Genomic DNA, 57,671 nt, shown 5'->3' on the forward strand with positions numbered 1-57,671 from the left:
TGGGCGGACACTTCTGCATACTCTTTCTGTTCCGCAGATACCATTTGCAGATAGTCCTCAATATGAAGTTGTCTGTCCTTAAATCCATCATTGGTTACGTTCATTTACTCACATCTCCTAAAGTTCAGTCCTTCCCACCGTGTTTGCAACCACAATGGTACTATGACCTCTGCTGACTTCTTGCCATTCGTTGTTACTACAAGTTTCATACTCTGTTTCCACTTGCTGACAAGACCTCCCTTGGTACCACACGTTTCTTTCTCTCCATCTATCTGCCACATTTACCATAGTTAATTCCGAGTAGTTATTGGACTTTAGTTTGTACAGCAACCTTATCCTTAATTATGGCCTAATGTGATTTCTGTTCGTCAGACCAGAGATTTGCCATCCGACTTCCTTCAGATTCCACCTCACGATGGACACCTTTGTCCTTGGCTGTATCCTTCCCACTACTAGGGCGGATTAGGGACTTTCACCCATTAGAAAACGTGCGCCGCAAGGCGCACTGTAGAAAGCCTCAGAAACATAGTGTTCCTGAGGCTTATAATCTCTTTATATCAGAATGTCTTAAATTGTGTTGTTCCTGTTAAAACTAGTTATCGATCCAATCTGCTATTTTATTTCCAACCTTTTTCCCGATTTTCTTAGCACCAGCTCCAACTTCCGAAGCTACCTTCTTAGTTTTAACATCAATTTCATGCTCTTTAATGTAGTTCTCTGCTTTATCAGCTGCGTTGTTTGTAACATCTACGGCCTTACCAACTCCATTTAAAAATTTCTCTTTGTTAATTAGTGTCATAAAACCCTCCTTAAGCACGTATTCACGCTCTTTTCTTAATAATTAGTATAACACTTAAATTATTTATATTCAATTACAGCATTTACTTTATCTTCTGTCTCAAAAATAACCACAAATCCTGTTTCTTTCTGATAAAGTTTCACGTGTACATCTGTATCCTTCAAGATTTCTTTTTTGTATTCAACTCTAACATAATCAAAATGTCGGCTATAATAGTCTTTTTCTGGCAAAATTTCATTAGCAATATCAATATAGCTAATATTGTGCATATGGCCGTTATAATCCATGTCTCGACGTTTTAATCGATATTCAAAAGTGGACAACGGACTTCCTAAATCCACCTCTTCCAATGAAATCTTATTAATCTCCTCGTCAAAAACAGATTCATTCTCAGACTGATACTTTTCTACAAATTCAGGCATAATTCTCATAGGACGACGTTTTTCTAAGTCCATATAAATCCAACGAGATGTGCCAATTGCCACAATCTCACCATTTTTGTCGTACAATCTGAAATCTCTATAAGCAAAAAGCTTATCTGCTTTTCTTGACCAAGTCACAGCATTTATTTCCTCATCATAATCAGGACGGCGAATTACCTGGATTTTCCAGTCTAAAACAGCCCAAGCTGCTTTATTTACAGGTATTTCCTTAACTCCATAGCCCACAGAAGCAGAGTGAAGCGAGCCAATATCCTCCATAATTGTCATAATAGTTTTAGTAGTTGCTAAATTCCCAACTCCGATATCTTCAACGCCTATTCTATAATTACTTTCAAATTTCATTTATTTACCTTCCTGCAAAATACTTCTAAAACTAACTTCATCAGCATTCCCTATTTCTTCTAATGCTGTATTCATCAGCATTTCCTATTGTATCACAAACTAACACCTAAAAATAAAAGAATTACAAAAAATCTTTACCTCTACAAATATGTATTACACTAATATGTAAACACTAAATTGTATAAAAATTGGAATTTAGTTCCACGTGAAACAATAACAAACAAATGTTTATATATGAATTCTAATTTATGTAATACAAACAATGAACTGAGTTCAATCTATTATAATTCATCACTTTTAAGTTTCCACATATAATTACAATTATATAATATGGTGTTGAACTCAGTTCACAAATCCAATAGGGCGAATATTCAGAATTCTCTTTGCTACTCCCCTTATGAACTCAGTTCAATCCTAAAGTATTATATATACTTAAGCAGGAGTCTTATAGGATCTGGAAACAAAATTTATTTGAACTCAGTTCATTTGTATAAAAAGGGTTAATAAATATCTAATATTACAAGATTATCAAAACTTGAACTGAGTTCAACATGATTATTTACTTCAATAATGGAACTAGGTTCAACATAACCATATGATTTAATGCTGGAACTGAGTTCAACTGATCATCTAATTCAATGATGGAACTGAGTTCAACATGATTATATGATTTAATATTGGAACTGAGTTCATTATTATCATATACTTTAATGTTGAACTGAGTTCAATAAATCCATACCGTAAAAGTTGCACAGAGTAAATAGGTTAATACTATATAATATGAACTGAGTTCAAAATTGTAAATTAAAAGCTGATATTTCGAGACAATTACACAGATTATCAATAAACTATTAAGAAAAACAAAAGTGATAACTGGAATCCAAATATAATTAAGCCCAGAAAAAATATAATTGAACTCAGTTCAAAATCACAAAATTGCAACTCAAAATCACTAAATTGCAGCTCAAAATCACAAAATTGCAGCCAGAAAGATATTTTTTTAAAAAATAAGGCTCATTTTTCAAAAAAAGTCTAAAATTTTATGTTTTTTTTAAGATAATAGCTAGGATAATTATTAGAAAAGATGTATAATGAAATTACAAATTAAATAGGGAGGTTAAAAATGTCTCAAGTTATAAGCTTAATTAATGAAAAAGGTGGCGTTGGAAAGTCAACTTCATCTATAACTATAGCTCAGATACTCGCTATATCAGGCTATAAAACATTACTAATAGACTTGGATCCTCAGATGAACACAACCAAGATGTTTGGTTTAGCTGAAGGAATTGATAATGAGAATTATGAACAGCTGTTCTGTAATAAGTTTGATTCAGCAGAAGAACTAGAAGATTTTATAGTTGAAACTGAATACGAGAATATATCTTTATTAGCAGCTTCAAGAGAACTTAACAATCTAATTTATGTTATATATGACCAGATGAAAGAGAAAAACGTTGAACTTCATCTACGTCACAATTTATCGCTTCTTAAAGAAATCTATGATTATATCATTATTGACAACTCACCATTTAAATCATATTTAACAACATGTGCAATGTGTGCCAGTGATAAAATAATCACACCTATTTGTGTTGATAATTTCTCATATGATGGTTTAATGTCATTAATTGATTCAGTAGACGCTCTTAATGATAAATACAACTTAAATATTGAATTTGCAGGTATTTTCATGACAAGAGTAGCAGGAAGAACAACTCTCTTTAAGCAGATGTTTGAATCATACGAGAACATGTTTGGAGATAAATTCTTACCACCATACATTAGAAATTGTATCGCAGTAAATGAGTCAAATACTACATTTGAACCACTTTTAACATACGATAAGAGATGTAGTGCATCACAGGATTACATTGAACTTGTTAATTACTTAGGTTTAATGGATAACAAGCACTATAGAGAATTAGCAAAATACTTGAAAGGAGAAAAATAATGGCTAAAAAATCATTTAGCGCAGGCGCAACAAAATCTGGTGTTTTGGGCAATGGCGGAGAAAAAATGAAAGATTTACAGGCTAGAAATCAATACAATTTTAAGTTCATCCCAAAAGAACAAATAAAAGCAAATCCAAAGAATGTTAAATATAGCCAAGATGGAATTGAGGCCCTTAAAGAAAGTATCTTAGTTAACGGCTTACGTCACAACCTTTCAGTTCTCTACGATCTAGATACTGATACATATAGACTTGTTTCTGGTGAACGTAGATTCCACGCAATTTCTTCAATGTCAGATAAGGAATACAACACACTTTTCCCAACAGGTATTCCATGTAAGGTTGAAAAACAGACAACAAGTGAGATAGACGAAGAAATTATGCTTATTTCTGCTAACCACGATGTCAGAGAAGCATCAATGGAAGTAAAGAGATGGGAAGTTAGCAGACTTAAAGAACTTTATGAAGCAAAAAAACTAAAAGGCGAAATTACTAATATCAACGCTGAAATTGCAAAACAGCTAAACATTAGTGAACGTCAGGCTAGAAAATACACAACAGCTGAGAAACTTATTCCAGAATTAAGTGAACTTCTTAATTCCAATGGAATCGATCTTAACCAGGCTGATAAATTCGGTAAGCTTGATGAAGACGCTCAGTTATCAATTTTAAACCTTATCAAAAATAACGGTAAAATCGATAATGAAGAATACAAATCCATCAAGAAATTATCTGAAGAAAAGGAAGCTGCAGCTAAGGAATATCAAGAAAAACTAGAAGCAGCAACCAAGGAATTAGAGGAAAAAAATCAAAAACTTGCCTTACTTGAAAGCAAACTTGATGAGATTCACCAAACACCTCAGCCTGAAAAAAGCAAGGAAGATCTTGAAGATGAATTAAAATTCGTTACACAAGCAAAGGATAAAGCTGAAAAAGAGCGCGCAAGACTTGAAACAAACCTTGAAAAGCTAAAGCAGCAACAAAAAGAAAAAGAGCAGCGTAAAACTGTAATAAGTGATACAGAACTTAAGAGAATTTCGTCAATTGCTAAAACAGAACAAGCTCTAAATTTACTTGAAAATAATTTTGATGTACTTAAAAATAATAAAGCAGTAATAAAAAATGATGCTGATTTACGTTTAAGAATTGAATTATTAAAGAGCAGAATGGACGATCTTCTAAATAACCTCTAATTTGCCCATATAAGCCTTTTCTTAATTAGCTATATAAGTTATCCTAAAATTAATAAAAACGCGAATACGGTCAAATTAAAGCTGTAAAATTTATAGAGTCTTTTATAAAAATAAAGTTATCCACATCAGATTACATAATAATAAAATATTTTGTTAACTGATGTGGATAATTATTATAAGTATGAACAGAAGATGTAGAAGTAGAGTTATTATTATTTATTATTATTATATGTCTTCTTATAAATGCATCGATATAACGATATATTCTTTAATTTTTTCATCTATTTTATATACTTTCCTATATAACATAATCATTAATTATAAACATTAATTGCTAAATGAAAATCTGTTAATCCCAGTATTTATCTATATTTGAAGATTTTTCCTGGGTAATTTTGTTTCTTGTGGAATGTTGAAAATATTATTGTGTGGTTTATTAATTTTTTAACACGTCGAAATCATTTTTTTTAAGAAGAATTTTTTTAAGATGATGAATAAAACTTAAAAATTTAAGTATAAAAGTTTCTAAAAAAAGACGAAAATTTTTTAAAAATTGTCGAAAACTTTCCAAAGGATAAAATCAAAAATCAAAATATAATTGCCAATGAAGATAGAATAGTAGTAATTTTCGCGTATTTTTTAAATAATTAAAAGAAGATTTAACAAAATAGGAGAAGTTAATTATTATAGACTGTTATTTCTGGTAAAAAAATGAATTTGATTGTACGAAAAGAAGACTGCTTATTTATTAGGCAGCCTGGATAGATGTATTAAATTTACCTCTTAATAAAGAATTTATCAGAGCTCCCACATCTTTTATATCGTTCTGACGATTGTTAAGATAGTAGGTTTTGTAAATAGTCTGGATAGATTCTATTACATAATCAAATGAATAATGAACGGCAATTCTTGCAATATTTAGAATTTCCTTAGGACTAAATTTGAGTAATTTAAATCCAGAGTTATTAGTTTCATTTTTAAAGAATTCATCGTATTTCGGATCGTATTCTCCTGATGTATTAACAATTGGAATATTTTTATTAAAATCCATGATGAAATCAGTAAACATATTTACATATTCATCAGTAAGTTTTTCCTTTTGTTTTTTAGCTAAGAATTTTTCATTCATTGTAAACTTAATTATTTTGTCTTCGATATTAACCTTGAAAATATCAGTTGGGTTTTTTAGAGAATCTTTGATAATACAAGGCTTGCAATAGTCTGGTAAGTTTTTCTTAATCTCTGAAATTTTAACAGAGTCAATACTTACAATTCCGTTGTATTTAACATTATCAAGATTTATAAGTTCGCGAAGATAGATTCTTAGCGCAACTAAGGAATTTATAGAAATTAAATTATCGAGCAATTCCTTTGACAACACAATAAAACCACGACCTCCCTTGTTAGCAGGAAGATAGTAGTTTTCATAATTGTTAATGATTACAGTTGCTGTGTTACTTGCAGTTTTTACATAATCTATGTAAGAATACGTGCTAAGAAGTTCTAAATTATTCCAAATGGTTTTTGGATTACAATTTAGGATCTTTGCAAGATTAGCAACATCAATATTATTAATAATTCCATGTCTATCTGGATGATAGAAGTGGAGTAGTAGTAGTAATTTGATGCCATTTGCTTTAAGCATAGGTTTATAACCATAGCGATTTTTTTCGTTATGGTAAATTGTTTCGTTCACGATCTTTGTTGTGAAAGATTTATATGGACAGTTGTTACAGTTATTGCAGCTTTCTTTGTACTTTGAACTGTTGGCTGGAAAAGCTGAAACTATTGCTTTGTTAATACAACCACTACATCTAGTATTAGTATAGTCAATTGCCTGAACCTCTTTAGTTACAACTTCGCTATAGTTTTTCTGAATACCAAGAGCTGGAATTAAAACGATTTTTCCAATATTAGCAAACTTATCCAAGATCTTTCACCCCCTTTTTCATTTGTGAGTTTATCAATATCTTGTGTTTTTATCAAATTAACGAAAATACTTTGTAATTGTCTACAAATCAGAATTTTGGGGATTTTTTGAGAAAAATTTACTCTAGAATTATCTACATTGTGCATAATTTACTCCAAAATTGTCTACGTTTTTTCTGAAAATTTTTTTTGTAGAGAAAATTGTGCAAAAATCGCCAAATTTACTCTAAAATTATCTACATTTAGCTTTTTTATGTCGAGATTTTTATGCAAATTTTTTTAAAACCCCCTATTTATCTAAAAAATGTAGACATGAAAAAAATGGACATCAAAAAAAGACGACAAAATTTTCTAGTAATTTTTATGAAAAAATTGTCAAAAGTAAAAAAAATATTGTGGATTTATGCGTAAAATTCACCAAAATACGCTGATTTTATCTACATAAAAAATATTTACTCCAAAAATGTCTACATTTGATTTTTACAATTTTAAAAATTACTCTAAATTTGTCTACATTTTTAGAGTAAAAAATAAATTAAGTAAATTTAAACAAAATAAAATGACTATTAATTTTCAAAAAAGTCAGATTTTATGCCTGTTTCAGAAAGAATATTCGAGTAAAATTTTAGATAAAGACGACAAAATGCTGTTGAAGCCTTTATTTTGGGGATTTCTGAAAAAGTAATTTACAATTTTTAAAAATTATTTTTAAATAGCTACTTTTGTTTAGAATTAAAAAATGTAGACATAAGTGGGGGAGTAGTAGAAATAAAATTTGAAGTAATTTTGAGAATTTATAAATTATGTAGATAGGTGGCATCTGTATTTAAAATTTTTGGTAGCTAGGGTCAACAAAATCAAAAATGAAAAAGTTAAATAAATTTAGAACTAATCTAAAACAAGAAAAAACAAATGAAAAAGGCAACAAAAATAGAAGATTATTGGCTTTCAAAAAAGAAGAATTACCCATATGCTAAAAAAAGAAAAGAAAAAGATTATAACAGGGAGACAAATTTTAGAAATCGTTGCCTTTATGAATAAAAAAATTCTTCTATGGGCAATTCCAGGAAAATACCTTGAATTTACAAGCAGAAAATCCCGAGGCTTTCCCCTAATACAAGCATACATCATTCCTCGCAGCCCAGTACTCAATGAACTCAACAGTAAATCACCACAATAACAGCAAACCAACACAATAACAGTAAACCACCACAATAACAGCAAATCACCACAATAACAGCAAATCACCACAACAAAAAACCCCGCCAGTAGGCGGGGATCTTTTTAAACTGAAGTTGTTAATTTGTCTTTTTTGTCGAATTGGAGATCTTCGAGTTCGGCGTCGGATAGTGGTAGGAATTTTAAGATAAATACGCCATTTTTTAGTTCGAAACTTTCGATGGCGATTTTGTTATCTACGAATTCTTGTAAGCTATCCTGGATGAGCTGAAGATTCTTCTTCTTATTCTTTAATTTGAAACGAACGATTTTCTGGAAGTAAGTGTAGCTGTATTCGCCGACTTTATTTTCCTGGTTTGCAATCTGTTCTTGTTTCATTGCGTAGCAAATAATCTTTGAAAGATTATTTTGTAGGACATCGTATGAAGCAGAAGTAATAGAGATAAGCTTTTTCTTAATTATGGCATTACTTAAAACTTCGCCGAACTGAGCAATAGCATATGGTCTTTCAGCATCTTCCTTTATGACAATATTATCGAAAAGGTTGAAGAAAATCTTGCTGCCATCTGATTCATAGAAAAAGTTGTATTCTACAAGCTTTCTGCATGAGTTTGAAATTTTTGTAAGTACATTCTTTCCAACGTGATAATTTACAACTTCCTTACCAAGAGTATTCAAATCCACGATTACAGATTTTTCTCTTGAGAACTCCTGCATGTTGATGTTAGATATGAATGCATTAACAAGTTTAAGGTCGTTAGTATCCATAGCCTTTGGTGGATTTAGTTTGCCGGAGTTAACATGAACTTCAAGAAGTTCTTTGCCATTTTCATCTGTTATAATTTCTTGCAAAATATTCTCAGATGCTTCGTTCATCATAAGTGTAAATGATGACGGACTAAAAAGTGGCTTGTCAACAAGTTCTGCAGGGAACTGTCTTAAATAAGAATCAATGTTTCCAGCAAGCTCTTGATCAATATATTTCCAAGCACTTATTATAAGATCATTCTTAAGTGAGTTATAAATTGACTTATCTGTAAATGATGATATACCTGGAAATTTTATAAGTAAGCTGTTGGAATCACTTTTCCAAGCTGTGGCTTCTTCTTTCTTCTCTTCGATGATTTCTGGGATATCCTTATCACCAAAAATATCTGAGTATTTTTCAATGGCAATTGTCTTAGCCATCTGAATGTCATTAGCAAGTGGATGCTTAGGATCATCAATGTTCATTGTCTCAATGTCATTCATGTAATTTTTATACCAACGAGCTCTTTTCTGTAATCTTGACTTTTTTATTTTATTTATAATTGGAATTAAATCATCTCGGCTAGTCTTGCCTTCTAAATGTTCCATCAAAGCTTCATCAATTAGCTCAGCAACATTATCAGCAGTAAATCCTTTATAGACTGATTTTTTCTTGTTGAAATAATCAATGATCAGCGGATCAATATGGCCACCTAATTCTTCGATGAATCGTCTTGAATATTGTTCCATAGGTACCCCCGTCTTTTTATTGCGATTGTTATATTTTACAAATAAAAACGCAGTTATAATTATATGAAAAATCACTGATAAAATCAACAAAATTATTCACATCAAAACAGTGCAAATGTGCATAAATACTGGGCTTAATGTGGATAAATTAAATTAATTTTTTTATTAATTCCGAAATTAGTTCCGAAAATTTTCTTAAAAAAATAATTATAAACAAGCATCCCAATCTACCCCTCCTTTTTAATTATGTTTGTTTGAAGTTTATTTTTTGATGAAGTGGTGGGTTGGTTTTTTTAAAAGTGTTTGACATATGTCGTCAATGTATGTCAAAATAAGTGTACAGGAGGGTTTAAGATGAAAAAGAATAATACAAAGAAGACAACAATTAGTTCTATTTTTACTGATAAAATCTGGGTTTATTTTGAAACTAACCTAGCTACAAGAACAAGGAAAGAATATTGGAATGTTGTAAAATACTTTACAAAATGCGTAGGACACGACCCTTACGAGCTTAGCTTAGATGATGCTAAGAAATTCTATGAGGATCTTATAAATAAGATACAGAAAGAAAAACTATCCTACTCCACTGCTGTTATGCGTTATTCCGTAATGCGTTCAATGTGTGACTTTATAGAGAATTACAGAATTTCTCACGGAGAACAATACACTAATTATTTCAAAGAATTCTCAATTCCAGAGCAGGATAAGATTTTTAAATCAAGAGATTTGCCAAGCCTTACAGTAATTGATAAGGTTCTTAAAAAAGCGTTAGAGTGTGATGATTACAAGGCGTTTACAATTTTTTCACTAAGCCTTAAATTAGGACTTACAAATAGTGAAATATGTAATCTTAAATTTGAAAATATTGCTATTGTGGATGAAGAAAACCTTGCCATAGAGTTAAAAGCCACTAAAGGCACAACAAGAATTCTTAGCTTAGATAAAGATATATCTGAAATTCTTGATAAATACATTAATATCTATCAAGTAAGTTCCGGCTATCTATTCCTAAATAATCGAAAAAATCCAATAAAGATGCGTGATACAGAACGTCTTCTCTTAAAATACATTGACATGTTAAATGAGCAAGGGGAAGAAATAAAGCCATTTACAATGCAAAGTCTACGTCATGTTGCCTTAACAGCAATGCTTAGCGGAGGGGCTACAAAGGAAGCTGTTGCCAAATTTACAGGCATTACAACAAAGTGGATGAACAGATATGAGAAAGTTGTCAAAAAATACGAGGTGGACAATACAAACCATTTAAGTGTATTATCAATTAAATCAAGTTTATAGATTAAAGAAAGGATACTAACATGAGCAATCAAGAAGCTAACATGAACAATCAAGAAGCTAACATGCGCAATCAAAAAGCAAATTACACATACACACACAGAGTTCAATACTATGAAACAGACCAGATGGGCATTGTACATCACAGTAATTACATTAGATGGTTTGAAGAAGCGAGATCATACGTATTAACACAGATTGGCATGGGATATGAGACAATGGAAGAAAAAGGCATCATAAGCCCTGTGCTATCTGTTAGCGCTATATATAAGACTATGACTCATTATTACGATGAGGTTAATATTAATTTAGAAGTTACAAAATACAACGGCATTAAGCTTAGCCTAAAATATATTGTAACAGATGCTAAGACAGGAGAGGTTAGATGTGAAGGAAAAAGCGAGCATTGTTTCCTTGATAAAAGTGGACATCCAATCTCTTTAAAAAGAAACTATCCTGAAATTCATGAAATACTAGATAAACTTAATCACCCATCAATTTTAGAATAGTGCAGTTTCTACCTTTAATTATTTTAGAATTAAATCCCTTGCAAATAGGACAAGCGTAATTAAATTCTCTAGTTGGAACATAATCCTTATTACAGTCAAGGCAAGTTGCTACAACTTCCTGGCTTACTAATGTCAAAGTGGCATTAGAAAGGATTGTGTTCTTTTTTGCTGCCTCAAAGGCATTTAATAAAAGCTCATCCACACAACCTGTCATTTTTCCAACGGATACTACAATCTCAGATACAGTGCTTAAATTGTTATCTTTAGCCGCTCTAATGGCTTCATCCACAATTTTTATACAGTAACTCATTTCATGCATTATTAATAACCTCCAAATAAATCCAAAAAAAATCAAAATTTAATTCAATAATAAATTCAAAAATAAATCCAAAAAAGATTTTAGCAAACCTTTTTAAAAATACAATAAAAATGCACTATTTAATCCAAAAAGAATTTGAAAATAGTATATCAAAAGATTATAATGTAGAATGCATTGGTCTATAAAATTACATGAAAGTTCATTATTAAAAAACAAGACAACATGCACATTTACCAAAGCTTTAGTGTAATTTTATGTGCCAAATACTATTTACGGGGGTGCTTATGGCAGTAATACCTTTTTTAATTATTTTCCCATTAGTTATATCCCTAATTATGTATTGCACTAGAGTTAACAAAGTCCGCAATTTAATTGCATACATAAGTTCAGTTGTAATTATGGCATCTGTACTTGTATTAGTGGTTCTTTGGTGCAAGAAAGGGATGGAACCAATAACCTTATATTATGAAACAGAAGTGGTGGATAAGGTTATATTATTGGCAGAATTTTTACTAATGATTATAGTAACTTACCTATCATTTAAGTATAAAAGAGCATGGGTGAGCTTATTATCAATTTGTCCAACTTTGTTGATAGCATACTATGAACTTTTTGGACCTGAAAGACAACAATTTGCAGGACACATTTATATTGATCACCTATCAATTCTTATGTGCATAATTGTTGGTTTAATCGGTGGTTTGATTGTAATTTATGCAGTAGGTTATATGCATGGATATCATCATTCACCACATCATAGTAACGTAGAAGATAGAAGATATTACTTCTTCTCATTATTATTTATATTCCTTGGAGCAATGTTTGGTTTCGTTTTATCAGAAAATCTCCTTTGGATTGATTTCTTCTGGGAAATGACAAGTATTTGCTCATTCCTATTAATTGGCTACACAAGAGAGCCAGAGGCAATTAAAAATTCTTTTAGAGCACTTTGGATGAACTTACTTGGTGGATGTGCCCTAGCAATAGCTATTGTTTACTTTGGAACAAAGCTAGGATGTGTTGATTTACATATGTTAGTTAGCACAGCAATCCTTGGAAGTAAGCCTGCTAGCCTTGCAGTTTCACTAATTGCAATTGCAGCACTTACAAAAGCTGCTCAGTTACCATTTTCTACTTGGCTTATTGGCGCCATGGTTGCACCAACACCAAGCTCAGCTCTTCTCCACTCAGCTACAATGGTAAAAGCAGGAATCTATATTTTACTTAGATTAGCTCCAGCTATGTCAGAAACACAGACAGGAACAATGATAGCCCTTGTTGGCGGTTTTACTTTCTTACTTACATCATTTATGGCAATCGCACAGTCAGATGGAAAGAAAGTACTTGCCTTCTCAACAATTTCTAACCTAGGACTAATGGTTGCATGTGCAGGTGTAGGTACACCTGAAACAGTTTGGGCAGCAATATTCCTTATGATGTTCCATGCAATTTCAAAATCCCTATTATTCCAGGACGTAGGTGCTACAGAAAATGCTCTAGGTTCAAGAGATGTAGAAGATATGCATGGCCTACTTTACATGCTACCTAAGTTAGCAATTTTTATGTTTATTGGTATTGCCGGAATGTTCCTTGCACCATTTGGTATGTTAATTTCAAAATGGGCAGCACTTAAGGCATCAGTAGACGAGAGAAATATAATACTAGTATTCTTTATTATATTTGGTTCAGCAACAACAAGCTTTTACTGGACAAAGTGGATGGGAAAAATCATTAGCCACAGCCACTTAAACGGAAGACAAATCAAAGATAAAACAAAGAAAAATGAGATGATTTCATTAACAATTCACGCAGTCTTAATGATTGCATTATGTGCATTGTTCCCACTATTATCTGAAGTTTTTGTAAATCCTTTAGTTAATCAGATGTTTGGATCATCACAAAATGTTTTATCAGATAAGATTTTATTTACATTAATTATAATTATTTTAGTAGTATTTGCAGTACCATTCCTTGCTTACCAAAGCGGAAAGCATCAGACTCAGGAATTAAAGCTTTCATACATGAATGGTGTTAATACAGGAGATAACAGAGCCTTTACAGATTCCTTTGGAGAAGATAAAACTCTATGGTTATCTAACTTCTATTTCCATAAGATTATTGGATCTAGAAAGCTTATGTTCCCATCACAGATTCTTACATTAGCAGTAATTATTGTGATGATGTGCATGATTATAGGAGGTGCACTGTTATGATAAAAGTAATACTTACTATATGCTACATCCTTCTAGCACCATTGATTGGTGGTTTACTAGATGGATTAGATAGAAAAATTTCAGCAAGAATGCAACGAAGAGTTGGACCTCCACTTCTTCAGCCATTCTACGATGTTTCAAAGCTTCTTAGAAAAAAGCCAACTGCAGTAGCAAATTCTCAGAATTTCCTACTAATCTCATATATGGTACTTATGATATTAACAGGTGCTTTTTTCTTTGCAGGAACTGACTTACTTATGTGCTTTTTCGTAATGAGTACAGCAGCAACATTCCTTTATTTTGCAGGTGTTGTAACAAGTTCTCCTTATGCATCAATTGGTGCCCAAAGAGAATTACTTGCAATGATGGTTTACGAACCAGCAGTACTTTTCTCATGCGTAGGTTTCTACCTTGCAACAGGAAGCTTTAATGTTAGCGAAATTGCAATGAGCAATAAAAGTGCAATAATTTATCTACCTGGATTCTTTGTTGCATTTGTATTTATTCTTACAATTAAGATGAGAAAGTCGCCATTTGACCTTGCAACTTCTCATCATCCAAATCAGGAAATTGTAAAGGGAATTACAACAGATATAGGAACAAGAAATCTTGCTATTTTTACAATTACAGAATGGTATGAAAATGTATTCCTTATGGCTGTAGTAGGTCTTTTTATTGCTAATAAAAATTTAATCAGCATAATTGGCGCGGTAATAGTAATTTTATTGGTGTATTTCCTTGAGATATTAATTGATAATACATCAGCAAGAGTTAAGTGGCAGACAATGCTAAAAACTACATGGATTGTAACTATCCTTTTTGCTGGTGTTAACTTAATCATTCTAATGATTGTAAAATAGTGGAGGTTAATATGGGTAAAGTTAGTAAATCACCTTGGCTTCTACATTACGACGGATCAAGCTGTAATGGTTGTGATATTGAAGTATTAGCATGTCTTACACCTGTTTATGATGCCGAAAGACTTGGAGTTATGAATACAGGTGACCCTATGCAGGCTGATATTTTGGTTATAACTGGTGGAATTAATTCACAAAACCAGGCTACTGTAAAGCAGCTATACGACCAAATGGCAGATCCTAAGGTTGTAGTTGCAATAGGTGTCTGTGCCTGTACAGGTGGCGTTTTTAAGGAATGCTATAACATTCTTGGTGGAGTTGATACTACAATTCCTGTAGATGTTTATGTACCTGGATGTGCTGCAAGACCACAGGCAATTATAGACGGAATTATAAAAGGCGTTGAAATTTATAATGAAAGAGCCGCCAAACTAGAGAGTAAAGGAGGAAACCAGTAATGGATGAAGTTAAAGAATTAAAAACCAACGACAAAATGCGTCAGTTATCTAAATTAGAAGAAATTCCAGCTAGTGACCTTCTTGAGAGATGTCTTGAATTAAAAAGAGCAGGTCTAAGATTTTCTCAGGCCTGTGCAGCTTATTACGAAGATAAGTTCCATCTTACATATACATTTTCAAACTATGACACATTAGAGATTATTTCTTTAAGAGTTGTTATAGATCCAGAAGAGGAAATTCATAGTATAACAGAATTTATACCTGCAGCAATTTTCTATGAAAATGAAATGAAAGAAATCTTCGGAGTTAAGATTAAATTAATCACTAATGACTTAAATAACAAATTATATAGAATTAATGTGGAAGCACCTCTAGGTGTTGCACCACAAGAGGGAGGAAAAGAGTAATGGGTAAAAGAAGTGTTATTCCTTTCGGACCTCAACATCCAGTCCTACCTGAACCAATTCATCTTGATTTAGTAGTTGAAGATGAAAGAGTAATTGAGGCTATCCCTTCAATAGGCTTTATTCATAGAGGACTAGAGGGTCTTGTAAAGAAAAAAGATTTTAATACAATGACATATATTGTTGAGAGAACATGTGGTATCTGTAGTTTCCAGCATGGAATGGGATACTGCGAAACTCTTGAACATATTATGGACGTGGAAGTTCCAGATAGAGCTAAACTTCTTAGAACAATTTGGGCAGAGCTTAATAGAATGCATTCACACCTATTATGGCTTGGCTTACTAGCAGATGGTTTTGGCTATGAAAACCTATTCTACCAGTGCTGGAGAATTAGAGAAAAAGTCCTAGATCTTCACGAATTAACAGCAGGTGCAAGACTTATTTTTTCTGTAAATAAAGTTGGTGGCGTTCTACGTGACATTGATGAAGATAAGCAAAAAATAATTCTAAATACAATTTCTGAAGTTGAAAAAGAATTATTAGTTATTGAGAAGACATTCTTTAATGACTATACAGTTCAATCAAGACTAAAGGGCGTTGGTATCCTAACTAAGGAAAAAGCTCACGAACTTGGTTGTGTTGGTCCTTTTGCTAGAGCTTCAGGATTAAATGTAGATTTAAGAAAGCTTAATTATGCAGGTTATGGCATGATTGATTTAGAGCCAATAACAAGTAATGACTGTGATTCTTACGCAAGATGTTACGTAAGATTAAAGGAAATTTATCAGTCAATTGATATTATTAGACAGGCAATTTCTAAATTACCAGCTGATAAGACAATTAGCGTGCCAGTTAAGGGTAATCCTAATGGCGAATTTATTACACGTCTAGAACAGCCAAGAGGTGAAGCTTTCTATTATGTTAAAGCTAATGGAACACCATACCTTGACAGAATGAGAGTTAGAACTCCTACTTTTGCCAATGTACTTGGTTTATGCGAAATGCTAAAAAATACAGAACTTGCAGATGTTGGATTACTTGTTCTTACAATTGATCCATGCATTAGCTGTACAGAAAGATAGGAAAGGAGTGCCAAACATGGGAATTTTACAATATGCGCCACAAGCGCTTAAAAATCTATTCTTACCACCAGTCACTACATCCTATCCATTTGAACCTGCTACTTATCCAGAGGGCAGTAGAGGACATGTAGATATTGATATTGATAACTGCATTTCCTGCGGAATGTGCACAAGAGCATGTCCAAGTAATGCCCTTAGCGTAGATAAGATGAAGGGGACATGGACAATCAACAGATTTGACTGTGTAGCATGCGGTTTTTGCGTAGAAAAATGTCCAAAGAAGTGCCTATCTATGGTAATTGGATATGAAACACCAAATAATACTAAGTCAGAGGCCGTTTATCAAAAATCACCAGAAGTCTTAGAGCGTGAAGCAAAGCAAAGAGCTGAAATAGCAGCGAAAGCTGCCGCAGCCGCTAAAGCAAAGGCTGAAGCTGCAGCAAAAGCTAAGGCTAATGCTAATTCACCATCTGAAACAGAACCTAAGGCTTAAAGAAATAAGCTAACTAGCTATAATAATGCAATGTGTGTTATTAAAATAAATTAAATTTAAGCTAAGGAATTTACTTCCTTAGCTTAATATTTAAGGAGGAAAAAGATGCATACTGTTTATATCATTTATGTAAAAGGACTTGTACAAGGTGTGGGTTTTAGGCCATACGTATGCCAATTAGGACAAAAGCTAAATGCAAAGGGCTGTGTTTCAAATATAGGCGGTCAAGTTTTAATAAAAGTATATGATGATAAAGACAAAGCAAATGCCTTAATTTCTTCTCTTAAAAAACTAACATATGACAATGATATCTTACCGGGATCTAATGTTAAATCCATTAGTTTAAAGATTAAAGAGGAAGAAACAATAGATGAAAAAGATTTTTTTATAGACTATTCATCAAGCCTAGAAGGAGATATACGCTTTATACCTGTGGATTATTGTACCTGTAACAAGTGCCAAAAAGAACTCTTAGATCCACAAAATAGAAGATATAAATATCCCTTTATTAGCTGTGTTTCCTGTGGACCAAGAATATCAATTATAGAGGATATTCCCTATGACAGAGACAATATTACATTAAAGGAATTCCCTATGTGTAAGGCCTGTGAAGATGAATACACTAAAGTAGGCGATAGACGTCATTTTGCCCAAACCATTGGCTGTAATGATTGTGGTCCAAAGCTTATGTATAAAGAAAAGGATTCACAAATTTTTTATAAAGACGAAGCCCTAAACTTAAGCATAAAGGCTTTAAAAATGGGTAAAATCCTAGCAATAAAAGATATAGGCGGATATCATTTTGTATGTGATGCAAGAAATGTAGCATCCATTAAAAAATTAAGACAGATTAAAAAAAGACAGAATAAGCCTTTTGCAGTAATGTTTAAATCTGTAGAAGACATTAAAGATTATGCATTTGTTAATGAAAAAGAAAAAGAACTTTTAGAAAGCAATGCAAGACCAATTGTACTTTTAAGAAAGAAAGAAACAGGTAAACTACCTGAAATTATAGATGATGACTCAAGTTATTTAGGTGCAATGTTGCCAGTAAATCCACTACAGATTCTACTTATGATGGAATTTGACGCACTTATTATGACAAGCGGCAACCTAAGTAAAGAGCCAATTATAAAGGATGACGAAAGAGCATTAAAGCTACTTGATTTAGGATTAATTGATGGATGCCTTTATAATAACAGAAAAATCACAAATTCCCTTGATGATTCAATTATGAAGGTAACACAAATAGATGATAGATATATTACACAAATAATTAGAAGAGCTAGGGGCTTTGTACCAACAGCAATTAGAATAAATAAGACATTAAAAGAAGAATGCTTTGCAGCTGGGGGAGATTTAAAGTCAGTTTTTGCCCTAGCTAGGAAAAATTATGTAACACTAAGTGGACACTTTGGAGACTTAATAGATTTAGGAGCATTTAAAGAAAGAAATTTATCCATAACTAGATTTATGAATTTATTAAACATAAATCCAAAGGAATTTATATGCGATAAACACAGTGGCTATTTATCAAATAAAGAATGTCATGAATTTGCAGCTAAAAATAACAGTCCAATAAAAACTATACAACATCACCATGCCCACATAGCCTCTGTTATGGCAGAGCATAATCTAGAAAAAACCATAGGAATTGCACTAGATGGAACAGGCCTTGGAAATGATGGCTGTATTTGGGGTGGTGAATTTCTATACTGTAAGGACAATGATTTTGTAAGAATGGGACATTTAGATTACATAAGCCTTATAGGAGGAGATTTGGCTACAACTGATATAGATAAATCAGCAGCTGTAAGCATAATGCAGTGTATAGATAAAGGAATAATTGATAAGGACACACTAGATAAACATAAATTCTTAAGGGAATTTTTTAATAGTCCTGTAGAGAGTTTACTAAGAAGTGCTCTAGATAATAATATTAATAGCTATAGAACTTCATCTTGTGGCAGACTTTTTGATATTATTTCAGTAATTCTAGGAATAAAAAATAAAAACACCTATGAGGGAGAAGCCCCGATTAAACTAGAGGAATGTGCCTATAAATACTATGAAAAAATAGGACATGAATTACCTCCTCCTTTAATAGCTGTAATAGTAAAGGAAACTAATAATGAAATAATACTAGACACTCTTAACTTGATTGGAGATATTTATAATCTCTATATGGCAGGAGGTAACGTTAATGAGCTTGCCTTTGAATTTATTAATTCATTAGCAACAGCCCTTGTTAATATATGTCTATTAATTTCAAAAAAGACAGATTGTATGGATGTATCCCTATCTGGTGGCTGTTTTAATAACAGCTTATTAGTTACAATTATCTACACTAAATTAAAGAACTTAGGCTTTAATATTTACACTAATAATCAAGTACCTTGCGGTGATGGCGGAATTGCACTAGGTCAAGTGTACTTAGCTTAAATTAAATTTAGAATTAATAAGAAGAAGGAAAAATTATATGTGTGTTGCATTACCAGGAATAATTACAAAAATAAATGATAATAATACAGCTACAGTGGATTTTAATGGTAATACCGTTAATGCCCACCTTGGCTTATGTGATGTAGAAATCGGAGATAGCGTGCTTGTTCATGCTGGTTGTATTATTCAGAAAGTATCTAAATCAGAAGCTGACGAGATAAGAGATATTTTTGCAGAAATTAATGAATTAGGAGATTTGACTAATGCAAACTAATAGGGATTTAGATATTAAAGAAGAAATTAAAAAATACGTCACATTCCTAAAAGAATACAACGGAGAGACCCTACGTCTTATGGAGGTTTGTGGAAGCCATACAGCCGCCATATCAAAATCAGGAATTAAAAAAATCATATCACCTAAAATCAAATTGATTTCAGGTCCTGGCTGTCCTGTATGTGTTAGTCCATCTGCTTTTGTAGATAGATTAATTGAACTTGGAAAAAAAGGAGCACATATTGTTAGCTTTGGAGATATGATGCGAATACCAGGGTCTACTAGCACCCTAAATGAAGAAAAGGGAAAGGGGTTACTAGCAAGCTATGTTTACTCACCCCTTGATATTATTGAAATGGCAAAAAAAGAACCGGAAAGGGAATTTATTTTTGCCGCAGTAGGTTTTGAAACAACCATTCCTACATATACACTTTTACTTGATAGAATAATAGAAGAGAATATAACTAACATAAAAATTCTAACAGCGCTAAAAACCATGCCAGAAGCCATTGATTTTTTATGTATGAACAAATGCGACATTGATGGTTTTATAGCTCCAGGACATGTAAGCGTTATTACAGGAAGCGATGCTTTTAATGAGGTTTCATCTAAGTATAAAATGCCTATGGCAGTTACAGGCTTTAGCCCATATGAATTAGTACTTGGAATCTATGCACTTACCAATACCTGCATAAATAAAGAAAAATATATATCTATGGGAAAAAGTCTTGTAGGAAACTACTACAAAAGCGTTGTAGAAACTAATGGTAACCAAAAGGCCCAAAGACAAATAGATAAATACTTTAGAAAAGGAGATGCAATCTGGCGTGGAATGGGAAATATCCCAAATTCTGGACTTTATCTAAAGGATGAATATTTAAAATACGATGCCGGTAGCCAAAATCTAAATGACGATAAGAAGATAAATAAGGCTTGTCGCTGTAGTGATGTTTTAATGGGTAAAATTTCTTCAAAGGAATGTCCATTATTTAAGAAAATATGTAACCCTCTAACTCCTCAAGGAGCTTGTATGGTTTCATCTGAGGGAAGCTGCTATCAAGCATTTAAAAATAACGACTAATTTAAGGAGGACTGTTACGGCAGTAAAGACTATGATAATAAATATGGCACATGGAAGTGGTGGAGCTTTTACATCACAATTAATAGACGAAATATTTGTAAAGGAATTTGATAACGAAACAGTTAAGGAGCTAGAAGACTGCGCTATTGTTGATGGATCTAAAAAAATAGCAATGACAACAGATAGCTTTGTTGTAAATCCAATAATTTTTCCAGGTGGAGATATTGGTAGACTATGTATTTGCGGTACAGTTAACGATCTTTTAATGAGAGGCGCCACACCAAAATATATTACTTGCGGTTTTATTATTGAAGAAGGTGCAGACTCTGATGTCTTAAGAAAAATCGTAAAATCCATGGCAGCTACAGCTAAGGAAGCCGGTGTAAAAATAGTAGCCGGAGATACCAAGGTAATTGAAGGTAATGGCGGAATTATGATAAATACAGCTGGTGTAGGTTTTGTTGACACTGATCTTAATATTAGCTCTAAGAATCTAGAAGAAGGAGATGTTATTATTCTTAGCGGAAATCTAGGAGATCACCATGCCACAATTCTTGGAAGCCGTATGAATATAACTAATAACATTAAAAGCGACAATGCCCCACTAAATGAAATTGTAGAAAATCTACTAAAGGAAAAGATAACAATTCATACAATGCGAGATGTTACAAGAGGCGGCCTCTCCACTGTACTTACTGAAATTTCAAGAAGTTCTAATCTAGACATAAGATTAGAAGAAGATAAAATCCCTGTTAGCAATGAAGTTAGAGATTTTTGCGGACTTCTAGGCCTAGACCCTCTATATATGGGAAATGAAGGCAAATGCGTAATAATTCTTCCAAAAGAAGAAAAAGAAAAAGCCCTCTCAATTATAAGAAATTCAAAATATGGCGAAAATGCTTGTATAATCGGAGAAGTTATGGCAAAGGAAGAAGATAAAGCATTAGTTTATATAGAAACTGAAATTGGCGGAAGACGAATTCTTGACGTACTTCAAGGCGAAGGCCTCCCAAGAATATGTTAAATAGAATATGTTAATTCTATATTTTTTTGAAAGATTAATGCTAGACTAAAAAATAACTTTAACCTTTCTAATATAGTAATTGAATAACTTAAACACTCGTGCTATAATAAAGTTACTAAATTTTGTGAAAAATTAAATATCATAAATAGGAGGTACTTTAGTTTATGAGCACACAACAAAGTGAAAAACGCGTAGTGCGAATACGAGACAAGTTCTTGCTTTCCATTATGCCTGCAATAATCATTTTTATTATCTTGATTATTGTCATAGCTGGCCTTTTATCTGAACGAATGATCAAGAAATTATCAGAAGATGCCCTAGACTCATCCGTTAGTACACAATCTGATAATATTAATAGTTGGATGAATGAAAACCTAGAAAATTTCTCCACTATAAAAAACACAATTGAAGCAATGCAACCAAATGCAGACGAACTTCAAAAACTATTAGACGCTTTTTACGGTTACAACAAATACGCACCAGAAGGTGTTTACATTGGTACACTAAGCGGCGATCTAATTAAGGCAACAGAATCTATGAAAAACAACGCTGATGTAACACAAACAACCTGGTTTAAGGAAGGTTTAACAAGAGTAAATCTTAATTACACTAATGCCTATAAAGATTTTAAAGGAGACATGATTATTTCTGCAGCAGGTCTTATTAATGACGGCTCAGACAATCTTAAAGTATTAGCAGCTGATGTTCCTCTAGATCAAATAAGTATTATTGTAAACTCTGGCGTTAAAATGGAAAATGCTTATTCCTTCCTTGTTGATACCAATGATAATACAGTGCTTGCTCATCCTGACAGCCAAATTGTTTCAACAAAACTTGATTCAAGTTCGGATGCCTTCCTTGGAGAAGTCGCTAAAAAAATAAACGAACGTGACTACAACAGAACAAAAATTAACAATAATCTTGTTTGCTTTAAACAGATTTCAGGAACTAATTGGGTTTTGGTATCATACATTAAAGAATCTGTTATTTTAAGTCAAGTTTATAGCTTAATTAATAAGTTAGTAGTTATTGCTGTTGTAGCTATCTTACTTACATCTGCAGTAATTATCTACATTGTAACAGTTCTTATTAAGCCTATTTCTAAGATTTCTGATGGAGTTACAGCAATGGCTGATGGCGACTTTACTATTAAGATTAACAATAATAGTAATGATGAAATCGGAAGAATGAGCGATAAAGTAAATCAATTTATTAAGATTATGCGTAACATGCTACAATCCGTTGCTGACGAATCAGCCAAATTACAGGATGAATCAAGAACTAGTGATGTTGTTGCCAAATCCATGTATCAGGCTTCAGAAAAACAGTCAAAGGCAATGCAAAATCTTAATTCAACTGTAGATGAACTTGCAACAGCAGTTAATGAAATTGCCATAAATGCACAAACCCTTACAGAAGTTGTTTCTGTAACAAGAGCTAACTCAACAAAGGCTAATGAAGCAATGCAGGAATCTGTTGAAATCTCTAAACAGGGTAAAACAGATATGGAAAAATTATCAGATGCTATGGGTCAAATCGAGAATTCAATCAAAGAGCTTGTTACATCAATTAATAAAGTTGGTGATGCATCTGAGCGAATTACAGGCATCGTAGCATTAATTGGAGAAATTGCAGAAGAGACAAATCTTCTTTCTCTTAATGCAAGTATTGAAGCTGCTAGAGCTGGTGAGGCTGGAAAGGGCTTCTCAGTAGTAGCAAGTGAAATTGGTAAACTAGCTCAAAATTCAGCAGAAAATGCACAAAACATTGCTAAACTCATCGAAGAAATTAGAGATTCAATAACTAATGTAGTTGACCAGGCTAACGAAAGTGCTACAAGCATTAAGGCTAACACAGACTTAATTGATGTTGCCATGGAAACCTTTGACAAAATTTATGAAAACATCGCTAATTCAAGCGACTTAGTCTCAGAAATGATAGATGGTGTAACTAAGGTTGATGATGTTGCAACTAATGTAGCTGCGATTTCTGAAGAACAGGCTGCTTCAGCTGATGAAATCTTAGAGACATCTAAACAAATGGTAGAACAGGCTGATAACATTACAAGAAATAGTGAAGATGTAGCAGCTAACTCTAATGAACTTGCACAAACTTCTAATACCTTAACTGAATATGTTTCGAAGTTTAAACTTGGAAGTCCATCAGACGATGATGAGGATTAGGAGGTGTGGTTATGAGTAAATTTAAAAAGCAAATTAAAAAATTAATATCAATAACATTAGTAGCCACATTAATTTTTGGAACTCTTTCATTAATAGGATGTGGTGGTTCATCAAAATCTGCTGGTGGAAAAAACTTCTTTTTCACAATAAGAGATATAGATGATGCATTTAGAGCGACACTACAGCAAAGCCTTGAATCAGCTGCTAAATCAAAAGGAGCAACTATTACAACTAAATATTGCGGATTAAAATCTGATCAACAAGTAGCAGATATTAAAGAAGCAGCTGCTTCTGGAAAATATAGTGCAATTATATGTGTACCTACAGATTCATCAACAGCCCTACAGCTTGAACTTGCAGCAGGTGATTTACCGGTTATTTTCTTAAATAATAAGCCTGATGATTCTGTACTTAAGCCAAATAAATATGTATACGTTGCATCTGATGAATATCAGGCAGGCAGATTTCAGGCAGAATATATGTATGATCTTCTAGGCAAGCCAAAGGAAATCAATGCAATTATACTTATGGGTGAAAGAAATCATTCAGGTACAATAGGTCGAACAGAAGCTGTTAAAAACTTCTTTAAAGACAATGGAGTAACTCTAAACATTGTATTTAATGATTATGCAAATTGGTCAGATGAAGAAGCTGATGATTACATGAAATTATTCTTTAAAACAGGTCAGAAAGTAGATGTTATCTTCTGTAATAACGATACAATGGCACTTGGTGTTATAAAAGCACTTAAAGAAGCCGGGTTTAACACAAGTCAAATACCAGTAGCTGGTGTAGATGCAACAAAGGAAGGATGCCAGTCAATTGCAAACAATGAGCTTAATTTCACTGTTTATCAAAATGGTGCTAAGCAAGGTGAAAAAGCTATTGAAGTGGCAATAGCACTTGCTGACAAAAAAGATACATCAAAGATTGAAGGAATAAATGAAACTAAGAAATGTTTCTTTGTTGATTTTGAAAAAGTAACAAAATCTAATGTATCAAGTTATCAGTAATAATAAATTAAAGTCTAAATATCACCCGCCAAATTTAGTTTACGCTAACATTTGGCGGGTATTTATTTATATATATTCTAATATTTCCCTTTACAATTTGGCATAAAAAAGCTAAAATAAGTTTGTCAATTTTGACATAAATCGTTGAAGAGAAGAGTAGATTAAGCAGAGGTTCCAGAGAAGGATACATGTCTTAGACTTGGTGGAAGTATCCTAACTTAAACTTAATTGAAGACCAGCTCTGAGAGGCTCTAATCAAGCCCGGTGATTCCGTTATAATCATTAAATGAGAGGCCGAAGTTAGGCTTTGGGATAACTGATTAGAAGATTTAACTTTAATCAATAACTTTCCTAGATAACACTTTGGCAAGCAGGGTGGAACCGCGTAAAATTAAATTATACGTCCCGTGCATTAGAAAAACTAATAATTAAGACTATTAAGAAGGAACCTTTTGATTTCTATTAACATATAAAGTTTTATTTAATTTGTTTATTCTAATGTACGGGCTTTTTTTATCGTCCCGGCTTTTTAAAGCGAAAGCTTTAGACTAGATTTTAATTATTTTAAGGAGGCCATTTATGGTTAAAGAGGAGTATTTAGAGGTTTACCGCCATTCCCTTGCTCATGTACTTGCTAAGGCAGTAATGGAAATTTTCGGTAAGGAAAATGTTCAGATTGCAATTGGACCTCAGATTGCAGATGGTTTTTATTATGATTTCATCTTACCTAGAACTGTAACTAAGGAAGATTACAAGACTATCGAAAATAAGATGACAGAAATCTTAAAAAGAAAAGAAGACTTCACAGTTAAGGAAGTATCTAAGGAAGAAGCTTTAAAGCTTTTTGCTGATCAGAAATTTAAGGTTGAATTAATCAATGACTTACCAGAAGGTGAGAAGATTACAGTATATAACACAGGTGATGATTTCTATGATCTATGTCGTGGACCTCATGTACCTAATTCACAGGAATTATTATCTGCTTCATTTGAAATTAAGTCTGTTTCAGGTGCTTACTGGAGAGGTGACGAACATAGAGATATGCTTCAGAGAATCTATGTTTATGCATTCCCTGATAAGCAGCAGCTTAAGGAACATAAGAAGTTAATTCAGGAAGCTCTAGAAAGAGATCATAAGAAGATTGGTCCAGCTCTTGATTTATTTATGTTTGATGAAACAGCTCCTGGTATGCCTTACTGGTTACCAAGAGGTTGGAAGATGTTTAATGCCTTACTTGACTACTGGAGAGGCATCCATGATAAGAAGGGTTACGAAGAAATCGCAGCTCCTGTTGTAAACTCAACAGTACTTTGGAAGACATCAGGTCACTGGGCTCACTATAAGAACAACATGTTCCTTATGTATAACGAAGATGCTGATGACGATACAGATCCAGATGATATCTTTAAGTTTGCTCTTAAGCCAATGAACTGTCCTAACGCTATGATGGTTTATAAAAGAAAGCAGCATTCTTATAAGGATCTTCCAATTCGTTACAACGAAACAGACCTTGTACACCGTAAGGAAAAGTCTGGTCAGTTAAATGGTTTATTTAGAGTTCAGTTATTCCGTCAGGATGACTGCCACTTATTTGTAACAGAAGACCAGATTGGTTCTGAAATTAAGAACATCATGTCTATTGCTAATGATATCTACAACACATTTGGTTTAACATACAGAGTTGAATTATCAACAAGACCAGATGATTTCATGGGTGATATCAATGTATGGAACAAGGCTGAAGAAAGCTTAAAGAATGTATTAAATGAAATGTTTGGTGAAGGCGGATACGAAATCAACGAAGGTGATGGCGCATTCTACGGTCCTAAGATTGACTTAAAGATGAAGGATTGCCTTGGTAGAGAATGGCAGACTGGTACTATCCAGCTTGACTTCCAGCTTCCAAAGAACTTCGAACTTAAGTATGTTGCAGCTGATGGTTCAATGAAGCAGCCTGTAGTATTACATAGAGCTATCTTTGGTTCATTCGAAAGATTCTTTGGTATTATTACAGAAAACTTCAAGGGTGCATTCCCATTCTGGTTATCTCCATACCAGGTTGGTGTTGTTCCAATCTTACCTGAACATAACGAATATGCTAAGGAAGTTGCTGACTTACTTGATAAGGCTGGTGTTAGAGTTGAAGCTAATTACTCAGACAACAACATGAATTCTAAGATTAAGACATTTAAGAACTTCAAGGATCCATATATCATCGTTATTGGTGATAAGGAAGTTGCTGAAAGAACAGTTTCAATCAACATTAGAGGAACTAACAAGAAGCTTAACAACGTTCCACTTGAGAAGTTCATTGAAATGTGTAAGAAGATGAATGAGACTCACTGCCTTGATGTAATTGACACACTTGAATAGGTTTTAGGATACTAAAATAAATATAATACTTATAAAGCTATCATATACAAAAAACTAGGAAACCGAAATTATAACTTTAGTTTCTTAGCTATTTGTAGGATGATAGCTTTTTTCTTTATAATTACGAAAAATCATGCTATAATACCAATAGAAATTCGTTAATAACAAGGAATAAAAAATGAAAAAACACAGTTTACGAGAGCAAATTAAAAGCGTTACTAATTTGAACGACAGAATTTATCTTTTTGTTGTCTTAATTAGTATTATATTAACATTACTAACTACAATAGTAACTCTAGCTGAAAACTCAAGTCCTCATGCTGGACTTTCTGTTTTTTTTGCTTTTTTTATAGTTAGTATAATTGGTTACATAAGCATTAAATATAACAAGATGAAGATAGGAAAGCTAATTTTTTCATACATTTTTGGATGTGTTCTTCTACCTTGTGTTTACCTTTATTGTGAGGGAATTAACTCTGGTGCTCCTCTTTACCTACTTACTAGTTATTTTATTATTGGACTTCTTCTTACAGGTAAGAGCGCTATTATATGTTATGTTGTAACATTAACACTTCATATGATTCTAATATGGATACCTTACTTTCATCCTAACAGCTTTAATATTGAACCATTATCATTAGAAGCGCGTTATTTTGACAATGCTATAGCAATTGTATTGGTGGGTTTTGCTCTTTTTACATTATCAATTGTTTCCCTTGACTCTTATAGAAAGGAACATGATAGTAATAAGGAATTACTCACAAAATTAAAAAACATGTCTGAACATGATGAATTATCAGGTCTTTATAATAGACGCTATTTATACAGGCGTTTAGAAGAACTTTACTCAAATAATAACGACGAAATTAATAGCTATTATATAGCCATGTATGATCTTGATAATTTTAAAACTATTAATGATACTTATGGACATTTATTTGGTGATAAGATTATTGTATATTTTTCTGATATTTTAAAAAGAAATATTAATGAAGAGGCAGGAGAGCTTGCAAGCAGATTTGGTGGTGAGGAATTTATCTGCATTTATAAGGCTTCAACCCTTGATAAAGCCTATGCCAAAGCTGAAAGTATAAGATTAAATCTTCAGCTAAGTGAATGGAGTGAAGATAAGAATTTAACTACAACTGTAAGTACTGGCTTGGTTCCATGTAAGAAATTTAGCAATACAAAACAGTGTTTAAAGGAAGTTGATGACCTTTTATATAAGGCAAAAGAATCAGGTAAAAATCAGGTTTATTATAATAAATAAGTTAATAAATCAAACAAGACCAAAATTTATATTATATTAATGGATAAAAGTGAGAATTTATGCTAGCATAGATTCTCACTGATATTTTTTAAATTATAGTTATGAGGTAACAAAATGAAAACTGATTATTTAAAGGCTCTGCGTGATGGTGAGCCCCTTAATTTTAGAGACAGGATTTTTCTTATCTTAAAATTATCTGGTCCAGCTATGTTAGCTCAGATTTCATCAATCATTATGCAATATATCGATGCATCTATGGTTGGTAGATTAGGTGCTAATGACTCTGCATCCATTGGACTTGTTTCGTCTAGTACATGGGTTGTAGGGGGAATTATGATTTCCTTAGTTGAAGGTTTTAGCGTTCAAATAGCCCATTCAATTGGAGCAAAAGATAATAAAAGAGCAAGAAACCTAGTAAAGACTGGCTTAATAGTTAATATGCTTATTGCTTTTTTAATTACAATTTTCCTTGTGTCTGTTTCTTACGCATTACCTATTTGGCTTGGTGGTGCTGAAGAAATTAGAAGAAACGCAACAAATTACTTATTTATATATAGCCTATTTACACCTGTATTTATGCTAAATTTCCTAACTTGTTCAATGATACAAGCAAGTGGAAATATGAAGGTTCCAAGTATATGCGATACAATTATGTTTATACTTGATATGATTTTTAATTTCTTCTTCATATTCCCAACAGCAACATATAAGATTTTTGGCTTTAAATTAACTATCTTTGGTGCTGGCCTAGGTGTTAGTGGTGCTGCCCTTGGAACTGGTATGTCTTATGTAGTTGTAACAATTTTTCTTATTATCTATCTATTGTTTAAATCAGACATTCTCCATTTACGAAAAAATGAGAGAATCCACATTAAGATAGATGATTTAAAGAAAGCCTTTAAGATATCTCTACCTCTTGCTTTTGAAAGAGGTATAACAAGTGGTGCTAGTGTTGCGGTTACAAGAATTATTGCACCTCTTGGCTCAGTATCAGTTGCTGCTAATTCCTTTGCTGTTACGGCAGAAGCTCTTTGTTACATGCCAGGATATGGTGTACAATCTGCAGCAACTACTATTATTGGACAATCCATTGGTGCCAAAAGAACTGATCAAACTAAAAAACTTGGTCTTATTTCCATTGGAACAGGTATGATTATTATGGCATTTACAGGAATTCTTATGTTTTTCTTTGCACCATACATGATTGGAATACTAACTCCAGACCCAGAAATTAGAGCCCTTGGTACAACAATTCTTCGAATTGAAAGTTTTGCAGAACCATTCTTTGGTGCAAGTATAGTAGGCTCTGGTGTGTTTAGAGGTGCTGGAGATACCCTTGCCCCAAGCCTTATGTGCTTATTTAGCTTATGGTGTGTAAGAGTTCCATTATCAATTATTCTTGTAAAATCCTACGGATTAAAGGGTGTTTGGATTGCCATGGCAACTGAATTAACAGTTAGAGGTATTATTTTCCTAATTAGATTCTTTAGAGGCAAATGGGAGAATAAATTACTAAATAAATAATAACTTTTAGTACTAATATAAAGAAAATGGCGTAGTTTACAAACAATATGCAAACTACGCCATTTTTATTATTTATTTTTATTGTTTAATTCTTTCATTACCCCAGAAGAATACAGCAACTGTACCTGGACCTGTATGAACACTAATTGTACCACCGATTAAATTAATTGGGATTTCCTTAACAGCTGGGAAAGCTTCAAGTAGGGCATCCCTTGTTTCAATGGCAGATTTCATATCACTTGTACTAATCCATATCTTATCAGAATAGTTCTCACCATTAGGATTAGCCTCGATAATCTTACTTATAACCCTTTTTATTACCTTTTTCTTAGTTCTAATCTTTTCTCTTACCTGTAGAGAGCCATCGTAAGCTACTTCCATAAAAGGACAGATATTTAATAGGTTTCCAATTGTTCCAGAAGTTTTTGAAATTCTTCCACCCTTAATAAAGAATGTAAGATCATTAGAATAAAACCAACTTTGTAACTTTAATCTATTCTCAAGGGCAAAATCCTTAATCTCATCAATTGTCTTACCCTCATCTCTTAAATCAGCAAGCTTGTCCATAAATAAACCATAGCCTGATGAAGCACCCAAAGAATCAATTATATAAATCTTTCTGTCTGGATATTTATCCGATAATTCATCAGCAGCAATATTAGCTGAATTAATTGTTCCTGAAATTCCTGAAGATAAAGTTACATGTAAGATGTCCTTACCTTCCTTTAAAAACTTCTCAAAATACTCTGTATATTCTGTAACATTAACCTGAGAGCTATGTGCCTCTGCACCATTTAACATTTTTTTGAAAAGTTCTTCCTGTGTTATTGTAACACCAATATTATCATCTAACTCTACACCATCAACACTTAGGTGAAAGAAAACTCTCTCTATATTTCTTTTTGTAAACCATTCGCTATTAACATCAACTGTTGAACAACAACTTAAAACGAAATCTGACATTTCCCTAAAAACCTCCATCATTTTTTATTTAACTTATTCTATCATCTTTATATAATAGAGGCAAATATTGATAATAGTTTTTATAGAATATGTTTATCAATAAAATTCTTCTCATTAATACAAAAATAAAGTAAAATATACATTGTTATAAAGTAGGAGCTAGATTATGAGACATAAAAGATTTTTAAAACGACTTATTTTTATACCAATCACTATAATAGGAATAATTGCCATTGTAATAATTGGACATTTTATTCTAAATAAAAATAAGATTGAAGTTGTTAATGCCAGTTCAATAACTGAATTAGCATTGAACAAAAAAGACTTTAAATCCGGTGTCTTAAATGAAAATCTAAAAGAAAAAAAGGACACCAATTATATTTATATTAAAAAGCTTTATGAAATTGGAGAGCAAAGCTTTAGATTAAGTTCTGATAATAGTATTCGTCTACAAATCAAAGAATACACTAAAGACAAGGACTATATTGGGACTATTGATATGGGGGATCACGATTTATATACAAAATCTGACGAATGTTACTATATAACATTTACAGCTTATAAAGACATGAATGGTCAGGTTAAATCTACTAATTATAAGGAATTAATCTCAGATATTAATTCTCTAATAACTCTAACAAGTATAGATACAGATTCTCTAGATAATTTACCAGCTACTAATTCAACTTATATTAACAAAGGAAGCCTTTCAAATAAAGCCAACTACAAAACAGGAAGATATCTGTCATGGGGTGGTTCATATAGCAATGAAAAGGGAAGTTATTGCACAAGGGATTTCTATATGGTAGACCCACAAACAACTTATTTTATTAATATTAATGATTCAAGAGTTAGCCTTACAGTTAATGAATATGATAAAGATGGAAAATGGCTTTATTACAAAGATTCTCTAACTAATGGCAAAGAATATACGCCAACAGATAATAAAGTAGCCTACATTGGAATTACAATACGAAGTATTGAATGGAGCGTTGATCCAATGGATTTACTAAAAGCCAACCTAATTATTGATTTTGGAAGAGATTTCTACATTGATAACTTAGAAAAAGAAGATATTGAAAATGTAGATTTTTCCGATATAAATAATTACAGCTCTGGACTTTTTTATAAGGGAAATATAGGAGTGGATAAAAACTGCCTTAGGTTAAATTATTATTTAAATGTTAAACAAACAAAGTACATGGTTGAATCTATGGATCATTATTTAAAAATGTATATTCAGGAATTTGATAATAACAATAGCCTTATTAATTCTTGTTCAAAAGAAAATGGTGAAAGTTTTTCTCCAAAGGAAAATACCTCCTATGTAGCTATTTATCTAAAGTGTGAGAATGATGTAAATTTTTCTTACTATAAAAATGACTTTAATATGAAAAAAGCTATTAACTTATCCGAATTTATTCCTTATAATTACAATAAGGAGATGGCGGATTTAAGTGCTAAGGATATAGTAAATAATATTAATGTGGGATGGAACTTAGGAAATTCCCTTGATTCACACTACGGGGACCCATTTACCGGGCCTCACCTAAATCAAGAAACCGCATGGGGCAATATTACCGTATCTAAGGACTTAATCGATTACGTGAAACAACAAGGCTTTAATACTATAAGAATCCCTGTTACATGGGTTAATAACACTTATAGAGATGATAATGGGCATTTAAAAGTTTATACAGAATGGCTTGAGCGTGTGTCAGAAGTTGTGGCTTACGCTTATGCTAATGATATGTATGTAATAATTAATACCCATCACGAACAGCCAATTATTTATGCCGGAACAACGGATGATAAATTTAATCAGGTTTGTAGTGATGCAAGAGATTTATGGAAGGAAATAGCCACATACTTTAAGGATTATGATGAAAAGTTGATTTTTGAGAGTTACAACGAAGTAGACAATGTTGAGAGAAGCTGGAATTTTAGTGAAAAAGCAGCAAGTCAAGTAAATACTCTTAATCAGATTTTTGTTGATACCGTAAGAGAAACTGGAGCTAATAATGCTAAGAGAGTTCTTATGATACCAACTTTACTTGATGGGTCTGAAAAAAGTTATTTAGATGCATTTGTTATGCCAAAGGATAGCGCTTCTGGAAAAATTATCCTAACGGTGCATAATTACTCAACATTACTTACAACAGACATTAATGCAACATTTGCGACTCTTAAAGATTATGCAGATAAATTAAATGTTCCTATTGTAATTGGTGAATTTGGAAGTTCCAAGAAAACATTCCTTCCCCTAGAGCTAAGGAATGTTCACGCAAGTAACTACGTTAAATGTGCTGCCAATTACGGTATTAAATGTATATACTGGGACAATGGCGCAGTTAATGACTATGCCATTGTTAACAGAAAGGATTTTTCCCTTTCTGAAACAGATATTATAACTGCCTTAATTAATCCAAGTGCATATGAGTTTAAGGATAGTCAACTTCTTAATAACTTTGACAACTTCCTTTATATGACACTAAACCAGGGCAATGGGGAATTAAAGGAAGATAAATATTGGGGAAGTATTGTTACTGGTTCTATGGAAAAAGGTATAGAAATATCTGATGGTACAAATTACATATCCTTAAATCTATACGCTGTTGATGAATTTGAGAATCTTAAAATTCACTATGTACATTTTTATGATTCTGATATGAATCTTATTGAGAACAACAACGACGGATATGGATATAAAAATAAGACCTTTAAGGTTCCAGATAATGCTAAATATCTGCGAATAGGAATTAATAATAGTAGCAAGGCAACAAAGCAGAATGAGTACGCAAGCGGACTTGACTCTGGAAAAATATCATTATCATTAGCTTTTATAAACACCAATGATAAAAAAACTATAAACAAATATAAATAAAGACTTAAATTTAGTCTTGTTTTAACATAACTATAATGCTAAAATTAGTCTGTTTTTTGTTGCAATTACGAAGTAATTGCAATGTAGCCTTGCGCTGCCGAAGGCATTATAATCGCAAGGTTCTAATTTTGTTGCAATGCGTAGTAATTGCAAAAATTTAACTGAGGATGGGAACGACAATGGGACGTAAAAATTCAGGTGCTAACACCAATGTCATTTATATATTAAGTGACATATTTTTCGGTTTGCTATCTTATATAATTGCTGCAACGATCAATTATATTTTTCTTAATGAAAATGCACTTTTTACTGAAGTTTGGGCCATAAGTGCAAGTATAATAGCAGTTTATGTTATAAGTAGTAAAGAATCTAGAGTTTATAATATGACAACATTTTTTTATGCTGACAGATTCTTTTTACTAATTAGCAAATCCTATGTAATAAGTTTAGTGATATCCATTTTATTACCCTACTTAACAAGGGATAGACGAATATTTGAGAATTCATTTTTCTTATTATTTTTCGCAACAATTTATTATGTAATGCTTTTTATAAGCACAATGATAAATAGAGCCTTATCTAAAAAGACAAGCTTTATGGCTCAAAGAGCTATAATGATTGGAGAAACTAATGAATACAACAAATTCATTAGTTTCCTAAATAAGGGTGGATTAAATACCAAGATTCTTGGATTTGTATCATTTGATCCTAGTGTATGCGCTCATGATAATTATCTAGGTAACGTTAATGACTTGGTTGATATTATTCAAAAAAACACTGTTGATCAAGTATTTATTATGAGTAAACACGAAGAAAATATTGACACAATTCAGGAAATTATGGATATATGTAGAGTAATGGGTGTAACCACAAGACTTATTCTTAATATGTACAACTCTAGTGCAGTTGGTCGCTACGTAAGTAGTATTGGTACATATCCTGTTATGACATATCATGCTGTAACACTTAATATGTCCACAAGAATTCTAAAAAGAATAATAGATGTATTGGGAAGCTTAATTCTTCTAATTGTATCATCACCAATTATTCTTATTACAGCTATTGCTATAAAGTTAGATTCTAAGGGACCTGTTTTCTTTAAGCAAAAAAGAGTTGGAAAAAATGGACGTATTTTTTACATGTACAAATTAAGAAGTATGTGTAATGACGCAGAAGCTAAGAAAAAGGAGCTTCTAAAGAATAACCAAATGGCTAATGACCTTATGTTTAAAATGAGCGATGATCCTCGAATTACTAAGGTTGGTAAATTTATTAGAAAAACAAGTATTGATGAATTACCACAGCTATTTAATGTCTTAAAGGGAGACATGAGTTTAGTAGGAACTAGACCACCAACAATAGATGAAGTAAAGCAATATGACAAGCGTCATTGGAAGCGTCTTGTTATTTGGCCAGGAATTACTGGTAACTGGCAGGTTAACGGACGTAGTAAAATAACTGACTTTGAAAAGGTCGTAGATTTAGATGTGGATTATATAGATAACTGGAGTATCTGGTTAGATATTAAAATTCTACTAAAAACAGTTAAGACTGTTTTATTTAAAAATGATGCTTATTAGGAGGGAATATGAAAATTTTATTTGTTGCCTCTTCAGGAGGTCATTTAGAAGAAATTTCCTGTCTATATCCTATTGCTTGCAAATACGATAGTGCCCTTGTTACAGAAAACGGCGGACAAGAAAAAACACTTTGGGGGGATAAAACCTATTTTGTCCCACAAATAAATAGAAAACAAGCTAATTTTCCTATAGCCTTTTTAAAGCTATTTATTAAGGCTAGGAAAATTATTAATAAAGAAAAACCAGATGTTATAATATCAACTGGAGCACTAATGACATATCCATTTTGTGTTATTGGTAAGAAGAAAAAAGCAAAGATCATTTATATTGAATCCTTTGCACGAATAGACTCAGCTTCCCTAACGGGTAAGTTAATGAAGAATAAAGCGGATTTATTCTGTGTACAATGGAAGGAAGGACTTGAGTTTTTCCCAAATGCAGAATATATCGGCGGGATTTTTTAGGAGGCTATTATGATATTTATTTCACTAGGAACACAAAAATTCCAATTTAACAGACTATTGCAGCTTATGGACGACTTGAAATTAAATGGTCTAATTAAAGAAGAAATTTTTGCTCAGATAGGAAATAGCGATTATGTACCTAAATCCTTTGAATATGCTACATTCCTATCTGCTAAAGAGTTTGATGAAAAATTAACATCCTGTTCATGTCTTGTAACTCATAGCGGCGTAGGTACAATTTTAAAAGCTATTAATAATAATAAGCCAATAATTGTTATGCCAAGACTATCAAAATACAAGGAACATGTTGATGATCATCAAGTTGAGATTGCGAAGGCATTCGCTAAGAAAAATTTTGTTTTAATGTATACTCCTGAAACAGATATGGTTAATTTAATATCTGAAGCTAAGACGCATACATTTGATAAATATATTTCAAGCAAAAAACAGGTAATTGAAAGAATCGAGAATTACCTAGAATCTTTAGAAAATAATTTATAAGAAAGGGAAAATTTATGTTAAAGATTATTATTGCTAATTTTCACTTAGAAAAGATCCTATGGATTATCAAGAAAAACATAGGCTACATGGTTTTTGTAGGTCTTGTTGCTGCACTTTTATTTGGAGGATATGCCTATGCTACACGTTCATCAGTATATCAGGCAAAGCTATCTTTCTATGCTTATTCTGATCCAAACTACGTATCAGATACATCAGTAAATATCACTTATAGTGAAGTAAACCAGGCAAAAAACCTTATTTCAAGTTACACTCAGATTTTAAAGAGTGATACTTTTATTGAGGCTTTAAAAGAAGAGACTGGCCTTAATTACTCTACTTCATACTTAAAGAGTATTATTTCAACAAGTGCTGTAAGTGATACTGCAGTATTTTATGTTTATGTACTTGATAGTAACCCAGTAAATGCTCAAAAAATCGCCAATGCAATTGGAGAATTAGCTCCTGACATGATTGTAAGTCTAGTTAAAGCCGGTGGAGTTCAGGTTCTTGATTCTGCTAAGCTTCCAACTACACCTTATAAGCAGACTAATGTAGGCTTTACAGCTATTCTTGGATTCCTATTTGGTTGTGTTGCTGCATTTGTTGTATTTATTATTAAGGGATTACTTAATACAACAATCCGTAGAAAATATGAAATTGAAGATATGTTCTCAATTCCAATTCTTGGTGATGTACCAGAAATAGAAGAAGATAAAACTAATGGTGCTATTAATACAGACGGCAAAAATCCTAAGTTCTTATCAGAAGACAGTTCTTTTGCAATGAATGAAGCATACAACGCAATTAGAACTAAGCTTTTATATACAGGAATGGATCAGAAGTGCCCAATTTATGGTATTACTAGTGCTGATTCAGGAGAAGGTAAATCTCTTAACTCAATTAACCTTTCAATTAGCTATTCACACCTTGGTAAAAAGGTATTACTTATTGATGGTGATTTAAGAAAAAGCGGTGTTCAAAGAGCTCTTAAAAAGAATGTACGTCACGGCTTAAGCCAGTATCTTGGTGGTATTAACAAAGACTTTGAATTATATAACTATAATGAAAACTTAGATATTTTATTTGCTGGAGAAATACCTCCAAATCCAATGGAACTTCTCTCAAGCGATAAGTGTCTTCATATGCTTGAACAATTACAAGAAGAATATGATGTAATCTTTATTGATTTCCCACCAGTTGGTGAAGTTGCTGATGCACTTGCACTTGCTAATACTGTTACATCTTATATTCTTGTTGTAAGAGAGAACTTAACTAAGTTTGATAAGGAAGAATCTATTATTAGATCATTAGAGCCACTTGGCGCTGATATCTGCGGCTTTATCTATAATGGCATTGCTACAGATTCAAGAGAATATAAATACAATACTAAAAAATATGGTGAAGAATACGGATATGGATTCCGTTATAACACTAATAAAGAAGATAAATAAGAGGTTAAAAAATGAAGGTTAGCGTAATTGTACCAGTTTACAATACATCTAAATACTTAAGGCGTTGCGCCGATCATTTAGTTAACCAGACACTAGATGAAATTGAAATAATATTTATTAACGACGGTTCAACAGATAACTCCCTTAGTATTCTTAATGAATACAAGGAAAAATATCCATCAAAGGTTTTTGTATATTCAAAAGAAAATGGTGGACAAGCAACTGCAAGAAATCTTGGAATTAAGGTTGCCACAGGAGATTATATTGGTTTTGCTGATTCAGATGATTTTGTTGAAACTAATATGTTTAAGACAATGTATGATGAAGCAATAGCTAAAGATGCGGACTACGTTGAATGTTATTTTCATTTCATAGAAGAATTTCCAAATGGTGAAACCAAAGAGTTGCCAAGAAGAGGCGATGTAAGAGAATACACATCTAATAAAGATATGTTTATTAATCCACAGGTCTCTCCTTGGAATAAGCTCTATAAGGCATCAATCCTAAAGGATAACAATATTATATTTCCTGAAGGATTGATTTATGAGGATACATCATTTTTTATAAAGACTCTTCCATTCATTGAGAGGAGTGCCTTTATTTCTGATCCTTTTGTACATTATTTTTTAAGATCAGGATCAACTATGAATTCAAGAAGCGAAGCCTCTCAAAAAAAGACAGGAGATATAATTCCTGTCTTAGGGGATATTCTTGAATTTTACAAAAGTAACAATTTCTATGATGAGTATAAGTATGAATTAGAATACTTTATCTCTAAAATTTTGCTTTGTAGTAATATTAGCAGAATCGGAAGGGTTACAATTAGACCTCTGTGGAGGGAATTAATTAAAAATACCTTTAGTACCCTTAAGGAATGGTTTCCTAATTACAGCAACAATCCATACTATAAGGGTAAATTAAAACTATACATTAAGCTTATTAAACCCTGGAATGCTAGAATTATTAGCCTACCTCTAGGAAGGCTTATGAGAGGATAAACAATGAAAATTTCAGTAGCAATGGCTTCTTATAACGGAGCCGATTTTATACTTGAACAATTAGACTCAATTATAAATCAAACTAGAAAAGTTGATGAAATCATTATTTGCGATGATGGTTCTAGTGATAATACCTTTGATGTAGTAACAGATTACATTAAAAATAATCAGTTAGAAAATCTAATCACTCTAGTTAAAAATGAGAAGAACCTAGGATATGCATCAAATTTTTTTAAGGCAATTAGCATGACTACAGGAGATTACATCTTCTTTAGTGATCAGGATGATATCTGGGTTAAGGATAAGGTTTCTAACATGATAGAGGTTATGGAAGGCAATGAAAAAATTGACCTTCTATGCTCTGAATTTGAGACTTTTATCTCATCTGATGATGCACCAAGACCATCTCATGAGGCTACCAAAAGCTTTACTAATAACAAGGAAACAGTGAAGCTTTCCTTTAATCCAAGCAATATATTTATTGGATGTGAAGGTTGCTGTATGTTAATTAGAAAGTCATTTTTTGATAAAGTAAAGGAATACTGGTATCCAGGTTTTGCACATGATGAGTTTTTCTGGAAAATGGCTCTTTGCCGTGACGGATTATATTTTTATCATGGTGTTACTCTAAGAAGACGACTACATTCTAATAATGTTACAATGCATAAAATGCGCGACCTAAATAAGCGTATTAAATTCTTAGAGGACCTTAAAAAAAGTCACGAGCAAACTCTTAAGTTTGTAAAGGATACAGACAATGACATTAACAAAGTTATTTTACTTAAGAGAAATATTAAAGCAACAGCTCTTAGAATTGAGATTTTAAGAGATAAGAAACTATTAAACACAATTCCTCTTATTTTTAAATACAGGGATTGTTATCACAGTAGGAAATCCATACCTGTTGAATTAATGATGGGTATTAAAGGATAGCCAAATTAGGGAGTAATATGGAAACTAATAAGAACTTTAACGCGCCTATTATTGGTAACGAACAAAAAAGTAAATATGTTAAAGATCAACGTGATGTTAAAATCTTTAGTTTTATATCATGGATGTTTTTATTCTCGTTATATGTACTTCCTCAGTATTTTGGTGTACATATTGGAATCGATTTTACAATGCAGCGTATCTTCTTACTTATTATTCTTTTTGTAATCTTTACATCAAGGAATCATGTAAGAGCATACTTTGCCATGATTCCTACTATAAGGGGCTCGATTTTTATAGGATTATACCTTTTTGTAACTGCCTATACACTTGTTCTTCGTGCTGATATAAGTGCTTTTATTAACCCATTCATTGAATTCTTGATTTTTTATACATTAATTTATTTAATCAGAGAATTCTATGGAGTAGAATATTGTTTTAAATGGATTGTTCGCTTTATCTACATCCTATTAATTATGGGTGTTATTGAATATATAAACGGAGAATCCTTATTTGCCAAATTAGAAACTCTAAAGGGTCTATATACTGGCGTATTCATTCGTTCCGGCAGTTATAGAATTATGGGACCTGCCATTCATTCACTTGGTTATGGTCTTATGCTTGTAACAATGACTCCTTTTGTATTATTTGATTATAAGAACAATGAAATCAATATTTTTGGAAGAAAATTTCTATTTTTCCTTTTAATAGTAAATGTCTTCCTATGTGGTTCAAGATCAACACTATCAATATTTTTTGTAGAGGTTATTGTACTTTTCTTCTTCCAATCATCTGAAAGAAAGAAAAAGAACATCTCTATACTAATACCAACTCTTATTGTCTTTACTTTACTTGTTATTCTTACTAAAAATCATGGTTTTGGCAGATATGTGTTATTACAGATTACAAGTATTATTGATGAGGCTTTTGGAACTAATTATTCCATTCAGTATGGCGCAGATCCAGCTCTTTTGCAGTCATCAAACTACAGAGCTCAGCTCTCATCTATTTTTAAACTTAGTTGGTTAAACCCATTAGTTGGTATAGGTCGTAAGCGTTCCTTTGCCGCAGAAATCAATGGGTCTTATGTTTACTCAGTAGATAATTATTATATCTGCGAATATATTAGATATGCTTATCCAGGTCTTTTTAGCTACTTACTTATTATCTTCTCATTCCTAAAGGATATGATTGTAAAGATAGTTAAAACAAAGGATCCTTATTGCGTAGCATTATTTGTTGGTAGTGCCTGTGCATTTATTAACCTTTACTGGATTGATTCATTAATGAATCTAAAATATATCTATATACTTCTTGCTTTATTTGTATGCAGGGATTACTATAAGCATCAATTAAATGAAGCAACACCTAAAGAAGATGATAGCCAAAAATCAAAATATATTAAAAAATCTGTTTTAAGATAGCTGGGAGGAAAAAATGAGTAATTTAGATACAATTCCTAAGAAAATACATTATTGTTGGTTTGGTGGCAAGCCACTACCTAAGGACTTACAAGACTGCCTTGATACATGGAGTAAACTAGAGGGCTATGAAATCAAGCGTTGGGATGAATCAAATTGTTCTTTTGATGAGAACGAATTTGTTAGAAAAACCTATGCCGAAAAAAAGCTTGGCTTTATTGGTGATTACTATAGACTAAAGGCAGTTTATGAAGAGGGCGGTATATACCTTGATACTGACGTTAAGGTATATAAAAGCTTTGATAAATTACTAAAGTATCCTTGCTTTATTAACTTCATCTTTGATGATTCAGTTGGTACAGCTATCATTGGTTCTAAGCCAGGAAATAAGTATATCAAAGACTTACTTGATATGTATGATAATACAGTATTTGGTAAGACTCCTAATGGTAAGCAACTAGACTATGTTGACGGAAAATACATAGCATATGGTTACCCAACAAGTAATTACTACCACACATACCACATTTTAAAAACATATCCAGAATTCAAGCTTAATAACAAATTCCAGGATATGAAGGATTTTGTAATTTTCCCTAAGGAACTCTTTGAAATTGGTACACTTACAGGAAAGCACTATGCAATCCACTTAAATGCTGGTGAATGGAGAACTAAGGATGATAATGAGGGTAAGGGACTTAAGGCATCAATTAAGAATACTCTTAAGAAGCATCCTAAGATTTATGATAGAATACAGATTATGGTTAGAACAAAACGTTATAAGGAATTAAAGAAAAAAATTCCATTCTACCCATACTATCTTGCACAAAAGAACAACACTAAATTACCTACTTTATAATTAAATTGGGAGGTCGCCTATGAATACTAGCTTTAATGCTCAATTTACAACTCTTTTTCAAAGGATATTTAAAGAACAAACAAGCAACGTTTCATTTGGCAGGTTAATAATTGCTGTCCTTATATTAGCTGTTATTATTCACGCTATCTGCATATACTTAAAAATAAAGCATATAAAGCTTATTAATCCATTAAAGGAATTCATAACTATATGCATTTGCGGTTATATCTGTGTGTTACTTAGCATTACATTTTTTAACCGAGAGCCAGGCAGTAGAGGCGATATTAACCTTAGTTTAGAACTAACCTCTATACTTTTAAAGACTATTAAACAAAGCATTACTAGCGGTCAAATTTTAAAATTTACAGACCTGCTTTTCTTTAATCTTAGTATACAAGGTCAGTTAGGATTTTTTATTTACTACATCCTAAATATACTTTTATTTATCCCTTGGGGATTTATATTAAGTTTTGCATACTATAAAGAAAATATGCTAAAACGCTTTTACATGCCAACTATTTATTCTATAATCACTAGTGGTTGTATTGAAATAGGTCAGCTAATTACAAAGCGTGGCTACTTTGAAGTTGAAGATTTAATTACTAACATAGCAGGTGGCATAATTGGAGCAATTCTTGCAATTCTTATTATGTTAATAATTAGACTTGTCAAAAAAATATATAAATTAAATGGAGGAGAAAATGACAGTAAAATTTAAAGCTAAGCTAAAATTAAAAGATAAGATTGTCATAGGAATTGGCGTACTCATATGTTTATTACTTGTCATTATCATCGTTAGTGATAGAGCTAATCAAAGTAAAGAGCAGACTAAATTAAATGAGATGAATGAAGCTACAGATGAAGCTCAAAATAAAAACGTCACCCTAGATGATATCTACATAAACGAAGTTAATCAGACAGGTTATGTAGAACTATATAATTCAAGCAATGACAGTAAGAACTTATCTGGATTATCAATTTATTTAAATGATAACAAAATATATACTTTTTCAGATGGAGCTAAGATTTCAGGAAAGAGCTTATATACTGTAGACACAGGCGTATCCCTTGGTGCGGATGCTCATTCAATTATCTCTATTGGTGATGATACTATGTCATCATATGATGGTTTTATTGGACGCTACATCTTAATTCCTCAGCTAAATGCTGGAGAAAGCTTTGGTTATACAGATACTTCCTTCACTGAAACAGCTCTTATGAGCCAATCAAAAAACGCAAATAATGTAAAGGCATCAACTAACGATTTTTCAAAAGACATTGCCTTTTCAACATATGGCGGTTTTTATGATTCTGAATTTACACTTAATTTAACAACAGCAGCTAATAAGACAATTTATTACACAACTGATGGTAGTATCCCAACTAGCAATTCTACTAAATATGAAACAGGAATTCGAATAACTAATCTTAGCGGTTCAGATATTCCTCTTTCACTTGAAGTAGCAAAGCAAAATAATGATAACTATACTCCAACTAGCTCAAGCCGTGGTACGGTTATTCGCGCAATTGCTGTTGATGAAAATGGCAACTCATCAGCTGTATATACACAGACTTACTACATAGGTCAAAAACAAAGCAGTGATGTAAAAAATATACCATCAATTTCAATTACAATTGACCCTAATGATTTTTCTAACTACTTTAATGGTATTTATGTTAAGGGTACAACTTATGAACAGGCAGTAGCAAGAGGCCAGTCTACATCTGAAGCTGCCAACTACTTTAATGGTGATAATAAAAACGTTACAGTAGAATTTTTTGAAAAGAGTAAAGATAAGACATACGAAGGTAATCTTAATCTTAGTATTGTTAATGACTATTCAATTTCAAGCTCTCAAAAGAGTTTAATGTTAACATCAGCAGAAACTGTTAACTATCCAGGAAGCACAATTAATAACTTCTTTGATAATAGCAGCAATGCCTTAACAATAACAACTAATCTTACAGATAATACTTATAAAATCAGAGAATATCTAACATCTAAGTTATTAGCTAATAATAATGTAACAGATTATAACCTAACACCGGTTACTGTATTTATTAATGGAGAATACTGGGGTCTTTACTGCCTTAGAGCTCCAATGAATGAAAGCTATATTGCTAAAAAATATAATTTAGATGAAAGTAATGTTGTAGTTTCAACATCAACAGGAGAAACTCCAAATGCTGATCATAATTCCTACGGCGCTGAATATTCTAGTTTAACAAGAAGAATTGGAATTACAGATATGAGCGTAACAGAAAACTATAAAGAAGTTTGTGAAGAAATTGATATTGATAGCTATATTAACTTTATGGCAACTAACATATATTTAAGCAACGCATATGTGGATTCTGATACTAAATATGTATGGAAGACAATTAATGCTGTTGATGATAACTATGGCAATGGAAAGTGGCATTACATCTACACTCCACTTGATGGCACAATTAACAATGACAACTCAGGCGGACTTGCAACACCTACAATTAATACTTACTTAATAAGTGCATATTCAGCAGACACAATGTTTACATCTTTACTTAATAATGCTGAATTTAAGGCAAAGCTTAATGATGCAATTAAGAATTTAGCTAATAACACATTTAATGAAGATAATGTAAAGACTAACCTTGATTTAATATCTAATAGCCTAGAAAAACCAACAGATTACAGCTACAAGAGATTTATTTCAAGCTCATCAATATCTTCAAGCTATACAAGTCAAAAAGAAGTTATTACTGATTTCTTTAAGGAAAGAGCTGAATATATTATAAAATATACAAGCGAATTATAATTTATGAAGGGGATTTATAATCATGAATAACACAATTAATATTAATTTCTTACGAGATCTTATTCTTTCACAGCTACATAATGAAGAGATTAATAGTGTTCCAGAGGACGTTAACATCGATGATTTATGCAGATTAGCAAGCTTACATCAAATGGAATATATCCTACTTGCACCATTACTTAAATTAGATATTGATAATGCTAAGAAGGAAAGTATCAGTGCAAGACTATCAAGGGATACATTTATTGACTTAGGTCAAAGACAACAAATTAAGAATATTACAACAACCTTTGAAAGTTACGGATTAGACTATCTTCTTATGAAGGGTTCTATCCTAAAGGAAGTTTATCCAAAATCAGTTATGCGTCAAATGGGTGATATCGATTTAATGATTTATGACACAACAATGAATAGATCAAGAGAACTATTTAAATTCATGGGTTATAATCTCGAACATTCAGTAAAGATACATGATGTCTATAAAAAAGAACCATTTTGGATAGTTGAAGCCCATTGGTCATTATTCGATAAAAACGTTGATAAGAATATTTACGATTATTATCAGGAAAGAAGGGCTACACTAAAGGAAGGCACAAAAGCAACTTATGAGCTTTCAATTGAAGATTTCTATGTATATATGATTGCACATATGGCAAAGCACTTCTATGAGAATGGATGTGGTATTAGAAACTTAGTAGATATTTATGTTTATCTTGAACACTATAAGAATCAGTTAAACTACGACAAGCTTGTAGCTGAACTTGAAAAATGTGGACTTTCAACCTTTGAATACCAGTCAAGACGACTAGCATATGACTGGTTAGAGAAAAAGGAACTTGATGAAATGGAATTAAGCCTATTCTATTTTATGCTAGATTGTGGTGTTTATGGTAAAGGAGAAAATGGTTTCTGGAGCCAATTTGCAAAACAAGCTAACGCAGACGAATCAATAGATAAGGTTATAACTGGAAAGTGGTATTTATTCCCACCAATTAGTTATATGAAAGAATTCTACCCTAAAGTCGCTAAATACCCAATTCTTCTTCCATGGTATTGGCTTGTTCGTGGTGTAAGAGGACTTACACATAAAGAACGAAGAAGACGTAGAGTAGAATTAACTAAGATAGACCAGACAGAAGCTAAGACTATTGTAGACCTATATAAGAACATGGGACTAGATTTTACAAGAACAGAAGAATAAATTCAAATATAATTGGAGCGTTTAACTCAGTCGGAGCTTGTTCTCCGACTGAGTTAAATCTTTCCAATTATTATTTTACAAATTGGAGGATTTATGAGCGATAATAGTAGAACAAAACAATCAGCTAAAAATATGACCCTCGGGTTTTTATCACAATTTGTGACATTAGTGCTTAGTTTTGTATCAAGAACAGTTTTCATTAGATTTTTAGGAGCAGAATACTTAGGAATTAACAGTGTTTTCTCTGATGTATTAAATTTACTTTCCATGGCCGACTTAGGCTTTAATACAGCAATGGCTTACTCTTTTTACAAGCCCCTTGCTACAAAGGATGAGAAAAAACTGTCTGCCCTTATTACATTTTACAGCAATGTATACCGCGTAATTGCCGTAAGTATCACAGTAATTGGTGTAGCCCTTGTCCCTTTTTTAAGATACATTGTAAAAACTGAAAAGGACATACCAAACCTTGAAATTTACTACTTGTTCTCACTTGCAGGAGTTGTAATCTCATATTTATTTGTATATAAGACAACTATCCTAACAGCAGACCAGAGAGATTACGAACTAACATCAATTAACATATTTACAAACACTGGAAAAACCATACTTCAAATTATTTCTCTTATTCTATGGCACAATTATATTCTATACCTTCTTATAGGTATAATTATGCAGCTTATTCGTAATTTAATTGCCACAAGAAAAGCAGAAAAACACTACCCATATATAAAAAATAAAGAACCATTAGATAAAGACGAGAAAAAAGAGATCTATAAAAATATGAGATCTGTATTTATTTACAAAATAAGTAATACCTTATTTACAGGTACAGATAATATTATTATTTCCTCAATTGTTGGTATTACAATTGTTGGTTATTACTCAAATTATCTTATGCTAAGTAAGAAATTACTTCTTGTAATCCAGATTGTATTCTCAGCACTTACAGCAAGTGTTGGTAATGTAATAGCCAAGGAAAACCCTCAGAAAAGATACGAGGTATTTAATTCAATTCAATCCCTTGCCTTTACAGTAAGTGGGGTTATTACCTGCGGATTTTTACTAGTGGTTAACGATTTTATTACCGTTTGGCTAGGAAGTGAGTTTGTCCTTGATTTCCCAACAGTAATTGCAATTACACTAAACACTTATTTTTCTTGTATATTGCTTCCATTGTGGGTTTACAGAGATGCAACAGGTCTATACATGAAGACAAAATACATCTCCTTTGCAGGAGCCGTTCTAAATATAGTTCTTTCAATTGTACTTGGTTTGTGGCTTGGCCTTGCAGGTATTTTATTTGCAACAGTAATAGCACAGCTAAGCTCATATTTTGTATATGAACCAGTTGTATTATTTAAGGATTTCTTTGAAAAAAAAGCAACAGAATACTACATAGCAATTGCTAAAAACCTAAGTATAGCTGTGGTTACATCCCTTGTTTTAGGCTATATTCTTAGATTCTTTACAGTTACTAATTGGATTAGCCTTATTATAGAAATTATATTTGTAGGACTAGTAGTTGCCCTAGTATATATATTCTTCTATAGAAAAACCGAAGGTTTTAAGATGCTTTCAAACAAAGTCTTACGCTTTTTTAAGAAGAATAAATAAAGTTTATTAATGGAGGATACAATGTATTGGTATAAATTATATGGAAAAAACGTAATGTCTGAATTCGAACTTTATCAGTGCGTTACAATTGACCCCCTAACAAAGGAAGAAGCTGACATCATTATTACAAATGAAAACCTTCCTGAAGAAGTTTTAAACTCCCTTCCAAAGGATACAATGCTAGCTTCAAAAATCGACCGTAAATTCACTTACTTCACTAACACTTGGGGTTTATTTGGAATAAGAGATGGTAAATATATAACTGCTTATAAAAGGGAAGGTGCAACAGAAGAAAACCTTCATCCATTTATATTAGGTTACGCAATTGCCTTCCTTTTCTGGCAGAATAACATGCACTCAATACACTGTAGTTGCATAAGAATTAACGGAAAAGCCCTACTTTTCTCAGGAGTTAGTGGAAGTGGTAAATCAACTCTTACAACTAAGTTCCTTGATGAACAAAATGCATCTTTAATCTCTGATGATGTAGTTGTGGTAAATATAGAAGATGGCAAGCTTTTAGCTTATCCTGCCTTCCCACAGCAAAAACTTTGCAGAGATGCTGTACAAAGAAACGGCAGAAATGAAGATGATTTAAGATATATCGATGAAACAAAGGATAAGTTTGCCCTAAATAGAAGCGAAGGTTTCCTTTTAGAACCAGCCGAATGCCTTGGAATGGTGGTATTAGACCATACTGATAAGGTAACTAATGTGGAATATGAAGCAATTACAGGAAATGATAAGATTTCTGCAGTATATACTAACTGGTTTTTATTCCCTGCAATGCGCGAATTAAGCACAGATCTAATTGACTTCCAGAGAAGTTTACGTATTGCTTCAAAGCTTGATATTCTCCATATTACAAGACCAGATAATGTGGATAGTACTAGCGATCAGGTAAAAATTATAAACGACTTTTTTAAGTTAGGACTAGACTTATAAGAAAGGAGTCTAATGGCAAGATATGGGTGCAATTTCAGGCATAATAAACACAAATACAGACCTAGAAAATAGAGACGATTACTGCAAAAAAATCACTTCTACTCTAGCGCCATACAAAATAGATAGTATATTAACTAACGAAACAAACAATGCTTTTTTTGTATATGCAAATCAAGTATTTACTAAAGAAGATAATTACAACATAGGTGCATACTATCATAAAGAAACTAATAATTTTATGATAGCTGACTGTATGATAGATAACAGAGATTCCCTATTTTTAAAAATAGATCCTAGCTATCTTCATAATAAGCCTAAGGCTCAAGTATCAGATCAAGAGCTACTATATGCAGCTTATCTAAGCTTTGGTACAAAATTTACTGATTATGTATGCGGTATTTTTAGTTTTGTTATTTATAACGACAAGAAGAAAGAATGTCTAATTTTTACAGATCATACATCAACAAGAACAATTCATTATATGATAGATAATGGAATTATTTATTTTGCTACTCTTTTTGAAACAATAAAAAAATGCGTAAATAAGCCGTTAGAATTAAACGAAGAGTGGTTAAGTTTTGCAGATGCTCTACCAAATCCAGATTTAATCTATAGAGTAGAACAGTCTCCATATATTGGAATTTACACCGTTGAGGCAGGTCACTATGTTAGTATTAAGAATAATGAGATAAAAGCTCACTGTTACTACAATCCCTCAAAGGTAAAGCTTCATCTAAAGCTAAAGACTGATGAAGAATACAAGAATTTTTTTATTAATTTATTAGACACCTGCACAACATCCTTACTTCGTTCCAATAAAAACACAGGCTGTACCTTAAGTAGTGGCCTTGATTCAAGCGCAGTAGCTTGTCTTGCAGCAAGAGCCTTAGAAAAAAGAGGAGAAACACTTCATTCCTACACATCAGTACCGCTAAAGGACTTTAATGCTGCCACATTAAATACAAAGGGTGTATATGAAATAGAAGATGAATCCTTTGGCCCTATAGCCATTAAAGAAAAATATAAAAACCTTAGTATTAACCTTGTGGATTGCAAAGGAAAAACTGCTTTTACAGGCATGAGAAATACCATAAAACTAAATGAATTACCACATAAATCCTTAGTAAATTACACATGGATGAGTGAAATCTATGATTTAGCAAGTAAAAACGACTGTAAGATTATGTTAAAGGGTCAATATGGTAACTCCACAATTTCCAATGGAAAAATTTTATCAAGAGTTTACCAGGAACTTTTAAGCTTTAAATTTATATCAGCAATAAAGCTGTCTAAGGAATTTATACGCGTAAATAAAATACCTAAGAAGCTATTTATAAAGAACTTCATTAACTCATATAAGGCTAAATTTAAGCTTGATTTGTCTGAGCTTGATAAATTCTATTTACGCAAAGATTTAATTGATAAATATCATATACGTAAAGAGTTAAAGAAAAACTTTACTAAAGAAGGTGGCACATATATAGACTCTAAGGCACAGTTTAGAAGATATGTATATGACACAAGAATATTACAGCATCTAGGCCTATTTGATACAAGATTGTCCCTAATATATGGCGTCGTTATTAGAGACCCAGCAAAGGACAAACGAATGATTGATTTTGTATTTAACGCTCCTAACAGCTGTATGGTTCATAATGGCGTTGAAAGAAGAATGATTAGAGAATATATGAAGGGCATTATTCCAGATGAAATTCTAGAGGTTACTAATAGACGTGGAAGACAAAGCTCTGATTACGCATATAGAGTAAATAACGCCTTTAATTTAGGAATAAAAAAAGAAATTTTAACAGCGCTAGAAAACAAAAAATTGTACGATTATTTAGATGCTAGTAAAATAGAGCTTCTTAAAAAACGCATAGAAAACTCAAATAAACTAGATGAAGATGAGATACAAAATATACTCTGTATATGCAGTTTATCTGTGTTTTTACAGATACATTATGGAAACTGTTAAAGAACTTTTTAGGAAACTATGAGTGGAAACTTAGTTCCCTTATATGGTTTCAAACTCAGAATTTGCAATATCTTCTTGGATACTGTTATAAATTTTAGAATTTTCTTACAAAGTTGTTAGATTACTTTACAATTTTAATTTTAAAGCTATAATAAAGGAGAATTAATTAATAAATCTTTAAGGAGGATATGAAAAATGAGAACATGGACAAAGCCAGAAGTTGAAGTATTAGCTATTGCTGAAACAGCACAGGGAAAGGTAATCAAGGCTTCATTTGATGCTATCAGAACAGATGTAAATGGTAACTTATGGGTAAGCTTCCCATCAGGTGCAGAAGAATAATTAACTTACAGATATGTTAGAAAGCTTTACAATTAATATATTTATGATATATTAATCTAGTAAGTTTTTTAGCAAGGAGGAAGTTATATTATGAAAACTTGGATAACACCTGCAGTAGAAGAGCTAGAAATTGTAGAAACAGCACAGGGAAAGAACATTAAGCCTTCATTCGATGAATTAAGAGTTGATGCTAATGGAAACCTTTGGGCTAGTTTTCAGTCATAAGTTTTAGTATTTAACTTCGTAGTAAAGGAGATTCAATTATGAAAAATTGGAAGACACCTGCAATCGAAGAATACGAGATCAGAGATACAGCTTGCACACGTGGTTATTATGATTATTCAACACCTACACCATGCAATAACAATCAGTACTATGCTGTTGATGTTAGTGGTTGGGCAGAGGATGTCAGTGGTGACAATTGCTCTGGTTTCAATATTTATGGTTTCTTTGGTAAGGGTTGGATTTGGTAATTTCTATAAATTGTTATAGACTTTTTATCATTTAGAAACTATAATAATAAGGGCTTTTTATAAGCCCTTATTTTTTTTACATTATATAAGTTCTAGGAGGAAATAGTGAATAAGATTATCTCTAAACTTAGCCAAATAAAGAATAAAAAAGAATATTTTCATTGGCTTTTTATTTATTCTAAGCCATATATTCCAAAAATTCTTTTGGTAATGTTTTTTAATATTATGGCTACTGTTATTTCCATCCTTATGGCCCTATTATCTAAGAAGATAATAGATAGTGCCCAGGGTGGTAATATTATTCTTTGGGCCATTGGAATTTACCTTTTAATGATTTTTGTAAATGTTGCCTTTACAATAGCTAATGGAGTGGTATCCATTATGCTTAATGAGCGTTTTTCTTTTGGAATTAGAAAACAAGTTTACGAAAAAATTATTAATGCACATTGGATGGATATTAAAAAATATCACACAGGGGATTTAATGACTCGATTTACAAGTGATGCTGGAAATGTTGCAGATGGAATAGTTAATACAATCCCAACTATTATTGAGCTTTTATTTGAGTTAATTGCAACATTTGCTACACTTTTTTATTACGAGCCATTACTTGCTATTTTTGCAATTATATTAGCTCCTATAGCTGCTCTTATAAGCTATGCATTTGCTCATAAGATGCACAAATACCAGAAGAAAGTACAGGAGTCAGAATCTGCATATAGATCCTTTGTACAAGAAAGCTTAGCTAACTTACTTATAGTTAAGGCCTTTACTATTGAAGATCATTCCGTAGATAAGCTTACAAATCTTCGTGATGAAAGATTTAAGTGGGTTTTAAAAAGAGCCGGAGTTGGTATGGCTAGTTCATCAGTACTTAATATGGCATTCCAGTTTGGTTATATAGCTGCCTTTGCCTTTGGTGCAATTCAGTTATCTAATAACTCAATTACATATGGTACTATGTCTGTTTTCCTTACTTTAGTTAATAGAATTCAGGCACCTATTATTAGCCTTGCTAGCCAATTACCTAAAATTGTCTCTATATTCACATCTGCAGGACGTATAATAGAGCTTGAAGAGATTCAAACTGAAGAAAAGCAAATGACTAATATAGAATCCAATACAGTTGGTGTAAAATTACAGGATGTATCCTTTGGATATAACCCAAAAGACATTGTTCTTGACAATGTAAATCTTGACATTAAACCAGGTGAATTTGTTGGTATTGTTGGAGAATCCGGTATTGGTAAGACAACCCTTGTAAGGCTTATTATGAGCTTTATGAACCAGAATAATGGTCTTATTACATTCTACAATGAAAAAGACCAGCATGAGGCTGCTAACGCCTCTACAAGAGAGTTTATATCCTACGTACCACAGGGAAATACACTATTTAGTGGAACAATCCTTGAAAATATCAAAATGGGCAATATGAACGCTACAGATGAAGAAATTCAGACCGCCATTAATATGGCTGCAGCCGATTCCTTTATTAATGACTTACCAATGGGAGTTAATACTGTGATTGGTGAGAGAGGACACGGTATTTCAGAGGGACAAGCTCAAAGAGTTGCTATTGCTAGAGCTCTTATTAGAAAGGCTCCTTTCCTTGTTCTTGATGAAGCCACATCAGCTCTTGATGAGAATACAGAAATCAAGGTATTAGAAGGTATAAAGAAACTAAATCCAAGACCTACATGCCTTTTAATTACACATAGAAGAAGTGTTCTTGATTACTGTGATAGAGAAATTAAGATTGATAACGGACATATTTACTAGATTCCTATTAATCTCGTAATAATAAAAAGACTAAATTAGATTTAAATTTAATAATCTAATTTAGTCTTTTATTTAGTCTTTTTTCTTGAAAATTTCTTAAACTACTTGTTTCTTAATGCTTCTTAAACTACTTATAAAAACAAGCAACAGTAGTATATTCGTGTCCATCTCCACCTGTTACATATAGCTGACCACATCTTAGCCATGCATGAGCTATCATCTTCTTATTCTCATCAAGGCCAACTCCAAGATACATTGTAGTATGGATATTTCTTGATTTTAGAAGATATTGGGCTGTCCAGGCACGACATAAGCACTTCATTTCCCAAGGGGCTTTATTGGTCGTTCTAGCAACTCTATCGCTTACATGCATTGCAATCTTTAAATTCTCTACTGATTCTGTATCAGCAGATTCCTTGCCTCTTTCTCCAAATTTTATCTCTAGCTTTTTCATTGGAGATTTCTTAATACAGTGAAAATAATAGGCAGATACAATAACTGCCTGTATTGTCATGAATTTTTCATGGTTTTTAAATACAAAGTTAAATACTAATTTAATTGTTTTTTTTATTTTTCCCATTTGATATAACCTTCCAAACATGATAAAATCTACTTAATTCTAACATAAAACAAAATATTTTTCATTAGCCGGACATAAAAAATGATAATAATTTATCAATTTATTAATTGACTTTTTTTAATTTTATAGTATTATATTTTATGCTAGAATTTTTTTACGGATATAAATATGAGGAGGCTCTATGGATAAAGAAACAAGAATCCATTTAATAAAGAAACTCGAGGTTGCTGAATTAGATGGCGACAAAGCTATGATCGATTTTGAAACAGGAAAGTACTTTCTTTTAAAAGGTGCTGCTAACGATATTTGGGATATTATTCAAGAAGATATTACAGTTGGCGATATTATTAATAAATTAAGAGCTATGTTTGATGTTTCAGAAGAGGAATGTACAGAAGCTACTATTAGCTTTTTAGAGAATTTAAAGACTTTAGGTTTTATTGAAGCAATTAACTAAATAGTAAAATTTAGGGAGATGTTATTACATCTCCCTTTTATTGTATCTTTTATTATATCTTTTATTGTATCTTTTATTTATTATCATTAGACTTTAGTTGACTGTTAGTGTTACTAATTAACTAGTGGGAGCTCTATAAAGAACTTACTTCCCACTCCTAATTCACTTTCGCATCTAACTCTGCCTTTGTGATGCTCAACTATGGTTTTTACAATGGCTAAGCCAAGGCCACTTCCTGTAACTGTTTCAGGAGTTCTTGCGCTTGAAACTGTATATGACCTATTAAAAATCTTAGGTATATCAGCCTTTGGAATTCCAAGACCTGTATCATACACAACTATAACGATTTTATTATGATCATTATAGGCTTTTAAGCCTATTGTAGCGCCTTCCTTAGAATATTTATAAGCATTAGTAAATAAATTATCAAGTGTTCTTGTAAAGCTCTCTATATCAATCATAGAAGCCTTATTTTCTAAATCATCTAGATTAAGTTCTAATTTCCTAGTCTTATATTTTTTATCATCTTCTAAATAGTAGTAGTACTCCATAAGAAAATTATACATATTGACTTTCTCAAACTTATATTTGTGACTTGGATTATCAAGGGATGTTAAATAAAAAAGGTCCTGTATTAAGTTCTCTAGGTTTCTGCTTCTTCTATCAAGAAGTGAAACTATATTATGAAACTCATCAACGCTTGGCATTTCATCCCCTTCAAAGGTTCCAAGATAATCTATAGCATTTCTTATTGCAGTCATTGGAGCACGTAAATCATGAGAAATATTGGCCACCATTTCTTTACGCATATTTCTTTCTTCTGAAATCTCTTTATTTGCCTTGGCAAGCTTAATTGTCAAATCTCTGACCTCAGATATCTGTGGCTTTTTAAAAGTGTTTTTTTTCATAATTCCTCCAATCAGCTATTATAAAAGGAATACTGCTATTATTTTTATTGGAAGAGCTCTCCTTTAAGAAAGCTCTCCCTTAATTAAAGCCTTATAAAATGTGCCTTCGCCACTTGTTTCTTTATCAGTAAATTTATTACTTAATTTATGAATATCTGTCATTTCCTTTAACAGGTTCCACTTTAATTCATCAAAACTTTCACCCATATATGTTGCTAGAACATGAGCATTTACCTGACTTACAATTGGCATTTTATTAAATTCGTCTTTATAGTAATCCACAGCCATAGTCATAAAAAGCATATTAATAAAATAATCAAGAGCTCTATCATAATCCTTCCAGTAAGCGTATAAAAGCTCTTTAGTTAGACTAAGAATATTGTTATTTGTTCCACTTTTCATTAACCAGTTATTTATTGTCATTATCTCAGGATTAAAGCCAAAATAATAAAATGAATATGCAAAGAAATCCATCTTATCAATATAGTCAAATAACTTAGATCCGCTAAGAAAAACCGTTGAATCAATCCAATATCCACCATGTGTTGTAAGCAATTCAAGTCTTACTAAATCTGAGAAAAATGTATAGGAAATAATTCCCTTTTTAAATTTTTCTATGATATGATCTGGCATTTTTACATAGTCTGCATAATTATCCATTGTTATGATAGTTATGTTTTTTCCTGGTAAATTTTTCTTAACTGAATCCACGCAAATCTTTACTAGATCTGGGGCTTTTTCTAATCCCTGAAACCAACAAATCCATATCTGATCATTGTTATAAACTGGCTCTTTATCTTCCCAATAAGCCTTAGCACTTACCTTATCTAAATATTTTCTTTTAAGTCGCTTATAATAAAGCATTCTATGCTTTTGGCCCATCATAACATTGTAATTAAAGTTTAGATGTTCACCCTTATAACGAGTCTTTAACATAATATTGTCATAGATTGAACCAAGAAGCATTCTGTCTTTTATCTTATTAACTATCCTTTTATTCATATAAAACCTTCTTAAAAAATTATTCTGCTTTTACATAAGATGACTTATCCTCTGTATTAACAAATCCTATTGTAAGTGATAATAGGCCGCTGTCTAAATACTCTTTAAATTTAGCTTCTTTACAAGCCATATAGCTATTATTAATACCAACTCTAACATATTTAGCTCCCTCTGGGATTACATATGTTACCATCTTATATCCTGTAGATGAATTATTGGTCTGAATTACGTTCATTTTCTCATCATAGAAGTGTACATAATGAACTCTTGCCTGATAATAATCACCAGTAATACTAAGCAATACTGTAAGGTAATCTGAATCCTCTGGAATGCTTATTCCCTTGCCATTAATGTCTGTTGTTAATGTACCCCAGTATTTATCATCCCTTAATTCACCTGTCTTCTGGTTTAGTGTCTGCCATTTAAAGCTATCCATTGAATTATAAACTGTCTTATTACTTGTTAGGTAAGAAGTAGCATTCACAAGAGCTGAAAGCATATCTGTATTAGATTTTGAATAATCAACTCTGTTAACTAAACCATAATTATTCTGATTTCCATCATCCCAGTATACACACTTAATTCCATATTCGCTAGCACGTGCAACATAATTACTTGCTGCATTAACTCTGTATTCTGCTGGCACATATGATGGTTTTGTACCAAATTCACCAATAATAACTGGTGTGTTAATTTTCTTACTAAATTTTGAAAGTGGTTCAAATAAGGAATTAATATCCTGGTCAAAAGCTGTACTATAGTCATGAACTTCTACAATTAATCTATCTGCTGTTTGATCTGTTGGAAGAACAAAACTATCAAGGAAGCTGCTTTCGCGGCCATCAAGTAGGGTAGGAACAACTAATAATCTATTAGTATTGTTTCCACCAAGTCCTCTTACAGTATCTACAAAAATCTGATTTAAAGTATTCATCTGACTTGCTGCCTTATCGCTATAATTCCAGCTTAGGGCCACATTATCAACCTCATTATAACTTTCAAAAATCAAATGCTCATCGTAATCACCAAAATAACTAGCGATCTCACTCCATAAAGCTCTAGCATCTTTACAAACCTGATTAAATTTTTCTTCTGTAGTACCTGCATAAATAATTGGCTGTTCATGGTGTGTATTAAGAATTACATACATATCGTTTTTGATTGCATAATCAAGGACTGTTTGAACTCTTTCTAACCATTCCTGTCTAACTTTTAAATTGCCATTATCATCTGTATATGTGTTGTAATACCAAGTTACAGGAATTCTGATTGTGTTAAATCCCTGCTCCTTAACATATTCAATTAAGTCTTCAGTAATAACTATATTTCCCCAAGTTGTTTCTTGATTTGGTGCGCCCTTATCAGTTCTGTCACCATAATGAGAATCTAGTGAAT

The 57,671-nt window shown here is 32.1% G+C and carries 50 protein-coding genes (1 of these 50 running past the window's edge); 40 read left to right on the forward strand and 10 right to left on the reverse strand.

The annotated features are described in order from the left end of the window. Window positions 1-592: 592 nt before the first annotated feature. Together T537_RS0107565 and T537_RS0107570 are read right to left on the reverse strand one after the other, a co-directional pair. Window positions 593-799 (reverse strand): hypothetical protein, encoded by a 207-nt coding sequence (locus T537_RS0107565; RefSeq protein WP_027437683.1) that lies wholly within the window; start codon window positions 797-799, stop codon window positions 593-595. A 59-nt stretch (window positions 800-858) separates the two neighbouring features. Then, complete coding sequence (locus tag T537_RS0107570; RefSeq protein WP_027437682.1) at window positions 859-1,584, reverse strand: acyl-[acyl-carrier-protein] thioesterase; 726 nt, start codon at window positions 1,582-1,584, stop codon at window positions 859-861. Window positions 1,585-2,707: 1,123 nt separating this feature from the next. Here T537_RS0107570 and T537_RS0107575 point away from each other — a divergent pair. Together T537_RS0107575 and T537_RS0107580 are read left to right on the forward strand one after the other, a co-directional pair. Next, window positions 2,708-3,535 carry a ParA family protein gene (locus T537_RS0107575; protein ID WP_027437681.1) on the forward strand — a complete coding sequence of 276 codons (828 nt, stop codon included), beginning with the start codon at window positions 2,708-2,710 and terminating at the stop codon, window positions 3,533-3,535. After that, window positions 3,535-4,728, forward strand: coding sequence for a ParB N-terminal domain-containing protein (locus T537_RS0107580; RefSeq protein ID WP_027437680.1), 1,194 nt, complete (start codon window positions 3,535-3,537; stop codon window positions 4,726-4,728). Before T537_RS0107575 ends, T537_RS0107580 begins: the two co-directional genes overlap by 1 nt. 748 nt (window positions 4,729-5,476) lie before the next feature. Here T537_RS0107580 and T537_RS0107585 read toward each other — a convergent pair. Beyond that, window positions 5,477-6,658, reverse strand: coding sequence for a hypothetical protein (locus T537_RS0107585; RefSeq protein WP_031557032.1), 1,182 nt, complete (start codon window positions 6,656-6,658; stop codon window positions 5,477-5,479). A gap of 969 nt (window positions 6,659-7,627) precedes the next feature. On the opposite strand from T537_RS0107585, the gene T537_RS0107605 reads away from it, so the two are divergent. Continuing rightward, window positions 7,628-7,837, forward strand: a complete 210-nt coding sequence (locus T537_RS0107605; protein WP_031557034.1) for a hypothetical protein — start codon at window positions 7,628-7,630, stop codon at window positions 7,835-7,837. A 104-nt stretch (window positions 7,838-7,941) separates the two neighbouring features. Here the strand turns inward: T537_RS0107605 and T537_RS0107610 are convergent, their stop codons facing one another. Then, window positions 7,942-9,333, reverse strand: a complete 1,392-nt coding sequence (locus T537_RS0107610; protein ID WP_031557035.1) for a hypothetical protein — start codon at window positions 9,331-9,333, stop codon at window positions 7,942-7,944. A gap of 354 nt (window positions 9,334-9,687) precedes the next feature. Here T537_RS0107610 and T537_RS0107620 point away from each other — a divergent pair, with 354 nt between their 5' ends. Both T537_RS0107620 and T537_RS0107625 read left to right on the forward strand, forming a co-directional pair. Further along, the gene (locus tag T537_RS0107620; RefSeq protein WP_027437676.1) at window positions 9,688-10,629 is read left to right on the forward strand and encodes a tyrosine-type recombinase/integrase; all 942 of its coding nucleotides are present in this window, start codon (window positions 9,688-9,690) and stop codon (window positions 10,627-10,629) included. 41 nt (window positions 10,630-10,670) lie between these two features. Beyond that, window positions 10,671-11,135 carry an acyl-CoA thioesterase gene (locus tag T537_RS0107625; RefSeq protein ID WP_034244486.1) on the forward strand — a complete coding sequence of 155 codons (465 nt, stop codon included), beginning with the start codon at window positions 10,671-10,673 and terminating at the stop codon, window positions 11,133-11,135. On the opposite strand, the gene T537_RS0107630 is transcribed toward T537_RS0107625, so the two are convergent. Beyond that, window positions 11,110-11,454 carry a hydrogenase maturation nickel metallochaperone HypA/HybF gene (locus tag T537_RS0107630; RefSeq protein WP_027437674.1) on the reverse strand — a complete coding sequence of 115 codons (345 nt, stop codon included), beginning with the start codon at window positions 11,452-11,454 and terminating at the stop codon, window positions 11,110-11,112. The genes T537_RS0107625 and T537_RS0107630 overlap by 26 nt on opposite strands. Before the next feature lie 284 nt (window positions 11,455-11,738). On the opposite strand from T537_RS0107630, the gene T537_RS0107635 reads away from it, so the two are divergent. From T537_RS0107635 to T537_RS0107705, 15 genes are all read left to right on the forward strand, one after another. Then, the gene (locus T537_RS0107635; protein ID WP_031557038.1) at window positions 11,739-13,667 is read left to right on the forward strand and encodes an NADH-quinone oxidoreductase subunit 5 family protein; all 1,929 of its coding nucleotides are present in this window, start codon (window positions 11,739-11,741) and stop codon (window positions 13,665-13,667) included. Then, window positions 13,664-14,527, forward strand: a complete 864-nt coding sequence (locus T537_RS0107640; RefSeq protein WP_027437672.1) for a respiratory chain complex I subunit 1 family protein — start codon at window positions 13,664-13,666, stop codon at window positions 14,525-14,527. The genes T537_RS0107635 and T537_RS0107640 overlap by 4 nt, the downstream gene beginning before the upstream one ends. Before the next feature lie 11 nt (window positions 14,528-14,538). After that, on the forward strand, window positions 14,539-14,982 hold the full coding sequence (locus T537_RS0107645; protein WP_027437671.1) for an NADH-quinone oxidoreductase subunit B family protein: 444 nt from the start codon (window positions 14,539-14,541) through the stop codon (window positions 14,980-14,982). Next, on the forward strand, window positions 14,982-15,389 hold the full coding sequence (locus T537_RS0107650; protein WP_034244470.1) for an NADH-quinone oxidoreductase subunit C: 408 nt from the start codon (window positions 14,982-14,984) through the stop codon (window positions 15,387-15,389). Before T537_RS0107645 ends, T537_RS0107650 begins: the two co-directional genes overlap by 1 nt. Continuing rightward, window positions 15,389-16,471: a hydrogenase large subunit gene (locus tag T537_RS0107655; RefSeq protein ID WP_031557046.1), complete on the forward strand. Its 1,083-nt coding sequence runs from the start codon at window positions 15,389-15,391 to the stop codon at window positions 16,469-16,471. Before T537_RS0107650 ends, T537_RS0107655 begins: the two co-directional genes overlap by 1 nt. Before the next feature lie 16 nt (window positions 16,472-16,487). Further along, the gene (locus T537_RS12060; RefSeq protein ID WP_034244474.1) at window positions 16,488-16,964 is read left to right on the forward strand and encodes a 4Fe-4S binding protein; all 477 of its coding nucleotides are present in this window, start codon (window positions 16,488-16,490) and stop codon (window positions 16,962-16,964) included. A gap of 105 nt (window positions 16,965-17,069) precedes the next feature. Further along, window positions 17,070-19,406 (forward strand): carbamoyltransferase HypF, encoded by a 2,337-nt coding sequence (gene hypF, locus T537_RS0107665; protein ID WP_031557050.1) that lies wholly within the window; start codon window positions 17,070-17,072, stop codon window positions 19,404-19,406. 37 nt (window positions 19,407-19,443) lie between these two features. After that, on the forward strand, window positions 19,444-19,680 hold the full coding sequence (locus T537_RS0107670; protein WP_027437667.1) for a HypC/HybG/HupF family hydrogenase formation chaperone: 237 nt from the start codon (window positions 19,444-19,446) through the stop codon (window positions 19,678-19,680). Beyond that, on the forward strand, window positions 19,670-20,761 hold the full coding sequence (gene hypD, locus T537_RS0107675) for a hydrogenase formation protein HypD (RefSeq protein ID WP_031557052.1): 1,092 nt from the start codon (window positions 19,670-19,672) through the stop codon (window positions 20,759-20,761). The genes T537_RS0107670 and hypD overlap by 11 nt, the downstream gene beginning before the upstream one ends. Window positions 20,762-20,792: 31 nt before the next feature. After that, window positions 20,793-21,785 carry a hydrogenase expression/formation protein HypE gene (gene hypE / locus T537_RS0107680; RefSeq protein ID WP_031557054.1) on the forward strand — a complete coding sequence of 331 codons (993 nt, stop codon included), beginning with the start codon at window positions 20,793-20,795 and terminating at the stop codon, window positions 21,783-21,785. Between the two features lie 164 nt (window positions 21,786-21,949). Continuing rightward, on the forward strand, window positions 21,950-23,968 hold the full coding sequence (locus tag T537_RS0107685) for a methyl-accepting chemotaxis protein (RefSeq protein ID WP_031557056.1): 2,019 nt from the start codon (window positions 21,950-21,952) through the stop codon (window positions 23,966-23,968). Window positions 23,969-23,979: 11 nt separating this feature from the next. Next, window positions 23,980-24,981, forward strand: a complete 1,002-nt coding sequence (locus tag T537_RS0107690) for a substrate-binding domain-containing protein (protein ID WP_051637188.1) — start codon at window positions 23,980-23,982, stop codon at window positions 24,979-24,981. A 579-nt stretch (window positions 24,982-25,560) separates the two neighbouring features. Beyond that, a complete protein-coding gene (gene thrS / locus T537_RS0107695) occupies window positions 25,561-27,354 on the forward strand; it encodes a threonine--tRNA ligase (protein WP_031557059.1) in 1,794 nt (597 codons plus the stop codon). A gap of 178 nt (window positions 27,355-27,532) precedes the next feature. After that, a complete protein-coding gene (locus tag T537_RS0107700; protein WP_031557061.1) occupies window positions 27,533-28,624 on the forward strand; it encodes a GGDEF domain-containing protein in 1,092 nt (363 codons plus the stop codon). Window positions 28,625-28,738: 114 nt separating this feature from the next. Continuing rightward, complete coding sequence (locus tag T537_RS0107705) at window positions 28,739-30,148, forward strand: MATE family efflux transporter (RefSeq protein ID WP_031557063.1); 1,410 nt, start codon at window positions 28,739-28,741, stop codon at window positions 30,146-30,148. Window positions 30,149-30,226: 78 nt separating this feature from the next. On the opposite strand, the gene T537_RS0107710 is transcribed toward T537_RS0107705, so the two are convergent. Beyond that, window positions 30,227-31,111 (reverse strand): DegV family protein, encoded by an 885-nt coding sequence (locus T537_RS0107710; protein WP_027437659.1) that lies wholly within the window; start codon window positions 31,109-31,111, stop codon window positions 30,227-30,229. Window positions 31,112-31,277: 166 nt separating this feature from the next. On the opposite strand from T537_RS0107710, the gene T537_RS0107715 reads away from it, so the two are divergent. The 19 genes from T537_RS0107715 (at window position 31,278) to T537_RS0107805 (ending at window position 53,329) form a co-directional block, all read left to right on the forward strand. Next, entirely contained in the window at window positions 31,278-33,995 is a 2,718-nt protein-coding gene (locus T537_RS0107715) for a glycoside hydrolase family 5 protein (RefSeq protein ID WP_031557065.1), read from the forward strand. 179 nt (window positions 33,996-34,174) lie between these two features. Then, complete coding sequence (locus T537_RS0107720; RefSeq protein ID WP_027437657.1) at window positions 34,175-35,575, forward strand: sugar transferase; 1,401 nt, start codon at window positions 34,175-34,177, stop codon at window positions 35,573-35,575. A gap of 8 nt (window positions 35,576-35,583) precedes the next feature. Then, window positions 35,584-36,039 carry a PssD/Cps14F family polysaccharide biosynthesis glycosyltransferase gene (pssD, locus tag T537_RS0107725; protein WP_027437656.1) on the forward strand — a complete coding sequence of 152 codons (456 nt, stop codon included), beginning with the start codon at window positions 35,584-35,586 and terminating at the stop codon, window positions 36,037-36,039. Window positions 36,040-36,048: 9 nt separating this feature from the next. Next, window positions 36,049-36,540, forward strand: a complete 492-nt coding sequence (pssE, locus tag T537_RS0107730) for a PssE/Cps14G family polysaccharide biosynthesis glycosyltransferase (RefSeq protein ID WP_027437655.1) — start codon at window positions 36,049-36,051, stop codon at window positions 36,538-36,540. Between the two features lie 14 nt (window positions 36,541-36,554). Beyond that, a complete protein-coding gene (locus T537_RS0107735; RefSeq protein WP_027437654.1) occupies window positions 36,555-37,991 on the forward strand; it encodes a tyrosine-protein kinase domain-containing protein in 1,437 nt (478 codons plus the stop codon). Between the two features lie 11 nt (window positions 37,992-38,002). Continuing rightward, window positions 38,003-38,989: a glycosyltransferase family 2 protein gene (locus tag T537_RS0107740; RefSeq protein ID WP_031557067.1), complete on the forward strand. Its 987-nt coding sequence runs from the start codon at window positions 38,003-38,005 to the stop codon at window positions 38,987-38,989. A gap of 3 nt (window positions 38,990-38,992) precedes the next feature. Then, window positions 38,993-39,922, forward strand: coding sequence for a glycosyltransferase family 2 protein (locus tag T537_RS0107745; RefSeq protein ID WP_031557068.1), 930 nt, complete (start codon window positions 38,993-38,995; stop codon window positions 39,920-39,922). A 17-nt stretch (window positions 39,923-39,939) separates the two neighbouring features. After that, a complete protein-coding gene (locus T537_RS0107750) occupies window positions 39,940-41,343 on the forward strand; it encodes a hypothetical protein (protein ID WP_031557070.1) in 1,404 nt (467 codons plus the stop codon). Window positions 41,344-41,356: 13 nt separating this feature from the next. Further along, on the forward strand, window positions 41,357-42,199 hold the full coding sequence (locus T537_RS12455) for a glycosyltransferase family 32 protein (protein WP_051637189.1): 843 nt from the start codon (window positions 41,357-41,359) through the stop codon (window positions 42,197-42,199). 19 nt (window positions 42,200-42,218) lie between these two features. After that, window positions 42,219-42,917: a VanZ family protein gene (locus T537_RS12460; protein WP_051554936.1), complete on the forward strand. Its 699-nt coding sequence runs from the start codon at window positions 42,219-42,221 to the stop codon at window positions 42,915-42,917. After that, window positions 42,901-44,997 (forward strand): CotH kinase family protein, encoded by a 2,097-nt coding sequence (locus T537_RS0107765; RefSeq protein WP_027437651.1) that lies wholly within the window; start codon window positions 42,901-42,903, stop codon window positions 44,995-44,997. Before T537_RS12460 ends, T537_RS0107765 begins: the two co-directional genes overlap by 17 nt. Before the next feature lie 22 nt (window positions 44,998-45,019). Further along, window positions 45,020-46,198, forward strand: coding sequence for a nucleotidyltransferase domain-containing protein (locus T537_RS0107770; protein WP_031557076.1), 1,179 nt, complete (start codon window positions 45,020-45,022; stop codon window positions 46,196-46,198). 93 nt (window positions 46,199-46,291) lie between these two features. After that, on the forward strand, window positions 46,292-47,815 hold the full coding sequence (locus T537_RS0107775) for an oligosaccharide flippase family protein (protein ID WP_027437649.1): 1,524 nt from the start codon (window positions 46,292-46,294) through the stop codon (window positions 47,813-47,815). A 21-nt stretch (window positions 47,816-47,836) separates the two neighbouring features. Further along, the gene (locus T537_RS0107780) at window positions 47,837-48,760 is read left to right on the forward strand and encodes a phosphoenolpyruvate carboxykinase (ATP) (RefSeq protein ID WP_027437648.1); all 924 of its coding nucleotides are present in this window, start codon (window positions 47,837-47,839) and stop codon (window positions 48,758-48,760) included. A 22-nt stretch (window positions 48,761-48,782) separates the two neighbouring features. Then, window positions 48,783-50,735: an asparagine synthase-related protein gene (locus tag T537_RS0107785; RefSeq protein WP_031557080.1), complete on the forward strand. Its 1,953-nt coding sequence runs from the start codon at window positions 48,783-48,785 to the stop codon at window positions 50,733-50,735. Between the two features lie 195 nt (window positions 50,736-50,930). Continuing rightward, window positions 50,931-51,077, forward strand: coding sequence for a hypothetical protein (locus T537_RS12865; protein ID WP_155895246.1), 147 nt, complete (start codon window positions 50,931-50,933; stop codon window positions 51,075-51,077). Between the two features lie 90 nt (window positions 51,078-51,167). After that, complete coding sequence (locus T537_RS13130) at window positions 51,168-51,302, forward strand: hypothetical protein (RefSeq protein ID WP_278244470.1); 135 nt, start codon at window positions 51,168-51,170, stop codon at window positions 51,300-51,302. Window positions 51,303-51,340: 38 nt separating this feature from the next. After that, window positions 51,341-51,550, forward strand: a complete 210-nt coding sequence (locus T537_RS0107800; protein ID WP_027437646.1) for a hypothetical protein — start codon at window positions 51,341-51,343, stop codon at window positions 51,548-51,550. Between the two features lie 105 nt (window positions 51,551-51,655). Next, entirely contained in the window at window positions 51,656-53,329 is a 1,674-nt protein-coding gene (locus tag T537_RS0107805; protein WP_051554935.1) for an ABC transporter ATP-binding protein, read from the forward strand. A 127-nt stretch (window positions 53,330-53,456) separates the two neighbouring features. Here T537_RS0107805 and T537_RS0107810 read toward each other — a convergent pair whose 3' ends face one another. Next, window positions 53,457-53,909: a lasso peptide biosynthesis B2 protein gene (locus tag T537_RS0107810; protein ID WP_031557082.1), complete on the reverse strand. Its 453-nt coding sequence runs from the start codon at window positions 53,907-53,909 to the stop codon at window positions 53,457-53,459. A gap of 181 nt (window positions 53,910-54,090) precedes the next feature. Between T537_RS0107810 and T537_RS0107815 the strand changes: the two genes are divergently transcribed. Further along, entirely contained in the window at window positions 54,091-54,366 is a 276-nt protein-coding gene (locus tag T537_RS0107815) for a PqqD family peptide modification chaperone (protein WP_031557084.1), read from the forward strand. Between the two features lie 113 nt (window positions 54,367-54,479). Here the strand turns inward: T537_RS0107815 and T537_RS0107820 are convergent, their stop codons facing one another. The 3 genes from T537_RS0107820 to T537_RS12465 form a co-directional block, all read right to left on the reverse strand. Then, window positions 54,480-55,274 (reverse strand): sensor histidine kinase, encoded by a 795-nt coding sequence (locus tag T537_RS0107820; RefSeq protein ID WP_031557086.1) that lies wholly within the window; start codon window positions 55,272-55,274, stop codon window positions 54,480-54,482. 63 nt (window positions 55,275-55,337) lie between these two features. Continuing rightward, window positions 55,338-56,276, reverse strand: a complete 939-nt coding sequence (locus T537_RS0107825; RefSeq protein ID WP_051637190.1) for a capsular polysaccharide synthesis protein — start codon at window positions 56,274-56,276, stop codon at window positions 55,338-55,340. Between the two features lie 19 nt (window positions 56,277-56,295). After that, a protein-coding gene (locus T537_RS12465; protein WP_031557090.1) for a glycoside hydrolase family 5 protein crosses the window boundary here: on the reverse strand, window positions 56,296-57,671 show its 3' end. The gene runs 2,206 nt beyond the window's last position; only the last 1,376 of its 3,582 coding nucleotides appear in the window; its start codon lies off the right edge, out of view; its stop codon occupies window positions 56,296-56,298.

The organism is Lachnospira multipara LB2003 (assembly GCF_000702205.1).
Taxonomy (GTDB): Bacteria; Bacillota; Clostridia; order Lachnospirales; family Lachnospiraceae; genus Lachnospira; species Lachnospira multipara_A.

Excerpts from the sequence above, each read along its gene's own strand:
- T537_RS0107565 (WP_027437683.1), bottom strand. The coding sequence starts at position 799 with ATGACACTAATTAACAAAGAGAAATTTTTAAATGGAGTTGGTAAGGCC.
- T537_RS0107570 (WP_027437682.1), bottom strand. The coding sequence starts at position 1,584 with ATGAAATTTGAAAGTAATTATAGAATAGGCGTTGAAGATATCGGAGTT.
- T537_RS0107575 (WP_027437681.1), top strand. The coding sequence starts at position 2,708 with ATGTCTCAAGTTATAAGCTTAATTAATGAAAAAGGTGGCGTTGGAAAG.
- T537_RS0107580 (WP_027437680.1), top strand. The coding sequence starts at position 3,535 with ATGGCTAAAAAATCATTTAGCGCAGGCGCAACAAAATCTGGTGTTTTG.
- T537_RS0107605 (WP_031557034.1), top strand. The coding sequence starts at position 7,628 with ATGCTAAAAAAAGAAAAGAAAAAGATTATAACAGGGAGACAAATTTTA.
- T537_RS0107610 (WP_031557035.1), bottom strand. The coding sequence starts at position 9,333 with ATGGAACAATATTCAAGACGATTCATCGAAGAATTAGGTGGCCATATT.
- T537_RS0107620 (WP_027437676.1), top strand. The coding sequence starts at position 9,688 with ATGAAAAAGAATAATACAAAGAAGACAACAATTAGTTCTATTTTTACT.
- T537_RS0107625 (WP_034244486.1), top strand. The coding sequence starts at position 10,671 with ATGAACAATCAAGAAGCTAACATGCGCAATCAAAAAGCAAATTACACA.
- T537_RS0107630 (WP_027437674.1), bottom strand. The coding sequence starts at position 11,454 with ATGCATGAAATGAGTTACTGTATAAAAATTGTGGATGAAGCCATTAGA.
- T537_RS0107635 (WP_031557038.1), top strand. The coding sequence starts at position 11,739 with ATGGCAGTAATACCTTTTTTAATTATTTTCCCATTAGTTATATCCCTA.
- T537_RS0107640 (WP_027437672.1), top strand. The coding sequence starts at position 13,664 with ATGATAAAAGTAATACTTACTATATGCTACATCCTTCTAGCACCATTG.
- T537_RS0107645 (WP_027437671.1), top strand. The coding sequence starts at position 14,539 with ATGGGTAAAGTTAGTAAATCACCTTGGCTTCTACATTACGACGGATCA.
- T537_RS0107650 (WP_034244470.1), top strand. The coding sequence starts at position 14,982 with ATGGATGAAGTTAAAGAATTAAAAACCAACGACAAAATGCGTCAGTTA.
- T537_RS0107655 (WP_031557046.1), top strand. The coding sequence starts at position 15,389 with ATGGGTAAAAGAAGTGTTATTCCTTTCGGACCTCAACATCCAGTCCTA.
- T537_RS12060 (WP_034244474.1), top strand. The coding sequence starts at position 16,488 with ATGGGAATTTTACAATATGCGCCACAAGCGCTTAAAAATCTATTCTTA.
- hypF (WP_031557050.1), top strand. The coding sequence starts at position 17,070 with ATGCATACTGTTTATATCATTTATGTAAAAGGACTTGTACAAGGTGTG.
- T537_RS0107670 (WP_027437667.1), top strand. The coding sequence starts at position 19,444 with ATGTGTGTTGCATTACCAGGAATAATTACAAAAATAAATGATAATAAT.
- hypD (WP_031557052.1), top strand. The coding sequence starts at position 19,670 with ATGCAAACTAATAGGGATTTAGATATTAAAGAAGAAATTAAAAAATAC.
- hypE (WP_031557054.1), top strand. The coding sequence starts at position 20,793 with ATGATAATAAATATGGCACATGGAAGTGGTGGAGCTTTTACATCACAA.
- T537_RS0107685 (WP_031557056.1), top strand. The coding sequence starts at position 21,950 with ATGAGCACACAACAAAGTGAAAAACGCGTAGTGCGAATACGAGACAAG.
- T537_RS0107690 (WP_051637188.1), top strand. The coding sequence starts at position 23,980 with ATGAGTAAATTTAAAAAGCAAATTAAAAAATTAATATCAATAACATTA.
- thrS (WP_031557059.1), top strand. The coding sequence starts at position 25,561 with ATGGTTAAAGAGGAGTATTTAGAGGTTTACCGCCATTCCCTTGCTCAT.
- T537_RS0107700 (WP_031557061.1), top strand. The coding sequence starts at position 27,533 with ATGAAAAAACACAGTTTACGAGAGCAAATTAAAAGCGTTACTAATTTG.
- T537_RS0107705 (WP_031557063.1), top strand. The coding sequence starts at position 28,739 with ATGAAAACTGATTATTTAAAGGCTCTGCGTGATGGTGAGCCCCTTAAT.
- T537_RS0107710 (WP_027437659.1), bottom strand. The coding sequence starts at position 31,111 with ATGTCAGATTTCGTTTTAAGTTGTTGTTCAACAGTTGATGTTAATAGC.
- T537_RS0107715 (WP_031557065.1), top strand. The coding sequence starts at position 31,278 with ATGAGACATAAAAGATTTTTAAAACGACTTATTTTTATACCAATCACT.
- T537_RS0107720 (WP_027437657.1), top strand. The coding sequence starts at position 34,175 with ATGGGACGTAAAAATTCAGGTGCTAACACCAATGTCATTTATATATTA.
- pssD (WP_027437656.1), top strand. The coding sequence starts at position 35,584 with ATGAAAATTTTATTTGTTGCCTCTTCAGGAGGTCATTTAGAAGAAATT.
- pssE (WP_027437655.1), top strand. The coding sequence starts at position 36,049 with ATGATATTTATTTCACTAGGAACACAAAAATTCCAATTTAACAGACTA.
- T537_RS0107735 (WP_027437654.1), top strand. The coding sequence starts at position 36,555 with ATGTTAAAGATTATTATTGCTAATTTTCACTTAGAAAAGATCCTATGG.
- T537_RS0107740 (WP_031557067.1), top strand. The coding sequence starts at position 38,003 with ATGAAGGTTAGCGTAATTGTACCAGTTTACAATACATCTAAATACTTA.
- T537_RS0107745 (WP_031557068.1), top strand. The coding sequence starts at position 38,993 with ATGAAAATTTCAGTAGCAATGGCTTCTTATAACGGAGCCGATTTTATA.
- T537_RS0107750 (WP_031557070.1), top strand. The coding sequence starts at position 39,940 with ATGGAAACTAATAAGAACTTTAACGCGCCTATTATTGGTAACGAACAA.
- T537_RS12455 (WP_051637189.1), top strand. The coding sequence starts at position 41,357 with ATGAGTAATTTAGATACAATTCCTAAGAAAATACATTATTGTTGGTTT.
- T537_RS12460 (WP_051554936.1), top strand. The coding sequence starts at position 42,219 with ATGAATACTAGCTTTAATGCTCAATTTACAACTCTTTTTCAAAGGATA.
- T537_RS0107765 (WP_027437651.1), top strand. The coding sequence starts at position 42,901 with ATGACAGTAAAATTTAAAGCTAAGCTAAAATTAAAAGATAAGATTGTC.
- T537_RS0107770 (WP_031557076.1), top strand. The coding sequence starts at position 45,020 with ATGAATAACACAATTAATATTAATTTCTTACGAGATCTTATTCTTTCA.
- T537_RS0107775 (WP_027437649.1), top strand. The coding sequence starts at position 46,292 with ATGAGCGATAATAGTAGAACAAAACAATCAGCTAAAAATATGACCCTC.
- T537_RS0107780 (WP_027437648.1), top strand. The coding sequence starts at position 47,837 with ATGTATTGGTATAAATTATATGGAAAAAACGTAATGTCTGAATTCGAA.
- T537_RS0107785 (WP_031557080.1), top strand. The coding sequence starts at position 48,783 with ATGGGTGCAATTTCAGGCATAATAAACACAAATACAGACCTAGAAAAT.
- T537_RS12865 (WP_155895246.1), top strand. The coding sequence starts at position 50,931 with ATGAGAACATGGACAAAGCCAGAAGTTGAAGTATTAGCTATTGCTGAA.
- T537_RS13130 (WP_278244470.1), top strand. The coding sequence starts at position 51,168 with ATGAAAACTTGGATAACACCTGCAGTAGAAGAGCTAGAAATTGTAGAA.
- T537_RS0107800 (WP_027437646.1), top strand. The coding sequence starts at position 51,341 with ATGAAAAATTGGAAGACACCTGCAATCGAAGAATACGAGATCAGAGAT.
- T537_RS0107810 (WP_031557082.1), bottom strand. The coding sequence starts at position 53,909 with ATGGGAAAAATAAAAAAAACAATTAAATTAGTATTTAACTTTGTATTT.
- T537_RS0107815 (WP_031557084.1), top strand. The coding sequence starts at position 54,091 with ATGGATAAAGAAACAAGAATCCATTTAATAAAGAAACTCGAGGTTGCT.
- T537_RS0107820 (WP_031557086.1), bottom strand. The coding sequence starts at position 55,274 with ATGAAAAAAAACACTTTTAAAAAGCCACAGATATCTGAGGTCAGAGAT.
- T537_RS0107825 (WP_051637190.1), bottom strand. The coding sequence starts at position 56,276 with ATGAATAAAAGGATAGTTAATAAGATAAAAGACAGAATGCTTCTTGGT.